This is a genomic window from Pseudomonas sp. HMSC076A11 (assembly GCF_001810205.1).
GTDB classification, from domain to species: Bacteria; Pseudomonadota; Gammaproteobacteria; order Pseudomonadales; family Pseudomonadaceae; genus Pseudomonas; species Pseudomonas aeruginosa.
In genome coordinates, this window is sequence record NZ_KV800316.1 from 15,496 (window position 1) to 71,893 (window position 56,398).

The 56,398-nt window shown below is 67.7% G+C and carries 47 protein-coding genes and 2 pseudogenes (1 of these 49 cut by a window edge); 21 read left to right on the forward strand and 28 right to left on the reverse strand.

The window, feature by feature from the left end; all coding sequences use genetic code 11:
- Together HMPREF2716_RS22285 and HMPREF2716_RS22290 are read left to right on the forward strand one after the other, a co-directional pair.
- Positions 1-968 (forward strand): MFS transporter (locus HMPREF2716_RS22285; RefSeq protein ID WP_070622008.1); only part of this gene is annotated, 968 nt, incomplete at its 5' end.
- Positions 969-1,009: 41 nt separating this feature from the next.
- Positions 1,010-1,621 (forward strand): TIGR04282 family arsenosugar biosynthesis glycosyltransferase, encoded by a 612-nt coding sequence (locus tag HMPREF2716_RS22290; RefSeq protein WP_003113134.1) that lies wholly within the window; start codon positions 1,010-1,012, stop codon positions 1,619-1,621.
- Between the two features lie 3 nt (positions 1,622-1,624).
- Here the strand turns inward: HMPREF2716_RS22290 and flgZ are convergent, their stop codons facing one another.
- From flgZ to flgA, 4 genes are all read right to left on the reverse strand, one after another.
- Entirely contained in the window at positions 1,625-2,416 is a 792-nt protein-coding gene (gene flgZ, locus HMPREF2716_RS22295) for a flagellar brake protein FlgZ (RefSeq protein ID WP_003119635.1), read from the reverse strand.
- Between the two features lie 28 nt (positions 2,417-2,444).
- Positions 2,445-2,915 (reverse strand): flagella synthesis protein FlgN, encoded by a 471-nt coding sequence (locus HMPREF2716_RS22300; RefSeq protein WP_003113135.1) that lies wholly within the window; start codon positions 2,913-2,915, stop codon positions 2,445-2,447.
- Positions 2,916-2,969: 54 nt separating this feature from the next.
- Complete coding sequence (flgM, locus tag HMPREF2716_RS22305; RefSeq protein WP_003098742.1) at positions 2,970-3,293, reverse strand: flagellar biosynthesis anti-sigma factor FlgM; 324 nt, start codon at positions 3,291-3,293, stop codon at positions 2,970-2,972.
- 144 nt (positions 3,294-3,437) lie between these two features.
- A complete protein-coding gene (gene flgA, locus HMPREF2716_RS22310) occupies positions 3,438-4,136 on the reverse strand; it encodes a flagellar basal body P-ring formation chaperone FlgA (protein WP_003098745.1) in 699 nt (232 codons plus the stop codon).
- Between the two features lie 131 nt (positions 4,137-4,267).
- On the opposite strand from flgA, the gene HMPREF2716_RS22315 reads away from it, so the two are divergent.
- From HMPREF2716_RS22315 to HMPREF2716_RS22360, 11 genes and pseudogenes are all read left to right on the forward strand, one after another.
- Positions 4,268-5,200, forward strand: coding sequence for a chemotaxis protein CheV (locus HMPREF2716_RS22315; protein ID WP_003098747.1), 933 nt, complete (start codon positions 4,268-4,270; stop codon positions 5,198-5,200).
- A 76-nt stretch (positions 5,201-5,276) separates the two neighbouring features.
- Positions 5,277-6,101: a protein-glutamate O-methyltransferase CheR gene (gene cheR, locus HMPREF2716_RS22320; RefSeq protein WP_003091728.1), complete on the forward strand. Its 825-nt coding sequence runs from the start codon at positions 5,277-5,279 to the stop codon at positions 6,099-6,101.
- Positions 6,102-6,415: 314 nt separating this feature from the next.
- The gene (gene hsbA / locus HMPREF2716_RS22325) at positions 6,416-6,721 is read left to right on the forward strand and encodes an anti-anti sigma factor HsbA (protein WP_003091727.1); all 306 of its coding nucleotides are present in this window, start codon (positions 6,416-6,418) and stop codon (positions 6,719-6,721) included.
- A gap of 1 nt (position 6,722) precedes the next feature.
- Positions 6,723-7,820, forward strand: a pseudogene (hsbR, locus tag HMPREF2716_RS30075) (two-component system response regulator HsbR); the annotation flags it as partial.
- A gap of 340 nt (positions 7,821-8,160) precedes the next feature.
- Positions 8,161-8,439, forward strand: a complete 279-nt coding sequence (locus HMPREF2716_RS30080; protein ID WP_371915114.1) for an ATP-binding protein — start codon at positions 8,161-8,163, stop codon at positions 8,437-8,439.
- Positions 8,440-8,504: 65 nt separating this feature from the next.
- A complete protein-coding gene (htpB, locus tag HMPREF2716_RS22335; protein ID WP_003091725.1) occupies positions 8,505-8,855 on the forward strand; it encodes a two-component system sensor histidine kinase HtpB in 351 nt (116 codons plus the stop codon).
- Between the two features lie 83 nt (positions 8,856-8,938).
- The gene (recQ, locus tag HMPREF2716_RS22340; protein WP_003122414.1) at positions 8,939-11,077 is read left to right on the forward strand and encodes a DNA helicase RecQ; all 2,139 of its coding nucleotides are present in this window, start codon (positions 8,939-8,941) and stop codon (positions 11,075-11,077) included.
- Between the two features lie 88 nt (positions 11,078-11,165).
- On the forward strand, positions 11,166-12,335 hold the full coding sequence (locus tag HMPREF2716_RS22345) for a GGDEF domain-containing protein (protein ID WP_003119637.1): 1,170 nt from the start codon (positions 11,166-11,168) through the stop codon (positions 12,333-12,335).
- Between the two features lie 150 nt (positions 12,336-12,485).
- Entirely contained in the window at positions 12,486-13,502 is a 1,017-nt protein-coding gene (locus HMPREF2716_RS22350) for a DUF2804 domain-containing protein (protein ID WP_003122415.1), read from the forward strand.
- 116 nt (positions 13,503-13,618) lie between these two features.
- Complete coding sequence (locus HMPREF2716_RS22355; RefSeq protein WP_003091721.1) at positions 13,619-14,053, forward strand: MarR family transcriptional regulator; 435 nt, start codon at positions 13,619-13,621, stop codon at positions 14,051-14,053.
- 276 nt (positions 14,054-14,329) lie between these two features.
- Positions 14,330-16,378 carry a motility hub landmark protein FimV gene (locus HMPREF2716_RS22360; RefSeq protein WP_031687372.1) on the forward strand — a complete coding sequence of 683 codons (2,049 nt, stop codon included), beginning with the start codon at positions 14,330-14,332 and terminating at the stop codon, positions 16,376-16,378.
- A gap of 7 nt (positions 16,379-16,385) precedes the next feature.
- On the opposite strand, the gene plpD is transcribed toward HMPREF2716_RS22360, so the two are convergent.
- Positions 16,386-18,572, reverse strand: coding sequence for a patatin-like phospholipase PlpD (gene plpD / locus HMPREF2716_RS22365; protein WP_023517855.1), 2,187 nt, complete (start codon positions 18,570-18,572; stop codon positions 16,386-16,388).
- A 68-nt stretch (positions 18,573-18,640) separates the two neighbouring features.
- On the opposite strand from plpD, the gene HMPREF2716_RS22370 reads away from it, so the two are divergent.
- Positions 18,641-18,931, forward strand: coding sequence for an Rdx family protein (locus HMPREF2716_RS22370; RefSeq protein ID WP_003091717.1), 291 nt, complete (start codon positions 18,641-18,643; stop codon positions 18,929-18,931).
- A 95-nt stretch (positions 18,932-19,026) separates the two neighbouring features.
- A complete protein-coding gene (rfaD, locus tag HMPREF2716_RS22375; protein WP_003106207.1) occupies positions 19,027-20,019 on the forward strand; it encodes an ADP-glyceromanno-heptose 6-epimerase in 993 nt (330 codons plus the stop codon).
- Between the two features lie 10 nt (positions 20,020-20,029).
- On the opposite strand, the gene HMPREF2716_RS22380 is transcribed toward rfaD, so the two are convergent.
- From HMPREF2716_RS22380 to HMPREF2716_RS22425, 10 genes and pseudogenes are all read right to left on the reverse strand, one after another.
- Positions 20,030-21,196 carry an MFS transporter gene (locus HMPREF2716_RS22380; RefSeq protein WP_003106206.1) on the reverse strand — a complete coding sequence of 389 codons (1,167 nt, stop codon included), beginning with the start codon at positions 21,194-21,196 and terminating at the stop codon, positions 20,030-20,032.
- Between the two features lie 91 nt (positions 21,197-21,287).
- Entirely contained in the window at positions 21,288-22,040 is a 753-nt protein-coding gene (locus HMPREF2716_RS22385) for an SAM-dependent methyltransferase (protein ID WP_003119643.1), read from the reverse strand.
- Positions 22,041-22,157: 117 nt separating this feature from the next.
- Positions 22,158-22,397: an acyl carrier protein Acp3 gene (locus HMPREF2716_RS22390; RefSeq protein ID WP_003106204.1), complete on the reverse strand. Its 240-nt coding sequence runs from the start codon at positions 22,395-22,397 to the stop codon at positions 22,158-22,160.
- A 13-nt stretch (positions 22,398-22,410) separates the two neighbouring features.
- On the reverse strand, positions 22,411-23,403 hold the full coding sequence (locus HMPREF2716_RS22395) for a beta-ketoacyl-ACP synthase III (protein ID WP_003091712.1): 993 nt from the start codon (positions 23,401-23,403) through the stop codon (positions 22,411-22,413).
- A gap of 3 nt (positions 23,404-23,406) precedes the next feature.
- Positions 23,407-23,832, reverse strand: coding sequence for a nuclear transport factor 2 family protein (locus HMPREF2716_RS22400; RefSeq protein ID WP_003091711.1), 426 nt, complete (start codon positions 23,830-23,832; stop codon positions 23,407-23,409).
- On the reverse strand, positions 23,829-25,085 hold the full coding sequence (locus HMPREF2716_RS22405) for a cytochrome P450 family protein (RefSeq protein WP_023517854.1): 1,257 nt from the start codon (positions 25,083-25,085) through the stop codon (positions 23,829-23,831). Before HMPREF2716_RS22405 ends, HMPREF2716_RS22400 begins: the two co-directional genes overlap by 4 nt.
- Positions 25,078-25,992, reverse strand: coding sequence for an SDR family NAD(P)-dependent oxidoreductase (locus HMPREF2716_RS22410; RefSeq protein ID WP_003106196.1), 915 nt, complete (start codon positions 25,990-25,992; stop codon positions 25,078-25,080). Before HMPREF2716_RS22410 ends, HMPREF2716_RS22405 begins: the two co-directional genes overlap by 8 nt.
- Position 25,993: 1 nt before the next feature.
- Positions 25,994-27,321, reverse strand: a pseudogene (locus HMPREF2716_RS22415) (condensation domain-containing protein).
- On the reverse strand, positions 27,318-28,484 hold the full coding sequence (locus HMPREF2716_RS22420; protein ID WP_003091709.1) for an FAD-dependent oxidoreductase: 1,167 nt from the start codon (positions 28,482-28,484) through the stop codon (positions 27,318-27,320). Before HMPREF2716_RS22420 ends, HMPREF2716_RS22415 begins: the two are co-directional and overlap by 4 nt.
- On the reverse strand, positions 28,481-35,539 hold the full coding sequence (locus tag HMPREF2716_RS22425; protein WP_070622009.1) for an amino acid adenylation domain-containing protein: 7,059 nt from the start codon (positions 35,537-35,539) through the stop codon (positions 28,481-28,483). The genes HMPREF2716_RS22420 and HMPREF2716_RS22425 overlap by 4 nt, the downstream gene beginning before the upstream one ends.
- A 481-nt stretch (positions 35,540-36,020) precedes the next feature.
- On the opposite strand from HMPREF2716_RS22425, the gene HMPREF2716_RS22430 reads away from it, so the two are divergent.
- Positions 36,021-36,626: an ATP-dependent Clp protease proteolytic subunit gene (locus HMPREF2716_RS22430; protein WP_003091706.1), complete on the forward strand. Its 606-nt coding sequence runs from the start codon at positions 36,021-36,023 to the stop codon at positions 36,624-36,626.
- 342 nt (positions 36,627-36,968) lie between these two features.
- Here HMPREF2716_RS22430 and HMPREF2716_RS22435 read toward each other — a convergent pair whose 3' ends face one another.
- The 3 genes from HMPREF2716_RS22435 to HMPREF2716_RS22445 are packed head-to-tail and all read right to left on the reverse strand — an operon-like array spanning position 36,969 to position 40,516.
- Positions 36,969-37,856 carry a metal-dependent hydrolase gene (locus tag HMPREF2716_RS22435; RefSeq protein WP_003117578.1) on the reverse strand — a complete coding sequence of 296 codons (888 nt, stop codon included), beginning with the start codon at positions 37,854-37,856 and terminating at the stop codon, positions 36,969-36,971.
- A 9-nt stretch (positions 37,857-37,865) separates the two neighbouring features.
- Positions 37,866-39,644: an SDR family oxidoreductase gene (locus HMPREF2716_RS22440; RefSeq protein WP_070622010.1), complete on the reverse strand. Its 1,779-nt coding sequence runs from the start codon at positions 39,642-39,644 to the stop codon at positions 37,866-37,868.
- Positions 39,641-40,516, reverse strand: coding sequence for a M24 family metallopeptidase (locus HMPREF2716_RS22445; RefSeq protein ID WP_003091703.1), 876 nt, complete (start codon positions 40,514-40,516; stop codon positions 39,641-39,643). The genes HMPREF2716_RS22440 and HMPREF2716_RS22445 overlap by 4 nt, the downstream gene beginning before the upstream one ends.
- 311 nt (positions 40,517-40,827) lie before the next feature.
- Between HMPREF2716_RS22445 and HMPREF2716_RS22450 the strand changes: the two genes are divergently transcribed.
- Complete coding sequence (locus HMPREF2716_RS22450) at positions 40,828-41,640, forward strand: MerR family transcriptional regulator (RefSeq protein WP_003113147.1); 813 nt, start codon at positions 40,828-40,830, stop codon at positions 41,638-41,640.
- Positions 41,641-41,647: 7 nt separating this feature from the next.
- Here the strand turns inward: HMPREF2716_RS22450 and HMPREF2716_RS22455 are convergent, their stop codons facing one another.
- Positions 41,648-42,562: a LysR family transcriptional regulator gene (locus HMPREF2716_RS22455; RefSeq protein WP_003113148.1), complete on the reverse strand. Its 915-nt coding sequence runs from the start codon at positions 42,560-42,562 to the stop codon at positions 41,648-41,650.
- An 88-nt stretch (positions 42,563-42,650) separates the two neighbouring features.
- Between HMPREF2716_RS22455 and HMPREF2716_RS22460 the strand changes: the two genes are divergently transcribed.
- Positions 42,651-43,106, forward strand: coding sequence for a DMT family transporter (locus HMPREF2716_RS22460; protein ID WP_003162218.1), 456 nt, complete (start codon positions 42,651-42,653; stop codon positions 43,104-43,106).
- A 230-nt stretch (positions 43,107-43,336) separates the two neighbouring features.
- Complete coding sequence (locus HMPREF2716_RS22465; protein WP_003113149.1) at positions 43,337-45,415, forward strand: phosphocholine-specific phospholipase C; 2,079 nt, start codon at positions 43,337-43,339, stop codon at positions 45,413-45,415.
- Between the two features lie 57 nt (positions 45,416-45,472).
- Here the strand turns inward: HMPREF2716_RS22465 and HMPREF2716_RS22470 are convergent, their stop codons facing one another.
- The 6 genes from HMPREF2716_RS22470 to HMPREF2716_RS22495 all read right to left on the reverse strand — a co-directional run bounded on the left by HMPREF2716_RS22470 (position 45,473) and on the right by HMPREF2716_RS22495 (position 50,139).
- Positions 45,473-45,973, reverse strand: coding sequence for a hypothetical protein (locus HMPREF2716_RS22470; protein ID WP_003091690.1), 501 nt, complete (start codon positions 45,971-45,973; stop codon positions 45,473-45,475).
- A 65-nt stretch (positions 45,974-46,038) separates the two neighbouring features.
- A complete protein-coding gene (locus HMPREF2716_RS22475) occupies positions 46,039-46,767 on the reverse strand; it encodes a hypothetical protein (protein WP_003117583.1) in 729 nt (242 codons plus the stop codon).
- A 123-nt stretch (positions 46,768-46,890) separates the two neighbouring features.
- Entirely contained in the window at positions 46,891-47,661 is a 771-nt protein-coding gene (gene phnE / locus HMPREF2716_RS22480) for a phosphonate ABC transporter, permease protein PhnE (RefSeq protein WP_003091685.1), read from the reverse strand.
- Positions 47,658-48,488 carry a PhnE/PtxC family ABC transporter permease gene (locus HMPREF2716_RS22485; RefSeq protein ID WP_031801400.1) on the reverse strand — a complete coding sequence of 277 codons (831 nt, stop codon included), beginning with the start codon at positions 48,486-48,488 and terminating at the stop codon, positions 47,658-47,660. Before HMPREF2716_RS22485 ends, phnE begins: the two co-directional genes overlap by 4 nt.
- On the reverse strand, positions 48,482-49,285 hold the full coding sequence (locus tag HMPREF2716_RS22490; RefSeq protein WP_070622011.1) for a phosphonate ABC transporter ATP-binding protein: 804 nt from the start codon (positions 49,283-49,285) through the stop codon (positions 48,482-48,484). The genes HMPREF2716_RS22485 and HMPREF2716_RS22490 overlap by 7 nt, the downstream gene beginning before the upstream one ends.
- Positions 49,282-50,139 (reverse strand): putative selenate ABC transporter substrate-binding protein, encoded by an 858-nt coding sequence (locus HMPREF2716_RS22495; protein WP_003113155.1) that lies wholly within the window; start codon positions 50,137-50,139, stop codon positions 49,282-49,284. Before HMPREF2716_RS22495 ends, HMPREF2716_RS22490 begins: the two co-directional genes overlap by 4 nt.
- Positions 50,140-50,287: 148 nt before the next feature.
- On the opposite strand from HMPREF2716_RS22495, the gene HMPREF2716_RS22500 reads away from it, so the two are divergent.
- Entirely contained in the window at positions 50,288-51,178 is an 891-nt protein-coding gene (locus HMPREF2716_RS22500; protein ID WP_003113156.1) for an NAD(P)-dependent oxidoreductase, read from the forward strand.
- A 3-nt stretch (positions 51,179-51,181) separates the two neighbouring features.
- On the opposite strand, the gene HMPREF2716_RS22505 is transcribed toward HMPREF2716_RS22500, so the two are convergent.
- Positions 51,182-53,362: a putative bifunctional diguanylate cyclase/phosphodiesterase gene (locus tag HMPREF2716_RS22505; protein ID WP_070622012.1), complete on the reverse strand. Its 2,181-nt coding sequence runs from the start codon at positions 53,360-53,362 to the stop codon at positions 51,182-51,184.
- A 326-nt stretch (positions 53,363-53,688) separates the two neighbouring features.
- Between HMPREF2716_RS22505 and HMPREF2716_RS22510 the strand changes: the two genes are divergently transcribed.
- On the forward strand, positions 53,689-55,344 hold the full coding sequence (locus HMPREF2716_RS22510) for a phosphoethanolamine transferase (RefSeq protein ID WP_003091675.1): 1,656 nt from the start codon (positions 53,689-53,691) through the stop codon (positions 55,342-55,344).
- A 68-nt stretch (positions 55,345-55,412) separates the two neighbouring features.
- Here HMPREF2716_RS22510 and HMPREF2716_RS22515 read toward each other — a convergent pair whose 3' ends face one another.
- Positions 55,413-55,868 carry a universal stress protein gene (locus tag HMPREF2716_RS22515; RefSeq protein WP_003091672.1) on the reverse strand — a complete coding sequence of 152 codons (456 nt, stop codon included), beginning with the start codon at positions 55,866-55,868 and terminating at the stop codon, positions 55,413-55,415.
- A 282-nt stretch (positions 55,869-56,150) separates the two neighbouring features.
- Positions 56,151-56,398 carry the final stretch of an RNA polymerase-associated protein RapA gene (gene rapA / locus HMPREF2716_RS22520; protein ID WP_003119658.1) on the reverse strand. Its footprint extends 2,605 nt past the window's final position, so the window shows 248 of its 2,853 coding nt (coding positions 2,606-2,853); the start codon falls outside the window, past its right edge; the stop codon is at positions 56,151-56,153.

Sequence of the window (56,398 nt, forward strand, 5' to 3'; positions counted from 1 at the left end):
TGGTGATCGAGAGCTGGCTCAACGAGCAGGCCGATGCCAGCCAGCGCGGCGCGGTGTTCGGCGGCTACATGGCGGCTTCCTACCTGGGCCTGGTGCTCGGCCAGATGATCCTGGTGGCGCATCCGCAACTGGGGCCGGAGTTGCTGATGCTGGTGGCCTTCTGTTTCGCCCTGTGCCTGGTGCCGCTGGCCCTGACCCACAAGATCCACCCCGCAGCGCTGCGCCCGGCGCCGCTCGAACCACGCTTCTTCATCCGCCGGGTGCCGCAGTCGCTGACCACCGTATTGGTCTCGGGGCTGGTGGTCGGCTCCTTCTATGGCCTGGCGCCGCTGTATGCCAACCAGTTGGGGTTGCCCAACGAGCAGGTCGGCCTGTACATGGGCGCCTGCATCTTCGCCGGGCTGCTGGTGCAGTGGCCGCTCGGCTGGCTGTCCGACCGTCGCGACCGCGCCTGGCTGATCCGCGCCTGCGCCATCCTGCTGTGCCTGTTCGCCTTGCCGCTGGCATTGTTGCAACAGATGCCGCTGGCGTTGCTGCTGGCCCTGGGAATCGCCGCGAGCATGTTGCAGTTCACCCTCTATCCGCTGGCAGTGGCCTTTTCCAACGACCATGTGGAGACCGAGCGACGGGTTTCGCTGACCGCCATGCTGCTGGTGACCTTCGGCGTCGGCGCCTGCATCGGGCCGCTGGCGGCCGGCGCGCTGATGCGGCTGTTTGGCGCTAACATGCTATATGCGTTCGTCAGCGCCTGCGCGCTGATCCTGGTCTGGCGGGTCCATCCGGAGAAGGTCAGCGGCCTGCACCGGGTCGACGACGCGCCGCTGCACCACGTGCCGACCCCGGACAACATGACCAGCTCCCCGCTGGTCGCGGCGCTCGATCCGCGGGTAGACGAACAGGCGGTGCAGGAGCAGATGGTCGATGGCGAGCCCGACGCGCCGCAGGCCGACGGTGCGACGCAGAACTGAACTCCGCTCGCCGCGGGAGCCGATAGGCAGGAGAGGTTGCGATGAGTCCGACGCTTTCCCTTCACCTGATGGTGCGCAACCTGCCGCCCGGGCAGCGGCGGCCGAAGATCGCCCAGGCCATCGGCGAGGAGAGCGCGGGACGCTTGCAGCGGGTATTGCTGGAACGCGCCCTGCGCCTGCCCGATCGCGGCTTCAGCGCCCGCATCCTCTGGTTCGACGACGATCTGGACAGCGATCTGCAGGCGCTGGCGGTGGCATTGGGCTGGAGCCTGATGAGCCAGCCGGCCGGCGACCCCGGCGAGCGCATGCGGCGTATCGCGGCGCTGGGGTTGGCGGAAAGCGAGGCGGTACTGCTGATTCGCCACGACTGCCCGGTGCTGGACGGCGACTACCTGGAAGCGGCCTGCACCGCCCTGGGCCGCCACCAGGCGGTGCTGGGGCCGGTGGAGCGGGGCGGCTACGCGCTGCTCGGCCTGACCCGGGTCGACCCGCTGTTGTTCGAGTCGATGCCCTGGGGCGGAGACCGCCTGCTGGCGCTGACCTGCGAGCGTCTCCGGCAACTGGGCTGGGAGCATCACCTGTTGCCGGCGCTCTGGGACGTCGACCGTCCCGAGGACCTGCCGCGCCTGGCGGCGCTGGGGCTGGTCCTGTGAAACTCAGAACAGTTCGTCTTTCTCGAAGCGCCGCGCTTCGCGCTGTAACTGGTAGACGAAGCGATCCACCTGACGCTGGGCGAGGCCGCTCATCTCGCTGAAGCGGACGCCGGCGAAGGTCGCGTCGAGCTTTTCGTCGAAGCGCACGTGACGCAGTTCGATCGCGCTACTGATCGCGCCCTGTGGCAGCTGGGCGCTGAAGTCTTCGTAGATCTCGCCGGGATGCAGGCGTTCGGCGACATTGCCGGCGAAGCGCAGCTTGGCGCCGGTGGCGGAGATATCCAGCAGTTGTCCGCTCAGCGGCGCGCGGAGTTTTTCCCCGGCGATTTCCGCGGCGATCGGCTGGCTCTGCTTGATGCTGGCGCGGTAGGCGTTGCGGCGCTGGTGGTAGAGCACTTCGGCGGGAAGGGCGGCCCAGTAGCAGGGGACGCCGTCGTGTTCGCCGAACTGCACCGGGCGCTCGCATTCCCAGGCGATACGCACGCCTTCGTGGAAGGCTTCGACGCGAAACGCCTCGCCGTTCTGCAGGAAACGTTCGCCGGTGTTGGGGATGAGTTCGTCCAGCGCGACCATCCCGCGGTCGCGGTCGATGTCCACCAGGAAGCTCTGGAAGCGCTGGTTGCGATCGGCAAAGGTGATCAGCAGGGAGTCGCGGCTATCCTGCAGCAGGCGCAGGTTGGCCTGGATTTCCACGGGGGCCTTGAGCACCTTCGGGGGTTGCGGCCCCGCTTCTTCGACGAACGGGTTGGGCACCTTCAATGCTCTCCTGGGGCACGAATGCCTCAATGATAGCACTGTGCCTTGATACGTGTGCTGGTCGGGTTCAGGCCTGGCTGAGCGGACGTTGCCGGCTGCTCGAGGCGGTGCCGCCGCGGCTGTCGTACAGGCTCGGGGCGTCCTGGCCGCGGAGGATGTTCAGCAGGCTGCCGGTGGAAGCCTGGTTGGCGCGGATGATCCGCCCGTTGCGCAGATTGGCCTGCTGGCAACGCTCCAGCAGTTCGCCCAGTTCGTCGCCGCGCGCCAGCAGCTCGGCGCCATCCGCGCGCTCGCGGGCATAGCGGGCAAGGCCTTCGCGGTCGAGGGAAACGCCGGCTTCGCGGAGGATTTCCGCGCGGGCCCGGCCATTTCGCTCCAGTTGCTGCATCAGTGGCTGCTTGGCCCCGAGAAGCTGTTGCAGGACCGGCAGCTCGCGCCGTTCCAGGGCCTGGAATTCTTCGTCGACCAACTGCAGGAGTTGGTTGGCGTGGCCGATATCCTCGGCGAACAGATCGAGCAGGGTAGGGGAGTCAGGCATCTCGGGCTCGGGAGTTCATTCGGCGTCCAATGTCCTCCAGCGCGTCCTTCGAGGTCAGCGCTGGGATTCGAAGTCGAGCAGCTTGCTGGCAACACGCTCGCTGTCGACCTGATAGGTGCCATCGGCGATCGCTTGCTTGATCCGGGCAACCTTATCGTTGTCGACCACCGGCAGGGTCTGCAGCTGGTCCGTGACTTTCTGCATGTTCTGGGCGGTTTCGCTGATCTGCACCGACTCGCCGCTCTTCGGAGCGGAAGTCGCGGCCTGGCCTGCCTTGTCGGCGCCAGTGGCGTCGGGGCGACCTGCGGCGGTGCTGCCGGTACGGCCGGTGGTGGCTGGCGTGCTGCCGGGATTCAGCCGGTTGAAGTCGATGACCATGGTTGTAAACCTCGAAGGTATTGGACGCTTGCCTAGCTTTTCGGCGAAGGCTTGAAAAACTTTAGGACTTATTTTCGTGCGTCGTTTCCCAGTTTAGAGAAACCCGCCGGGGTAGCGCCAGCGCTACCGGCCACGGCTTTCCCTCTACATATTCACCTCGACCGTGCCGGGTTCTATCACGCGGGCCTTGATTATCCGCTGCGAGCGCAGGTTGCGCACGCGGATCTGCTGGCCCGGGGCGCCATCGGACAGCGCCTCGCCGGGCATCTTGACGTTGATGGTGGCGGTGCGTGCGAGGATCACCACCTGGTCGCCCTTGCGCACGGCCTCGGCCTGCTCGAGGAAGACCGGCGCCAGCACCTGGTCGTTGACCACCGGTCGGCGCAGCTTCTGCCCGACGACGCGGGCCGGATCGGTCAGGTAGCCCTGGGTCAGCAGGCCGACGTCGCGCTCGACCAGGGCGATGTCGGCATCCTCCAGCACGTGCGCGCGCTTGAGTGGCTGCACCGCGACCACTACCTGGCGGAACAGTTTCACCTGCGCCGGCATGAAGATGGTCCAGGGCGCACTGCCTTCGCAACTGATGCGCACGGTGACCCTGCCGATCGGTTGTGCCGGACTTTCCTGGCTGAGCGTCAAGTCCCTGTCGCATTCGGCCAGGCGCAAGCGCGGGTCGACGCGATTGACCTGAATCTGGTAGCGCCCGTCGAGTCCGCTATTCTGCAGATATTCTTCTACCTTGAATTCAAGAAACCCCTGGGTGGAGCCGATAAGTACCTCGGGAGCGGTAAAACCCTGGGCCTGGCTGTTGTTAGCCGCGCACAGGTAGCCGAGCCCGAGCAAAACGGGTAAAAACCGTAGAGAAGTATGGCTACATGCCATTATTCGTCGAAAAACTGTCGTTGCCTGTTTCATGCAACGGGTTAAGCAATGGTCGTGCCGGAGTCCGGCACGACCGTCTGAGGGGAGCGCCAATGGCCGGTGTTTTGGATTCAGTCAACCAGCGTACGCAGTTGGTCGGACAGAACCGTCTGGAGCTGCTTCTGTTCCGCCTGGACGGCAACCAGCTCTACGGCATCAACGTGTTCAAGGTGAAAGAGGTGTTGCAGTGCCCGCGCCTGACGGTGATGCCCAAGTCCAGCCCGGTGGTGCGCGGGGTGGCGAACATCCGCGGAGGCACCATTCCGATCCTCGACCTGGCGCTGGCCACCGGCCGCCGCGGGTTGCAGGACCTGACCAACAGCTTCGCGATCATCACCGAGTACAACACCAAGGTGCAGGGCTTCCTGGTGCGCTCGGTGGAGCGCATCGTCAACATGAACTGGGAAGAGATCCATCCGCCACCCAAGGGCGCCGGCCGCGAGCATTACCTGACCGCGGTGACCCGGGTGGACAAGCAGTTGGTGGAAATCATCGACGTGGAAAAAGTGCTCGCGGAGGTCGCACCGACGTCCGAGGAAGTGTCCCACGGAGTGGTGGACGCCGAGACCCAGAGCCGCGCGGTGACCAAGCGGGTGCTGGTGGTGGACGATTCGTCGGTGGCGCGCAAGCAGGTAATCCGTTGCCTGGAGGCGGTCGGCGTGGAAATGACCGCGCTCAACGACGGGCGCCAGGCCCTGGAGTACCTGCAGAACATGCTCTCCGAGGGACGGCGTCCGGAAGACGAGCTGCTGATGCTGATCTCCGACATCGAAATGCCGGAAATGGACGGTTATACCCTGACGGCGGAAATCCGTAGCGATCCCCGCCTGCAGAAACTGCACATTCTCTTGCATACTTCGTTGTCCGGGGTCTTCAACCAGGCGATGGTGAAGAAGGTCGGTGCGGACGACTTCCTCGCCAAGTTCCGTCCGGACGATCTGGCGGCGCGGGTGGTGGAGCGGATCAAGGCGGTGGACGCGGGCTGAGCGATCGGCCCTTGACAACAATGTGAATACGGGCGACCGGCTGCGTTCCGGTCGCCCAGGGCGAAGAGGCTTATGCGTGTCGGCAGCTAATGCGGATTTCGAGTTGTTCAGGGTCTTCCTCGAGAAGACCTGCGGCATTGTGCTGGGCAGCAACAAGCAGTACCTGGTCTCGAGCCGGCTGAACAAGCTGATGGAGCAGCAGGGCATCAAGAGCCTGGGAGAGCTGGTGCAGCGCATCCAGACCCAGCGCGGCGGCCTGCGCGAGATGGTGGTGGACGCGATGACCACCAACGAGACCCTGTGGTTTCGCGATACCTACCCGTTCGAGGTGCTCAAGCAGCGGGTTCTTCCCGAACTGATCAAGGCCAACGGCGGGCAGCGCCTGCGGATCTGGTCGGCGGCCTGTTCGTCAGGCCAGGAGCCATACTCGCTGTCGATGGCCATCGACGAGTTCGAGAAGACCAACCTGGGGCAGTTGAAGGCGGGCGTGCAGATCGTCGCCACCGACCTGTCGGGGTCGATGCTCACCGCCGCCAAGGCCGGCGAATACGACACCCTGGCGATGGGCCGCGGTCTGTCCCCGGAGCGTCTGCAACGCTATTTCGACGCCAAGGGACCGGGGCGCTGGGCGGTCAAGCCGGCGATCCGCAGCCGCGTCGAGTTCCGTGCCCTGAACCTGCTGGACAGCTACGCCAGCCTCGGCAAGTTCGACATGGTGTTCTGCCGCAACGTGCTGATCTATTTCTCCGCCGAGGTGAAGCGCGACATCCTGCTGCGCATCCATGGCACGCTCAAGCCTGGCGGCTACCTGTTCCTCGGCGCCTCCGAGGCGTTGAACAACCTGCCCGACCACTACCAGATGGTGCAGTGCAGCCCGGGCATCATCTACCGGGCCAAGTAGCGCAAGGAAGCGGACCCGCGCCAGGTTGCGCCGGGGGTGACCTGGCAGCCTGGCGCGGGTCCGCTTGGGACGGGCAGGTGGGACGAGACTTTCGCCCACTGCCCAGGCTCCGAGCGCCACGCGCGGCGGCGCCGTCGCAGCCCGCTCGGCACAGGACGGCTGGCTCGGAGCGGGGCAGTTTAGGACTGCGCGATCTAGTTGTATTGACAGATATTTCTGATAGTCAGGTGATCTGGCAAGTTGCCGCTTTGCCGGGGAACTGCTTACATGATTCAAGCCTTCCCTCGATCCGCCACGCCTACCAGGAGACTTCCATGGCCATCACTGCGCTGCCCTCGGCCGATGGGCAAGAGTTGACCATCCAGATCCAGGGGCGCTTCGACTTCGGGGCCCATCAGGATTTCCGCGACGCCTACGAGCGCGTCGCGATCACTCCGCGACGCTATGTCGTCGACCTGCGCAACGCCACCTACCTGGACAGCTCGGCCCTCGGCATGCTCCTGCTGCTGCGCGACCACGCCGGCGGCGAGAACGCGCAGATCAGCCTGGCGAACTGCAGCCCGGAAGTGCGCAAGATCCTCGCCATCTCCAACTTCGAGCAGTTGTTCAAGATCAGCTGAGATGAATCCCCCGGCGGCGCGGATCGAGAGCCTGACGATTCTCATCGCCGAGGACAACGCGGCCGACCGCCTGCTGCTGTCGACCATCGTCAGCCGCCAGGGGCATCGCGTGCTGACCGCCGGCAACGGCCTGGAGGCGGTGGCGCTGTTCGAGACCGAGCGGCCGCAACTGGTCCTGATGGACGTGATGATGCCGGTGATGGATGGCTTCGAGGCTGCCCGGCGGATCAAGCAGCAGGCCGGCGAGGAGTTGGTGCCGATCATCTTCCTCACCTCCCTCAGCGAAACCGAGGCGCTGGTGCAGAGCCTGGAGGCGGGCGGCGACGACTTCCTCTCCAAGCCGTACAACCGGGTGATCCTCGAAGCCAAGATCAACGCCATGGGACGCCTGCACCTGCTGCAACGAACGGTGCTGGAGCAGCGCGACCTGATCGTCCGGCACAACGAGCACCTGCTCAACGAACAGCGGGTGGCCAAGGCGGTGTTCGACAAGGTGGCCCATTCCGGCTGCCTGAACGCCAGCAACGTGCGCTACCTGCAATCGCCCCTCGCGCTGTTCAACGGCGACCTGCTGCTGGCCGCCTACAAGCCGTCCGGCGGCATGCACGTGCTGCTCGGCGACTTCACCGGCCACGGCCTGCCGGCGGCGATCGGCGCGATGCCGCTGGCCGAGGTGTTCTACGGGATGACCGCCAAGGGCTATCCGATGGCCGACATCCTCCGCGAGATGAACGCCAAGCTGAAGCGCATCCTGCCGGTCGGCGTGTTCTGCTGCGCCACCTTGCTCAACCTGAGCTTCCAGCGCGAACTGGTGGAGGTCTGGAACGGCGGCTTGCCGGACGGCTACCTGCTGCGCGCCGCCAGCGGCGAGCGGGTCGCCCTGGTGTCCCGCCACCTGCCGCTGGGAATCCTCGAACCGGCGGCGTTCAGCGACCGTTGCGAAACCTATCCGCTGGATATCGAAGATCGGATATTCCTGTTTTCCGACGGGGTCCTCGAGGCCAGCAACAAGGCTGGCGAGATGTTCGGCGAGGCGCGGCTGCTCCAGCTGTTCGAGCGCAATCGCCAGCCGTCCGCGCTGTTCGACGAGATCCAGCGCAGCCTGGCGCAGTTCCGCGGCGCGGTGCAGGACGACGTGAGCATGCTCGAAGTGCGGCTGCAGCCGGATAGCGGCCTGCAATGCCCGCCGCTGGCGTTTTCCGATAGCGGCGTGAGCAGTCCGCTGGACTGGTCGGTGAGCTTCGAATTCCGCGCCGAAACCCTCAAGCATTTCAACCCGCTGCCCCATGTGCTGCAACTGCTGCTCGAGGTCCACGACCTGCGCGCGCGCGGCGGCGCGCTGTATACGGTGCTCGCCGAACTCTATTCGAACGCCCTGGAACATGGCGTCATCGGCCTCGATTCGACGATGAAGAGCGACGCGGCGGGATTCGCCCGCTATTACCAGGAGCGGGTCAGCCGCCTGCAGGCCTTGCGCGACGGCTACGTGCGACTGCACCTGGACCTGGCGCCGCATGGCGCGGGGGGGGCGTCTGCTGGTGCGGGTCGAGGACAGCGGCGAAGGTTTCGACGTGGAGCGCGCGCTGAATGCCGTGGAGCGCCAGGAACGCCTCTGCGGCAGGGGTTTGCGCCTGATCCGCGAATTGTCCGATCGTTGCCAGTGGTCGGCCGACGGAAAGGTGGTGTCCGTGGAGTTTTTCTGGTCGCCTCAGGCATAATCGCGCTTTCGTCGCGGTGCTCCTAATGGGTAGGGCATCGGAAGTCGACTTCAGGGAGCGATCGAATGTCCGCGCCGCATCTCGATGATCGTGTTCTGGCTTCGCTGCAGGAGGTCATGGAGGACGAATATCCGGTCCTGCTGGATACCTTCGTGCTCGACTCCGAGGAGCGCCTGCGCAGCCTGCATGCCGCCCTCCAGGCCGGCGATGCCCAGGCTTTGCGGCATACCGCACACAGCTTCAAGGGAGGCAGCAGCAACATGGGCGCGGTACTCCTCGCCGGCTACTGCAAGGAGCTGGAGGAAAGCGCCAGGCGCGGCGACCTGCAACGGGCGCCGGCGCTGATCGAACAGATGGAGCGCGAATTCGCCATCGTCCGCATCCTTTTCAAACAGGAACGTCAGCGCTATCGCTGAGGTTTTCGTCCTTTCCGGCGACAAGGTACCGGCCCGATCGAGCCTCCCTGGCGTATAATGCGCCGCTCGATTTGGAGTCCTTCATGCGCGAGCAAGCCCTACGCATCCTCAAAGACGTTTTCGGTTACGACGCCTTCCGTGGCAACCAGGCACGGATCATCGAGCGGGTAGCCGAGGGTGGCGATGCGCTGGTACTGATGCCCACCGGCGGTGGCAAGTCCCTGTGTTTCCAGGTCCCGGCGCTGCTGCGCGAAGGCCTGACGGTGGTGGTGTCGCCGCTGATCGCGCTGATGGAGGACCAGGTCGCCACCCTGGACGAACTCGGCGTGCCGGCGGTGGCGCTGAACTCCACCCTCAACCCCGAGCAGCAGCGGGACATCGCCGAGCGCCTGCAGCGTGGCGAGATCAAGCTGCTCTACCTGGCACCGGAGCGGTTGGTCCAGCCGCGCATGCTGGCCTTCCTGCAACGACTGCCGGTCGGCCTGTTCGCCATCGACGAAGCGCACTGCGTGTCGCAATGGGGCCATGACTTCCGTCCCGAATACCTGCAGCTCGGCCAGCTTGCCGAGCTGTTCCCGCAGGTGCCGCGGATCGCCCTGACCGCCACCGCGGACATGCGTACCCGCGAGGAGATGATCCAGCGCCTGCACCTGCAGAACGCCGAGCAGTTCCTCTCCAGCTTCGACCGGCCGAACATCTTCTACCGCATCGTGCCCAAGGAGCAGCCGCGCAAGCAGTTGCTCGGCTTCCTCTCCGAGCGGCGCGGCGATGCCGGCATCGTCTACTGCCTGTCGCGGAAGAAGGTCGAGGAGGTCGCGGAGTTCCTCGGCAACCAGGGCTTCCCCGCGCTGCCGTATCACGCCGGACTGTCCAACGAACTGCGTGCCCACCACCAGAAGCGCTTCCTCAACGAGGAAGGCTTGATCATGGTGGCGACCATCGCCTTCGGCATGGGCATCGACAAGCCCAACGTGCGTTTCGTCGCCCACCTCGACCTGCCCAAGAGCCTCGAGGCCTATTACCAGGAAACCGGCCGCGCCGGCCGCGATGGCCTGCCGGCCGACGCCTGGATGGCCTACGGCCTGCAGGACGTCCTGCTGCTGCGGCAGATGATGCAGAGTTCCGAGGGCGACGAGCGGCACAAGCGCGTCGAGCGGCACAAGCTGGAAGCCATGCTGGCGCTCTGCGAGGAAACCCGTTGCCGGCGCCAGGCGCTGCTGGCCTATTTCGACGAGGAGATGCCGCAGCCCTGCGGGCATTGCGACAACTGCGTGGACGGCGTGGAAACCTGGGATGCCACCGAATCCGCGCGCCAGGCGCTGTCGGCGATCTACCGCAGCGGCCAGCGCTACGGCGTCGGCCATCTGGTGGATATCCTGCTCGGCCGCGAGACCGAGAAGATCCGCAGTCTCGGCCACCAGCACCTGGCGGTGTTCGGGATCGGCAAGGGGCGTGGCGAAGACGAATGGCGGACCCTGTTCCGCCAGTTGGTCGCGCGCGGCCTGGCCGACGTCGACCTGGACGGCTTCGGCGGCCTGCGCCTGACCGAGGCCTGTCGTCCGCTGCTGCGGGGCGAGGTGCGGCTGGAGCTGCGCCGCGACCTCAAACCACAGCGCGCCAAGGGCTCCTCCAGCGGCGGCGCCAGCGCCGCCAGCCAATTGGTGCGCAGCGAAGAGCGGGAAATGTGGGAGGCCCTGCGCGCGCTGCGGCGCAAGCTGGCCGAAGAGCATTCGGTGCCGCCCTATGTGATCTTCCCCGACGCGACCCTGCTGGAAATGCTCCGCAGCCAGCCGTGCTCGCTATCCGACATGGCCCAGGTCAGCGGGGTCGGCGCGCGCAAGCTGGAGCGCTACGGCCAGGCCTTCCTCGATGTCCTCACCGACTCGCCGGCGGCGCCCGCCGCGCCGCCGCAGGACCTGCGCCACGAATTGGCCAGCCTGGCCTGTGCGGGGATGACCCCGGCGCAGATAGCCCGCCAGCTCAATTGCAGCGAGAAGAACGTCTACGCGATGCTCGCCGAGGCCATCGCCGGTCAGCAGGTGAGCCTGGAGCAGGCGCTGGATCTGCCCGAGGAACTCCTCGGCGAAATCCAGGACGCCTTCCTCGAGGAAGACGGCGAACTGCCGCCGGTGGCGGCGCTGGAGGAGCGTTTCGGCAAGCGGGTGCCGAGTGGCGTGCTGCACTGCGTACGCGCCGCCCTGCAGGTGGAACTGGAGTCGTGATATGGCCATTTGCCGGTATTTTCTGACGCCAATCTTGTGACGTCCTTCGCAAGCGTCTACTGTGACGCCAAGCCCTCCAAGAGAAGAGGTGTGCGTGACACAGAAGGACCGGTTGGACGACTCCCGTTCCAACCTCTATGCCGACCAATTGAACCGCGGTTTCCGCGGTCTGCGTTTCCTTCCCGAACTGGAGCGTGACTACCGGCGCTACATGCTGGAGGACAGCTTCGCGCTGAAACGCATCGCCCTCAGCGTCGGCATGCTCGTCTGGCTGGCGTTCATCGGCATCGACCTGCTGATCCTCGCTGGTCCCCCGCTGTGGGGCGTACTGGCGGTGCGCCTTGGCGTGTTGGTCCTGCTGCTGGTCTGCGGCTGCCTGATCATGCTGCGCCGGCACATCCAACTGATGGTGCCGCTGAGCATCGCCTGCGTCCTCGCCCTTGGCGTCGGTGCGGCGGCGGTGGTCGGCCTGGCGCACCGGGCGGATCCCGGCTATCCCTACGAAGGCCTGCTGCTGGTCAGTTTCGCCGCCTATTTCCTCGCCGGCCTGCGGTTGTCGCAGGCATTGAGCTGTGCGTTGGTGGTGCTGCTCGCCTACCTGGGTTTCGAGTGGTGGGCGGGTACCCAGGAGCCGCTGGGCAACAACCTGCTGTTCCTGCTGTTCGGTAACCTGATCGGCGCGGTCGGCTGCTACCTGCTGGAGTTCAAGTCGCGCGAGCATTTCCTCATCAGCCGCCTGTTGCGGGTGATGGCCGACCACGACAGCCTGACCGGCCTGCACAACCGGCGCAGCTTCAACCAGCACCTCGACCGCCTCTGGCGCCAGGCCCAGCGCGAACAGAAGACCCTGGCGCTGCTGCTTTGCGACGTCGACCATTTCAAGGCCTATAACGACCGCTACGGACACCAGGCTGGCGATGCGGTCTTGCAGCGCATCGGCGCGGTGTTCGAGGCGAATGCCAGGCGTCCGCTGGACATGGCGGTGCGCCTGGGCGGCGAAGAGTTCGCCCTGTTGCTGTACGGCGCCAACGAGCACGAGGCGAGGCTGCGCGCGGAAGCGCTGCGCGCACAGGTCCAGGCGCTGCGCATGGAGCACGAGGCGTCGGACACGGCGCGCGAAGTGACCCTGTCGGTCGGCGTGTCCTGCCTGTGGCCGACCCCGGGCAACGACCTGAAGCGTCTCTACGATCTCTACGAGCATGCCGATCGCGCGCTTTACGAAGCCAAGGCGTTCGGCCGCAACCAGGTGGTGGCCTGAGTCCATGGCCGATTTTGTCCCTGTGGCTGGCGCCGCCGGTGACTGCGGGACGAGGCGGCGAATGCTAGGTTCGACAGGAAAAAATGCCAGGCACGGCCGCTCTTCGCAGAGCTGCCGGCCCCACCGCGAGACGACTTCCGGACGGACCCCATGCAGCGCTTGATCCAGGCCAACGGCCAACCGCACTACGGCATCTTCCCGAGTGCCCCGCAGCACATCAATTACCGCGATTTCGACTTCCGTTCGCCGATGGGCCGGCGCGTGGGGGCCCTGGGCAAATGGCGACGCTTCCATCAGTTCCAGTACTTCGGCCTGATCAGCCCGGAGCTGATCGGCGGCTGCGCCCTGGCCCAGCTGAGCTTGCTTGGCGTCGGCTTCGTCTACCTCTACCAGCCTTCCAGCGGACGCATGCTGGAGCGGCGCTTCAAGCTGCCGCTGGGGTTCGGAACCCGGTTTTCCCAGACCCCGGACGACGGCGTCTGCGAACTGCGCCAGGGGCGCAACCTGCTACGCCTGGAGAACCGTATGGCTCACCGGGAGAAACGCCTGCTGGTGGAACTCGACGATGGCACCCGCATCGACGCCTGCTTCAGCGAGGAGGCGCCGAGCTTCCAGCCGATGTGCCTGTGTACGCCGACCGCGGTGAACGGCTGGGTCTACGCGCAGAAGGTGGCCGGCGTGCGCTGTCGCGGCGACGTGCGCAGCGCCCTCGGCGACCACGACCTGCAGGCGCTGGACGCCTTCGCCCATCACGACTGGTCGGCGGGCTACATGCGCCCGGAAACCTTCTGGAACTGGGCTTGCCTGTCCGGCGAGGCGGACGGCTTGCGGGTCGGCCTGAACCTGTCGTGCGGGGTCAACGAGACCAGCTTCACCGAGAACTGCTACTGGCTGGACGGCGAACTGCTGAAGGTCGACAGCGTGCGCTTCGACTTCGACCGCGACCAGCCGCTGCGGCCCTGGACCATCCATTCATACGATGGCCAGGTGGAGCTGCGCTTCGAGGCTCACGGCATGCATCAGGAGCGGCTGAACCTCGGTCTGCTGGCGAGCAACTTCAAGCAGATATTCGGTTGTTTCAGCGGTGTGCTGCGTCCGCGAGGTCGTACCGAGGTGAGGATCGAGCGGCTCTGGGGCTTCGTCGAGGACCAGTACGCGAAGTGGTAGACAGGGCCTGGCCTGGGCATATCGTGCGACAATTTGTCATTGTACGGGGGGAATTGGACGGGCATTATTAGCCGACTAATAATTAGTCAAATGAAATATCGGACCTCCTTTTTCCTATGGCTCAGACAGACAAGCACTATTTCGGCACCTTGCTAGCCCAGACTTCCCGTGCTTGGCGCGCTGAACTCGACCGCCGCCTCAGTCACCTCGGCCTGTCCCAGGCGCGCTGGTTGGTGTTGTTGCATCTGGCGCGCCATCGCGATTCGCCCACCCAGCGCGAGTTGGCCCAATCGGTCGGGGTCGAAGGCCCGACCCTGGCGCGGCTGCTCGACGGCCTCGAGTCCCAGGGCCTGGTACGGCGCCTGGCGGTGGCGGAGGACCGGCGGGCCAAGCACATCGTGCTGACTCCCAAGGCCGATGTGCTGATCGCCGATATCGAGGCCATCGCCGCCAGCGTTCGCAACGACGTACTGACCGGCATCGACGAGTCCGAGCAGGCGCTGTGCCAGCAGGTGCTCTTGCGAATCCTGGCGAACCTGGAAAAGCGCTGAGCACTGCGTCACGAAATTCCGCTAGAATCGCCATTTTTATGGCATCACCTCCTGGGCTTTCGTCCGAAAGCCCTCTACAGAGGTTTTCGTCGGTTTTCTGACGAAAAATCTTGACCGTTTCCACGGCATTCCTCTATTCAGTGATGGCAAAAAGCCATGTCTTGCGCCATGTGGTGCGTTCAGCCCTGTACGGGGCGAAATTCGGGCTAACGTGAAATAGATGTAGCAGTCGACCGCTGGCCGGCTGTGTGCTCGAAGTGCGGAGAAAAGAACGGAATGCCCGGTAAAGCCTTGCGTGTCATGTTGTGTGCCTGGTCGTGCCTGTTGGCCGGGCAGGCGAGCGCCCTGGGAGTGGGAGACATCACCCTGCATTCGGCGCTCAACCAGCCGCTGGATGCGGATATCGAACTGCTCGACGTCGGCGATCTCGGCGCGGACGAGATCGAGGTCCGCCTGGCGGGCGCCGACGTCTTCGCCGCGGCCGGGGTGGAACGCTTGCAGTTCCTCAACGAGCTGCGTTTCAGTCCGGTGCTCCAGGGGCGCGGTGGCAATCGCATCCATGTGTCCTCGAGCCGACCGGTGCAGGAGCCCTACCTGAATTTCCTGGTGGAGGTGGCACGCCCCAACGGCCGCATCGTCCGCGAATTCACCGTACTGCTCGATCCACTCGGTTATACGACGCGCATGCTTCCGGCCGCGCGCAGCGGGATCGAGCCGCAGCGGCAATCCTCGACGCTGGCGCCCGCGCCGCGTAGTGCCGCGGTCGTCGTAGACCCGGCACTGCTGGAGCCGGGCGACGAATACCTGGCTCGCCCCAGCGACAACCTCTGGGCCATCAGCGGACGCCTGCGTGGTGCCGGCAACGCCGATCGCGCGCAACTCATGGAGGCTCTGTACCAGCTCAATCCGCAGGCCTTCGTCAATGCCGACCGGCACCGGCTCAAGGCCGGCGCGCGCCTGCGCCTGCCGGCCGGCTACCAGCCGGAGCGAGGCGAGCCCGGCGCCGTGAAGGAGGCGGCCGTGGAAGTCCTGCCGCCAGCCGATGCCGCCGTGGTGGAAAACGCTCCGGCGGCTCTCGTCGAGGCGCAGCGCCAGGCGGATGCCGAGGCCGAGGCGTTGGCCCGGCAACGGGAGGAACTGAGCCAGCGGATGGACGATCTGCAACGCCAGTTGCAGGCCTTGCAGGAACAACTGCAGCAGCGCGATCGCCAGGTCGCCGAACTGCAACAGCAACTGGCCCGGCGCCAGGCGGTGCGGCCCGTGGCGCCGCCGCCTGCCGCGGCCGCGCCTTCGGTTGCGCAACCGGTTGAAACGCCGACGGACTCGCAGCACTGGCGCTGGATGATCGTCCTGCTGCTGGTCCTCGCTCTGCTCGGCGTGTTGCTGTTGCGTCGCCGCCGCGAAGAGGCTCCTGTCCCGGCGGTCGAACCGAAGCGCCGGGTCGCCCTGAACCTGCCGCTGCGGCGTGCGCCGCGCCCCCCGGCGGCCGCACCGGCGCCGGCAAAGGTCGAGGAACAGGCCAGGCCGCCGGTCGCCGTTCCCTCCAGCCCGCCGCCGTCTCCTCCGCCTGCTCCGGCCGCCGCTCCGCGCGCCGCCATGGCTGCGGCGGACAAGCTGGACGGCGCCGACATCTATATCGCCTACGGTCGCTACGGACAGGCCCGCGACCTGCTGCGTCAGGTACTCGCCGAGCAGCCGCAGCGCCTGAGCGCGCGGATGAAGCTGTTGCTGGTGCTGGCTGAGCTGGGCGATGCGGCCGGCTTCGACGCGCTGGCCGAGGAAACCCTGGCCAGTGGCGGCAACCCGGAGGCCATCGACGAGTTGCGCGGACGCTACCCGGCGCTGCTACAGATGCCGGCGACCGAGACGCCGGCGGCAACAACCAAGGACGACGACTGGAGCGACCTGCCGCTGGCCGAGCCGCCCGTTTTGCAGCAACCGGATGCGTCCTCGGGCGCCGACGGCTTCGGCGACCTCAACCTCGATCTCGATCTCGACTGGGGCGCCCTGGAGAATCCCCTGGACAACCCCGACCTGCCGCGCCGCGCCGCTGCCGGCAAGGCGGAACCGGCGGAGGAGCCCCTGGCGTTCGAGAGCAATCTCCATGAACTGCCGGATGTCGCCGAGTACGAACACCTCGAACTCGACCAGCCAGAGCCGGCCACGGTGCCGCCGGAGGAGGCCTCGGCCAGCCTGGACCGGGCCCGCGCCTGCATCGACAGCGGCGATCTCGACCAGGCCAGCCGCATCCTGCGCCTGGTGGTGGCGCACGGCGACCCGTGGCAGAAGGCCGAGGCGCGCGAGTTGCTGGCGCTGATCGCCTGAACTCCGCTCAGAAGTTCTGCCCGAGGTTCAGGTAGAACGCCTTGAAGTTCTCGTCGTTGATCCCGTAGCTGAAGGTCAGCGGCCCCAGCGGCGTATCGAAGCCGATCATCAGGCTGGCGGCGTTGATGTAGCCGCTGTCGTATTCGTTGTCGTTGTTCCAGATGCGTCCGCGCTCGATGCTGCCGCCCAGGTACAGCGGGAAGTCCAGCGGCAGGAAGGAACGTTCGGTGAGGCGCCGGTAATAGACGATCCGTCCCAGGCTGTAGTTCTGCCCGGACAGCGCGTCGCGGCGGAAGCCCGACAGCTCGCGGGCGCCGCCGAGGGTGAAGCTGGAGGTGACCACCTCGGCGTCGTCCAGGGTGCGCCCGTAGCCGCCGCCGAACACCCAGGTGTCGGCGCCGAAGCTGAGCGCCTTGTTCAGCCGCAGGTCCCACTGCCGGTAGCTGTCGTCCGAGCCGAGGGACTTGTCGTAGCGGCGCATGGTCAGGCCGATCTCCTCGCCCTCGTGGGGGAAATTGACGTCGTCGACGGTATCGAACGAGTACTTCAGTTCGTAGTAGCCCTCGGTGAAGTCGATGTCCGGCAGGCTCGGGTCGCCGATGCGCACGTCGGCCTTGCCGTAGGCCTGCACCGCGCCCAGGCGGATTTCGCCGTTGTTGGCGATCTGCCGGCCGACGTTGAGGCCGTAGCCGTAGCGCTCCAGGCGATAGCGCAGCAGCGGGTCGTTGTCCTCGGTGACGTCGACGTTCTGTGCCTCGTGGAACAGGAAGGGCGCGACGAAGTAGCGCGAGCCGACGTCGAGCGGCTGGTAGAACTCGCTGTAGAGTTCCTGGCGGTCGCCGAGCTGGACCCGGGACAGCCACTCGGCGCCGAGCCGGTTGAGGCCGTTCATGCGGTAGCTGCCGCCGAGGTTGAAGGTGCTTTCGCCGCGCATGTCGTCGGACAGGTTGAGGCCCAGGCGAAGGAAGTCGGTGCCGCCTTTCTTGCCGGTGGCGTGGATCACCAGGGTGTTGAGCTTCTTCTCCTTGACCACCCGGTACTGCACCTGGTCGAAGTAGTCGAGGCCGTAGAGGGTGCTCATGTCGTCCTGCAGGCGGCCGAGGTCGAGGCGCGTGCCGAGCGGCTGGCGGATGTAGTGGCGGATCACCTCGTCGCTGACCTTCGAGTTGTTCTCCACGCGGATCGCGTCGATCACCGGCTTGCGCTGGTTCGGCGTGCGCGCCACGTCGAGCGCTTCGCTGTTGAGGTCCTTCGGCTTGCGCAACTCGGCGAGGCGCGCGGCGAGCACCGTGGTGGCGCGGTAGCCGGCGTCGATCAGTTGTGGCACGCGGCCGAAGTCGGTGGTGCCGTAGCCGGACAGCGGCGGCTGGATCAGCACGTCGCCGGGCTTGAGCGTGGCCAGCTGGGCTTCGGAGTTCTTCCGGGTCATCAGGGTGATCGACTGGTTCATCACGTCGAGCACGGTGCTCAGGTCCTTGCGGTCGCGCAGCGGGTTGCCGATGTCGACCACGATCACCACGTCCACGCCCATGTCGCGCGCCACGTCCACCGGGATGTTGTCGACCATGCCACCATCCACCAGCAGCCTGCCGTCGATCTCCACCGGGGCGAACACGGCGGGGATCGACATGCTGGCGCGGATCGCCTGGGGCAGGTGGCCCTTGCGGAACACCACTTTCTCGCCGGTTGCGATATCGGTGGAGACGGCGCGGAAGGGGATCGCCAGCTTGTCGAAGTCGCGGTTGTCGCTGGTGTGCACCAGCAGGCTTTCCAGCACCATCGCCAGGTTCTGGCCCTGGATCACCCCCAGCGGCAGGCCGAGGGTGCCGTCGTCGCGGAAGCTGATCTTCTGCTTGACCAGGAAGTCGCGGTCGTCCTGCTTGCGCCGGAACGGCACGTCCTTGCGCGGCGGCGCGTCGGACAGCGCCTGCTGCCAGTCCATCTCCAGGGCGATGCGCTCCAGTTCGGCGGGGGTGTAGCCGGAGGCGTACAGGCCGCCGACCACCGCGCCCATGCTGGTGCCGGCGATGGCGTCGATCTGGATGCCCTGTTCGTCGAGGGCCTTGAGCACGCCGATATGGGCCAGGCCGCGGGCGGCACCGCCGGAGAGGACCAGACCGATCTTCGGCCGGGCCTCCGCGGCGAGGGCAGACAGGGGAAGCAGGAGCAGCAGTACGAGCAGCAGGCGGCGCATGAGAACGATCCGGAGCCGGGTGAAAAGGCGGCTATTATAGGCGCGACCGTTTCCCCTGAGCCGCCGACATGCCCACCGCCAAGCCCGAAATCGTCATCACCTATTGCACCCAGTGCCAGTGGCTGCTGCGTGCCGCCTGGCTGGCCCAGGAACTGCTCAGCACCTTCGCCGACGATCTCGGAAAAGTCTGCCTGGAGCCCGGAACCGGCGGCGTCTTCCGCATCACCTGCGACGGCGTGCAGGTCTGGGAGCGCAAGGCCGACGGCGGCTTCCCCGAGGCCAAGGCGCTCAAGCAGCGGGTTCGTGACCGCATCGACCCGCAACGCGACCTCGGTCACAACGATCGTCCTTCCCGCTGAACCGCTGCCGTCCGCCCATGGCTTGTTGCAGGTCAACGGGCGGCACGGCGCATAGGCATAGCCTGGGGGCATTCATCCTGTCGAAGGGAGTGCCCATGAGCATCATCGTCACCGGCGCCGCCGGCTTCATCGGCAGCAATCTGCTGCAGGCGCTGAACCGGCGCGGCGAGACCGACATCATCGCGGTGGACGATCTCACCGACGGCGAGCAGTTTCGCAACCTGGCGGACGCCGATATCGCCGACTACCTGGACCAGAACGACTTCCTCGAGCGTTACGCCCGCGGCGACTTCGGCACGGTCCGCGCGCTGTTCCACCAGGGCGCCTGCGCCAGCACCCTGGAAAGCAATGGCCGCTACATGATGGAGAACAACTACCGCTACAGTTGCCGCCTGCTGGAAAGCAGCCTGGAACTCGGCGTGCCGTTCCTCTACGCCTCGTCGGCGGCGGTCTACGGCGCCGGCCGGACCTTCCGCGAGGCGCGCCAGTACGAGCGGCCGCTGAACGTCTACGGCTATTCCAAGTTCCTCTTCGACCAGCGTGTGCGGCGGGCGCTGCCGCAGGCGCGCAGCCAGGTGGTCGGCCTGCGTTACTTCAACGTCTACGGGCCGCGCGAGGAACACAAGGGGCGGATGGCCTCGGTGGCCTACCACTGCTACCAGCAATTGCGCCGCGACGGGCGGGTCGAACTGTTCGGCGAACACGGCGGCTTCCCGCCCGGCGGCCACCTGCGCGACTTCGTCGCGGTGGAGGACGTGGCGCGGGTAAACCTGCATTTCTTCGACCATCCGCAGCGTTCGGGAATCTTCAACCTCGGCAGCGGCCAGGCACGGACCTTCAACGAGGTCGCCCTGGCGGTGATCAATAGCGTCCGCGCCAACGCCGACCAGCCGCCCCTGTCGCTGCAACAGGCCGTGGAAAGCGGCCTGCTCGGCTACCGCGAGTTCCCCGAGTCGCTGCGGGCGCGCTACCAGAGCCATACCTGCGCCGACCTGGAGCTGCTGCGCGAGGCGGGCTACCGCGACGATTTCCAGAGCCTGGAAGAGGGCGTCGCCGGCTACTGCCGCTGGCTGGCGCGCAGCGCCTGAGGGATCCTGCTCAGCGGCCCAGCGCCCCGCCTACCGGGGCGCGGGCGAAGCGCAGCTCCGGCAGCAGGGTCAGCAGCGCCAGTACTCCGAGGGCCGCGCCGACCCAGAGCGCGCCCTGCAGGCCGAATCCGCCGGCGATGCCCAGGCCGCCGATCCAGGAACCGGCCATCACGCCGAGCATGATGCAGGCAGTGTGCACCGAGTTGACCAGCATGTTGTTATGGCCGACCCGTGCGCCGCGGGTCACCAGCGCCGGGTTCATCGACACCCCGGTCAGGCCGATCACCACCAGCGCCGCCACCGCCACCGCCGGAACCTGTCCGAACAGGGCGAAGGCCACCATCGCGGCGATGGCCGCCAGCAGGCCGAAGGCCAGGACCGCTATGGTATGGCGGTCGGCCAGGCGGCCGACGATGTTGTTGCCCACCAGCGTCGCCAGGCCGTAGACCACCAGCAGCAGCGGTACGGTCGAGGCGGAGAAGCCGCTGACCTCGGTGAGGATCGGCACGAAATAGGTGAAGCCGGCGAAGGTGGCGCCGATCAGCAGCAGGCTGGTGGCGTAGACCCACCATAGATGGGCGTTCCTGAACACCTTCAGTTCCTCGCGCAGCGAGCCGCTGCCCGCCGACCCCGGGATCGCCGGCATCAGCTGCAACACCAGCAGGCCGACCAGCACCGCCACCAGCGCCACCGCGAAGAAGCTCGCGCGCCAGCCGTACCATTCGCCCAGCCAGGTGGCGACGGGCAGGCCGAGCACGGTGCCGACCATCAGGCCACCGAGCACCAGCGACGACGCGCGGCCGAACTGGTTGCCTTCGACCAGTTCGGCGCAGGCGGTCAGCGCCACGCCGAAGAAGGCCGCGGCGGCGACCGCGGTGACCAGTCGCGCCGCGACCATCACCGCATAGCCCGGCGCCAGGGCGCCGATGACCTGGCCGACCACGAACAGCGCGATCAGGCCGAGCAGGGCGTTCTTGCGCGGCACGCGGAGCAGGGCGGTGGTCAACAGCGGGCCGCCGACGGCCATCGCACCGGCGTAGAAGGTGACCAGGTAGCCGATCGCGGCGAAGGACACGCCGAATTCGGCGGCCAGCGCCGGCATCAGCCCGGCGACCATGTATTCGCTGGTGGTCAGGGCGAAGATCGCGGCACCGAGCACGTAGACAATCAAAGGCATGTTTCCAGCTCCCGAGCGGTTCAGACGACGATGAAGCGAGCCACGGCGACCTGCCCGTGCCGTGGCCGCGCGATGAATGCACGACGGTGACTCATGCCGCCGACGAACCGAAGCCCTGGTCGGCGCCTTCGGGCAGCACCGTCACGCAGTGGGCGAACAGGTTCGAAGCGCTGCGCACCACGGTCAGCCCGCACTCGGCGAGCAGGGCGTGGAGGCAGGCGCGTGAATACGAGCGCGAGTAGAAGCCGTCGCTGCCGGTGAACACGGTGCCGTCGTCCCGCGTGTGCAACTCCAGGCCCTGCACCCCGCAACGGCGGTAGTAGCTCTGGCGGACGCGGGTGGCCTCGGCGCTGTCGCCGAACACCGAGACCACCGCCGCCACGCTGCGCTCGGCGAGGGAGTCGAGCAGCCGTTTCGGCTCGCGGAAGTTGCCCAGCAGGTTGAACGGCAGCAGGTACAGCGCGCGCGAGCCGACCGAGGCACCGCGCCTGGTGTGGTTGAGGATGTCGTCGACCACCGTGTCCGCGCGATCGCTCATGCCCTCGCGCTCGATCCGCGTGCGCAGCGTCTCGATCGCCCGCTGGTCGAGGTCGACGCCGAGATAGCGGGCATTGAGCAGGCGCGCGATTTCCAGCGCCCGGCCGTCGTAGCAGCCTAGCTCGACCAGTGCGTCGCAGCGCAGGTAGGCCATCGCCTCGAAGGTCATCAGGCTTTCCATTTGCAACAACGGCAGCACGTCGTCCGGAAAGTTGGCCAGGGTCATTATCGTCCTCGGTCCGAACTCCAGCTCGTAGAAAGCCGACTCCCGATGCGTCCCGATCGTGAGATCCATGTTCTGACTCACCTCTTCCTCCAGCGAATCTCGCTCTGGTGTTGGTTGATCGAAGGCGATGCGCGTTCCCATGTCCCGGCACCGCCTTCGCCTGGCAGAGAAGTGACGGAACGCCGGCGTTCGCTGGCCTCAGGCGGCGCGGTGCTTCTCGACCAGCTGGAACAGTTCGTCCACCGTTTCCAGCAGGTCGAGTTCGTCGTCGACCCCGGTGACGCCGAACTCCTTGCGCAGCTTCAGCGACAGCTCGCTGACCACCAGCGAATCGAAAGCCAGGTCTTCCATCCTGCTGTCCCGGCTGATTTCCTCCTTCGGCACGCCGCTGGCGACGCTGAGCACGGTGAGGAGATGGTCTTCCATGTCGTTGGGCATTGTTCTTCCCTCTTCAGTCCATTGTCGGAACGATCTTCGGCCAGCGCAGGGCGACCGAACCCCAGGTCAGTCCGGCACCGAAACCGGTGAGGACCATGTTGCCGCCGTCGCGCAGGATGCCTTGGCGCAGGCCGTGGGCCAGGGCCAGGGGAATCGAGGCGGCGACGGTATTGCCCACCTCGGCGATGTTGCTCACCACTCGCTCGACGGGAAGGTCGAGCTGGTCGGCGACCGCCGCGAGAATGCGTGTGTTGGCCTGGTGCGGGACCAGGTGATGGAGGTCCGAAGCTTGCCAGCCGACCCGGTCGAGCACCCGCCGCACCGAGTCGCTCATCTGCGTCACCGCCTGGCCGAACACTGCCTTGCCGTCCATCCGGAAGTAGTTGGAGGCCTGTCCGGAACTGCGTTCGGCGCGACTGACGGCGGGGGTCATCAGCAGGTCGAACTGGTGGCCGTCGCTGCCGAGGTCGAAGGCCAGCAGCGCGCCTTCTTCCTCGGCATCGCCGGCACGCAGCACCACCGCTCCGGCGCCGTCGCCGAACAGTGCGCGGGTCGAGCGATCGGCGGGGTCGAGGGTATGGCTGAAAGTGTCCACCCCGACCAGCAGCGCGCTGTCCGCCAGCCCGGCGCTGATCAGCGAGCCGACGCTGGCCAGGCCGTAGACGAAGCCGGTGCAGGCGGCGGACAGGTCGAACGCGAGCGCGCCGACCAACCCCAGGCGCGCCGCGACCCTGGGCGCGGTGGCCGGGCAGCAGAAGTCGCCGGTGCTGGTTGCCAGCACCACCGCATCGACTCGCTCCAGCCCCGCCGAGGCGAGCGCGGCGGAGGCCGCCCGCAGGGCCAGGTCGCCGCTGCCGAGGTCGCCGGCGATATGCCGCTGGCGCACGCCGGTGCGGCTGCTGATCCAGGCGTCGGAAGTGTCCAGCTCGGCGGCGAGCATGTCGTTGCTGAGCACGGCCTCGGGCAGGTAGCTGCCCAGGCCGCAGACCACGGCGGCGCGCGGCATGGCTCAGGCTCCCTGGACGATCTTGGCGGCGGCCTCGACCCCGCCCAGGGCCTCGAGGTGCCGCAGCGGATTCCAGAAGTCGCGGTAGAGCAGGATCTGTCCGTCGCGGGTGCGCAGCACCGAGATGTAGTCCTGCGCCAGCTTGCCGCCGGAAACGGTGGCCACGCCGTCGCCATGGAATTCGCCGATGGCCAGGTCGGGGTCGGCGGTCTCGTAGAACTGCACGTCGGTGAAGCGCACGGTCAGGTGCTCGGGAAACAGGCGCATGTGCGCCCAGATGGTTTCGCGGCCCTCGAAGCGGGTCTTCCAGCCCGGCGGGGCGTAGGGGAATTCGAGTACGCCTTCCGGATGGAACAGGTCGCACCAGCCACGGGCATCGCCGTTTTCCAGGAGGCGCAGGCTGTGGACAAGAATTTCCTTGGCATTCATTGGGCGATCCTCTCGATCGGGTTGGCGTGGGAGGCGGTGTTCGCCGGGGCGCTGCATCCGGTGCGCACCGGCACGCTGATCAGGGCGCGGAGGAAGGTGATCGGCAGCCACTGCAGCTCCGCGTGGGGGACCGCCAACTGGAGGTCGGGGAAGCGCGCGAGCAGGCGCTGGATGGCGATCCGCCCCTCCAGCCGGGCCAGCGAGGCGCCGACGCAGTAGTGCACGCCGAAGCCGTAGCCGAGATGGCCATCGGTGTTGCGGGTGAGGTCGAGGTGGTCGGGATCGTCGAAGCGCTCGGCGTCGTGGTTGGCGGTCAGGTTGGAGACCAGGATGTATTCGCCGGCGGGAATGGTGACCCCGTCCAGTTCCACGTCTTCCACGGTGAAGCGCAACATCGAGGCGCGCACCGGACTGTCGTGGCGGACCAGTTCTTCCATGGCGTTGGGCAGGAGTTCCGGCTGCGCCCGCAGCAACGCCAGTTGCTCCGGGTTGACCAGCAGGGTGACCAGCGCGTTGCCGATCATGTTCATGGTGGTCTCGAAGCCGCTCATCATCAGCAGGTGGGCCATGGAGACGAGTTCCGCTTCGCTCAACTGGCCGCTCTCGTCGGCGGCCTGCACCAGCCCGCTGTAGACGTCGTCGGCCGGCTGCCGGCGCTTGGCCTCGAGCAGCACGCGCAGGTAGTCGACCTGCGCATCGGCCAGGGCCTGGGCCTCCTCCGGCGACAGCAGTTCCGCCTGGCGCTCCCAGGACTGGCGGGCGTGTTCGCGCTCGGCCTCGGGAATGCCCAGCAGCTCGAAGATCACCGCGATGGTCAGCGGGATCGCGAAGTCGGCCATCAGGTCGGCCTGTTCGCGGCCGGCCATGGCGTCCAGCAATGCCTCGGTGATCCGTTCTATATGCGGTTGCAGGCGCTCCACCTGGCGCGGGGTGAACGCGCGGCCAACCAGCGAGCGCAGGCGGGTATGGTCCGGCGGGTCGAGGTTGAGCATGTGGTGGCTGAGTCCCTCGCCGATCCCCGCGCGCGGGCTGCCGGTACGCTTCGCGTAGAGTTCGGCGGCCTGCCGGGCGTCGCGGCGGACGCCCGGATGGTTGAGGACCTTGCGCGCGTCGCGGTAGCGCGTCACCACCCACACCGGATGCTCGGCGGCGCGATGCGCGGGACGCGGCGCGCCGTCCACCTGCAGGCCGTCGTAGAGCGCGTGCAGTGGCGAGATCAGTTCCTCGCCCAGTCTCAGTTTGCGATCAGGCACGTTGCTCCTCCTTCGCCGCCGGGGCGGCGGTGACGATGGGGCGGAACATCCCGTCGATCACGCTATCGGGCAGCAGCCGCGCCAGCAGGGTACCGCGGCGCACGTCGGCGCCGACCCGGTAGCGGGTCCGCGGCTTGGCCGCGGTGAGCGCGGCATGCACCGCGGCGGCGACATCGGCGGGCTTGGTCGCGCTGTTGCGCGCGCCGTCCTCGTTGGCCTGGAGGAAGCGCAGGTAGGTATCGCGATAGAGGTCGGCGACGGCGTCGGGGGCGTCGGCCAGGGCGCGCTCGCCCTCGCTGGCGATCTTGCCCCAGATCGGCGTCCAGATCGCCCCGGGGCTGACCACCGAGACCTGGATGCCCATGGGTGCCAGCTCGCGGCGCAGGGCGTCGCTCACTCCCTCCTTGGCGAACTGCGCGGCGGAGTAGGCGCCCAGGTAGGGAATGGCGACCGAGCCGAGGCCCGAGGTGACGTTCACCAGGCGCGCCGCGCCGCCACGGCGCAGCAGCGGCAGGATCGCCCGGGTCACCGCGAGCTGGCCGATCAGGTTGACTTCCAGCTGGCGCCGCAGCAGGTCGCTGGAGACGCATTCCAGCGGCGCGGAAATGCAGATCCCGGCGTTGTTCACCAGGCCCCAGAGCCCGGTATCGCCGACTTTCTCCGCCACCTGCGCGGCGGCCCGGCCAATGGATTCCTCGTCGGTGACATCGATCAGCAGCGTGCTGATCCGGCCGGACGGGCAGGCGTTCGCCAGGCGCTCGCCATCCTCCTGGCGGCGCACCCCGGCGATCACCTGGAAACCCTGTTCGGCCAGGTGCAGCGCGGTTTCCCGGCCGAGGCCGCTGGAGGCGCCGGTGATCAGTACGTGGCGGCCCTGGGGCGAGAGAGGTTTGCTGGTGAATAACATGTCATTGCTCCTCGAGGGCGGATCGTTGGGGGCGTGGATCGCCGACAGCAGGGTGCCCAGGCAATCTTCGGCCAGGCGTTCGGCGCGTTCGCCGGGGACCGCTTCGTCGATATAGGTGAAGTTCCAGAACAGCCGGCCATGGCTGGAGTTGATGGCGGCCACGAAGTAGCCGTTCACCGAGATGCCGGTGAGGAACTGCGCGTCGGAGAGGCGCAAGGCGCCGATCCGCTCGGGGAACGGATAGCGACCGATGTTGGAGGAGCACAGGTTGATCGGCCCTTCGGCTTCCATGAAGGCCATGAATGGCCGCGCGTCGGCCATGCAGCGCGGCGCAGCGCTGGCGACCAGGGTGACCAGGTTGAAATGATGGCCCTGGCGACGGCGTTCGCCGAGGTCGTCGGTGAGCGCGCGGGCGACCTCCCAGAACGGCCGGGCGATGTCCAGCACCACCGGTACCGTGGCGACGTAGGTGCCTACTTCGTCGGGGCGCACCGGCGGCTCCAGTTCGTCGCGGAAGTCGATCGGCGAGCCGATGGCGATGTGGCTAGGGCGGCGCTGGTGGTCGTGGCCGGCGGCGATGGCCAGCGCCGCGGTCAGCGCGCCGTGTACCGTGGTGCCGTGTTCGCGGGCGCGTCGTTGCAGCTGTTCCAGCTGCGCGCCGTCCAGCTCCCGGTGTAGCAGGCGGGTACGCCGCGCTTCCAGCGGCACTGGGTTGCTCGGCTCGATCCGGCCCGGGCGGTGGCGACCGACCAGCGCTTCGTCCTGGGCGGTCTGCTCGGCCAGGCGCGCCGCGCCTTCGTCGCCGGTGAAGCGGCGCGGACGCAGATCCTCCGCCGGCGGCAGGGCGCTGGCGGTCCAGGGTTGCGCGGCGGGGTCGGCGGCCAGGGTCAGCCATTGTTCGGCGAGGGTCAGCACGGTAGTGCCGTCGGCGATGATGTGCGGTACCACGACCAGCAGGTCGTGGGCGCCGGCGTCGGTGGCGATCGCCACGGTACGGATCAGTGGCCCGCTGTCCGGATCGATGCGTTCCGGCAATTCGCGCTCGTTGATTTCCCGCAGCCATTGCTCCTCGCCGCCGCCGCGCACCTCGCGCAGCGGGATGGGCCGCTCGCAGGGCACCCAGCGCGGATCGAGCCCGGCATCGTGCTCGATCCGCGCGCGCAGCAGCGGATGCCGCGCCTGCAGCGCGTCGAGGCCGCGGCGCAGGTCGTCGATGGACAACCGGCCATGGACCCGCACCCGGGAAATCACGTTCAGCGCGGAGAACTGGTCGCTGAGCCAGTACCAGCGTTCCACCGCGGACAGCGGGCGTCGTATCTCGGCCATCATTCGACTCCTGGGAAGGTCAGTGCCAGTTCGTTCTGCCGGGCGAAGGTTCGCTCCGGAGCGAAGCGGAAGTAGAGATCGCGGGCGACGGTGCGCAGCGGATGCTCCAACTGCTCGATGCGGCTCAGCGCCCGCGAGGTCTCGACCATCGCCCTGGCGCGGTCGCGACGGCGGTTCTCGTAGGCGCGCAGGGCGGCTTGCGGGTCGTCGATGGTGGCCAGGCAGTGGGCCAGCACCGCGGCGTCTTCGATGGCGATGGCGGCGCCCTGGCCGAGGCTGGTCAGCATCGGATGCGCGGCATCGCCGAGCAGGGTCACCGGGCCGTCGCCCCAGCGCTCCAGGAACGGTCGGTCCTGGGCCGGCAGGCTGCTGATGTCGGCCTCCGGGGTCGCCTCGATGACCGCCTGCACTTCGTCGGCCCAGCCGGCGTAGAGGCGCTGGATGCCCGCCTTGCCGCCGCGCCAGTCCTTCGCCTGTTCGGCCGGCATGTTGCGGGTGCCCCACCAATAGACGTTGCCTTCGCCGATGTCGGCGAGACCGAAGCGCTGCCCACGGCCCCAGTAATGGGCGACGTAGCCCGGCGTCACCTTCGGATGGCGGAACGCCGGCGTGGCGCGCCAGATCACGTAGTGCCAGTCGGTGGGACGCTCCGGGCCGGTCATGGTGGCGCGGATCGCCGAGTTGAAGCCGTCCGCGCCGATCAGCACGTCGGCGTGCACTTCGCGGCCGTCGCTGCAGAGCACGGTGACGCCTTCGCCGTCGGCGTGGCGCAGGTAGCCGGTGGCGCTCACGCCCAGTTCGATGCGGCAGTCGCGGGCCTGTTCCAGCAGCGCCTGCTGCAGGCTCGCGCGGTGGATCGCCAGGCTCGGCTGGCCGAGCTGACGGGCCAGGCCGCCGAAGTCGATGGCGCGGATCGGTCGCCCGCGCCGGGTGAGGAACCGCAGCGAGTCGAAGGCCTGGGCGCGGGTAAGGTCAGGGCGCACGCCGACCCTCTCCAGGGCGGTCAGCGCGTTGGGCATCAGCGACAGCGCCGAGCCGACCGCGCGCAGCTCCCTGGCCCGCTCGTAGAGTTCGACCTCGAAGCCGGCGGCTTTCAGGCAGGCGGCCGCGGCGAGCCCGCCGATGCCGGCGCCGGCGATGACGATCTTCAGGGGATGTCTGCTCATGGGCGGGTCCGTTCGCTGGAGGTGGAGGGTTCGAGCAACGCGGCGATCTCTGCCGCGACCGTCTCGACATAGGGTTCTTTCATCAGCACCAGGTGGTCGCCGGGTACGTCGATCACATCGAGGCGGCCGCTGGTCCAGTGCTGCCAGCCGTTCTTCGGGTCGCCGTAGTGGGTGCCGGCGGCGTCGTGCATCGGCTTCAGCGCCAGCGGCAGCGGGCCGTCCGCGCGCAGCAGGATCATGTCCTGGTCGCTGACTTCCGGGCGATAGCCGATGAGTGCCTGCCAGCTCGCCCGGAACAGCTCGTAGAGCCGCTGCACGGTGGCGCGCGGGGTGCCGGCGGGAAGTACGCCGGCCTCGATGGCGCGTTCGACGATGTGGTCGAGTTTCTGCTCCAGGCTCGCGCCTTCAGGCAGCGGCTCGACCTCCTCGTCGCTGCGCTCGAACCAAACCAGTTCCCAGTAGAAGAACAGCAGCAGGGCTTCGTCGCTGGCGCTGCCGGCGTGGTTGCGGTCGACGGTGATGGAGTCGAGCACGATCAGTTGGGCGACCGCCTGCGGGTCGAGCGCGCGCAGTTGCCGGGCCATCTCGTAGGCGACGAAGCCGCCGAACGACCAGCCGCCGAGGTAATAGGGGCCTTCCGGCTGCACCCGGCGGATCGCCGCGAGGTAACTGGCGGCGATGTCCTCGAGGACCGCCAGCGGCGTACTGCCCTGGCCGGTGCCGGCCGCCTGCAGGGCATATACCGGCTGGTCCGGCGGCAGTGCGCGGACCAGCGGCAGGTAGCAGAGTACGTGGCCGCCGAGCGGGTGGACGAGGAACAGCGGCGGGCGGCTGCCGCCGGCACGGATCGGTACCAGCGGGTCGAAGGCGCGCACCGCCGAGCGTTCCCGCAGGCGTTCGGCCAGGCCCTCCACGGTCGGCGTCTCGATCAGCGCGGCCATCGGCAGGTCGACGCCATAGCGCTTCTCGATCAGCAGCATGAAGCGCATCGCGCTGAGCGAGGTGCCGCCGAGGTCGAAGAAGCTGTCGCGGATGCCTACCCGGGGACGATCCAGCAACTCGCCGAGGAGTCCGGCCAGGGTGCGCTCGTAGTCGTCGCGCGGGGCCAGGTACTCGATGTTCGTCCCGTGCTCCAGCGGCAGTGCGCGCAGGGCGGCGTCGTCGCGCTTGCCGCTGGGGGTGAGGGCGAAGCCGTCGACCCAGGCGAAGTGTGCCGGCACCATGTGTTCCGGCAGTTCGCTGCGCAGTGCCTGCTTCAGTTCGGCGAGATCCACCGCCTCGGACTCGCCGAGCAGGAAGGCAGCGAGGAATGCATCGTTGCCCTGGCGCTCGCGAGCCACCACCGCCGCGCCGCGCAGGCCCGGCTGGCGCTCGGCCTGGCGCATGATCGCCAGCTCGACCTCGGCCGGCTCGATGCGGAAGCCGCGGACCTTGACCTGGGTATCGGCGCGGCCGAGCCAGACGATCTCGCCGTTGCCGAGGATGCGCCCGAGGTCGCCGGTGCGGTAGAGCCTGGCGCCGGGGCGCCAGGGATGTTCGACGAAGCGCTCGGCGGTGAGTTCGGGGGCGCGGTGGTAGCCGCGCGCGAGGCAGTCGCCGCCGAAGTACAGCTCGCCGGTAACGCCGACCGGTACCGGGCGCAGCGCGGCGTCGAGCACCTGCACCTCGACCCCGTCCAGCGGCCGGCCGATCGGCGGCAGGTCCGGGTAGTGCGCCGGGTCGCCGCTCAGCGAGTGGTAGGTGACCTGGTGCGTCTCGGTGGGGCCGTACTGGTTCTCCAGCAGCAGCCCGGGCATCGCCGCGCAGAACGCGCGGACGTCTTCGGTGATGCGCAACTGCTCGCCGGAGGACACCACCACGCGCAGGGCGCCGGGGCGCACGCCCAGCGCGTTGGAGGCCTCGGCGAGGCGTTGCAGGGCGACGAAGGGCAACAGCACGCGCTGGACCTGGCGGCGTTCGAGGACATGCAGCAGCGCGGAGGGGTCCATCCGCTCGCGGTTGGAGATGAGTTGCAGCTCGCCGCCGCCGCACAGCGTGGAGAAGATCTCCTGGAAGGCCATGTCGAAGCTCAGCGGCGCGAACTGCAGGGTGCGCAGCCCCGGTACGCCGCTGGCGACGCGCAATTGCCACTGGGTGTAGTTGGCCCACATCCGATGGCTAAGCTCGACGCCCTTCGGCCGCCCGGTGGAACCGGAGGTGAACAGCAGCATGGCCAGCTCGTCGAGCTGCGGCGCGGCGAAGGTTTCGGGCTCGATGTCGGCGACCAGTTCCTCTACCGGCAGCACCCGTTCCGCCGCGGCGACATGGGCGTGCTCGGGATGCGCGACCACCCGGAACGGCTGTGCGGTCTCCAGGATCAGCGCCAGGCGCTGCGCGGGATAGCTGACGTCCAGCGGCACGCAGACCAGGCCGGCGCGCAGGATGCCCCAGATCGTCGCGATCATCTCCGGCGAACGGTTCAGCGCCACTCCGATCGCATCGCCGCGGCGCGCGCCGGCGCGGACCAGGCGGGTGGCCACGCAGCGCGCCACATGGTCGAGGTCGCGATAGGTCCAGCGTTGCTCCTCGAAGGCCAGCGCGGCGCTGCCCGGCAGCGCCTCGACCTGGCGTTCGAACAGGCTGACGACGTCGACCAGCGGCTCGGGCTGGGAAGCGGCGTCGCGGCGAGGGGCGAGGAAGGCGAAGTCGGCGGCTTCGTCGGGATGATCGGCGAGGCGCCACAGGAGCTCGACGAAGGTCGCGCCGATCAGCGCGGCCTGGCTGCGGCTGATGCCGCGGCCGTCGCTGTCGATGCGCAGGTACATGCCGTCGCTGGGCGTGGCGATCACGTTGACCAGCAGGGCGAAGTTGGTTTCTTCCCAGACGCGGAAGTCGCGCAGTTGCCACAGCGGTTCGAGGACATGCAGGTTGACGTAGTTGAAGGCGCTGCTCAGTTCGTCGCCGACGATCTGCTGGATGGCGCTGAGCGGATAGCGGCGATGGGCGTGTCCGTCGCGCTCCTGGCGGAACAGCGCATCGGCTACCTCGATCCAGCTATGCCCGGCAATCTCCGAGCGGACCGGCACGGTATTCAGGAACAGGCCGACCATGCGGTCGGCGTCGGGCAGTTCGGGGCGGCCGTTGCTGATCGCGCCGGTGACCACGCTGTCGCTGCGGGAGAACAGATGCAGGGTCAGGCAATGGGCGGCGAGCAGCAGCGATTTCAACGGCAGTCCGCGTTGCGCCGCAGTGGCCTTGAGTCGTTCGAGCAGCCCGTCCGGCAGCGCTTCGCGATGGCTGACCGGACCTTGCGCGGCTTGCGGCTCGTGGGCGCCGAAGCCGTCGAGGCGGGTCATCCTCGCGCCCTCCAGCAGCCCGGTCCAGTACCCCACGGCGGCCGGCGAAGCCAGCGCGGCCAGCTCCTCGCGGACATGGCAGGCCAGCGCCGGCGCGGGGCCCGGCAGCGGCTCGCCACGGTAGGCGGCGACCAGCGCGACGATCAGGTTGGCCACGCTCCAGCCGTCGAGGATCGCATGGTGGAAGCTGAATACCAGGTCCAGGCCGTCCTCGCGGACGAACGCGGCGAACAGGAATAGCCCGGGCTGTTGCAGCGAATAGCGATGGAAGCGGCGTTGGCGGATGTGCTCGTCGAGCACCGTCCCGGCCTCCGGGTTGCCGCGCAGGTCCAGGATCAGCGGTTCGCTGCGCGCCTGGGTATGCACCAGTTGCAGCGGTTCGGATGCACCGCTGAGGTCGAACGACGAACGCAGCGCGGGATAGGCGGCGACCACCCGGTCCAGCGCGTGGCGGAACGCGGCTTCGTCCCAGGCCAGGTCGAAGCGGTAGTGGAACACGTCGTGGTAGACCGACGAGTCGGGGCGCTGGCGGCTATGGAAGAGCAGGCCGAGACTCAGCCGGCTGGTCGGGAAGGCGTCCTCCAGCCCTTCCAGGCGCGGCTTGTCGACTTCGGAAACCAGTTCGAAGGGCTGGTAGCTTCGCTCCGCGAGCGGACGCACCAGGCGCTCGGCGAGGCCCGCCACCGTCGGGTTGCGCATCAGGTCGGCGAGTTCGAAGCCCAGGCCGCGCCGCTGTGCGGCGGCGCGGATGCGCAGCATCAGGATCGAGTCGCCGCCGAGGGCGTAGAAGTCGTCGTGCACGCCGACCTCCGCCACGCCGAGGACATCGGCCCACACCGCCGCCAGTTCGGCCTCGGTCGCCGTGCGCGGCGCAACCGCCGCCACCTGTTCCGGCGGTGCCGGCAGTTGCCGGCGGTCGAGCTTGCCGTTGGCGCTGAGCGGGAGGCTGTCGATGCGCACGAAGAAGGCTGGCAGCATGAAGTCCGGCAGCGTCGCCGAAAGTCCGGCGCGCAATTGACCGGGGTCGAGTTCCGCCGCAGCCACGTAGTAGCCGACCAGGTGCGTGCCGCGTACCGCCGAATCGCGTGCCACGACCGCGGCGTCGCGTACGCCGGGAAGCGCGGCGAGGCGGTCGCGTACTTCGTCGGGTTCGACCCGGTTGCCGCGGATCTTCACCTGGTCGTCGGCGCGGCCGAGGTATTCGAGGTTGCCGTCGGCCAGCCAGCGGGCCAGGTCGCCGGTACGGTAGAGACGGCCGCCGGCGACGAAGGGGTCGGCGAGGAAGCGCTCGGCGTTCAACTCCGGCCGGTTCAGGTAGCCGCGGGCGACGCCGACGCCTCCTATATATAGCTCGCCGACGGCGCCGAGGGGCTGCGGCCTGAGCGCGCGGTCGAGGACGTACAGGCGCAGGTTGTCGATCGGCCGGCCGATCGGGACCCGCGTGGGGTTGTCGCTGGCGCATTCATGGTCGGACACGTCGACGGTGGCCTCGGTCGGTCCGTACAGGTTGACCAGTCGCACGGCGTCGCCGAACAGCCGGCGGAAGCGCGTGACCTGCAACGGCGCGAGGGCTTCGCCGCTGCAGAACACCAGGCGCAGCGAGCTTGCCGCCGCGCGGGCGGTCGGGTCGCCGTCGAGCAGGTCGAGGAACGGCGTCAGCATCGACGGCACGAAGTGGATGACCGTGACCGCGTCGCGCTGGATGCTCCGCAGCATTTCCCGCGGGTCCTTCTCGGCGCCGGGCGGCAACAGCGACAGGCGGGCGCCGGTGAAGCTCCACCAGAACAGCTCCCAGACGGATACGTCGAACGTCACCGGAGTCTTTTGCAGAAGCACGTCGCGTTCGCCGATCGGATAACGACGCTGCATCCAGTTCAGGCGGTTGACCACCGAGCGGTGCTCGACCATGACGCCCTTGGGCATGCCGGTCGAACCGGAGGTATAGATGACATAGGCCAGGTCGCCGGGCGCCACGTTGGCCGCCGGCAGGTCGCCGGTGCTCTGCGGCAGGCGTTCGAGGTGCAGCACGCGCGTCTCGCCGAGGCTCTCGCCGAGTGTCGCCGCGCGTTCGTCCACCAGCACCACGCGGGCGCCGCAGTCTTCCAGCAGCAGGCGGACGCGCTCCAGGGGATGGTCGGGATTGATCGGCACATAGGCGCCGCCGGCGCGCTGCACGCCGAGGATCGCCGGCAGCAGGTGGGGACCGCGGGCGACCAGTAGCGCTACCCGCTCGTCGGTCCTCACACCCGCTGCGCGCAGGGCGTCGGCCACGGCCTGGACCTTGGCGTCCAGCTCGGCATAGCTGAGCGTGCCGCCGTCGGCTTCCAGCAGCGCGGTGCGTTGCGGGGTGCGCGCCACCTGCTCGGCGAACAGCGTGGGCAGGGTAGCCTGCTCGGGGAATACCTGGTCGGTGGCGTTGCGGGTGTGGATCAGTTCCTCGCGCTCGTCGGCCGACAGCGGATCGAGTTCGCCGAGGCGGCGCTCGCCGCCCTCCACCAGGGCGCGCAGGAAGGTTTTGATATGCCGCGCCGCGGCGTCCATGGGGAAGTCGGCGTCGAACACATCGCAGGCGTATTCGAAATCCACCTGCGCGTCGCTGTGCCCGTCGAACTCGGAGACCCAGATGGCCAGCGCGTCCGGGTCATGGGCGTGGGTTTGCGCCACGGTCTCGACGCTGGCGTTCGGGATCGCCTGGGCGGCGGGCCAGCGCATGTAGGAAAGGGTGGTGTCGAACAGTGGCGAGGCGCCGCGCAACAGGTCGCCGAGGGGCATCTTCTGGTGGCGCAGCAGCGTCCGGGTCGCCTCGCGCAACTGCGCCAGGAATTCGTCGACGGTCTGTTCCGGCGCGGTGCGGATGCGTAGCGGCAGGGGATTGGCGAAGTGCCCGACCACTTGCTTGGCCACGCGGTCGGCGCGGTTCAGCACCGGTACGCCGAGGACCACGTCGTCGTTCTGGTGGATCCGCGCCAGGTACAGCGCCACGGCGGCGGAGAGGAACAGGAAGGGCGATTCGCCACGATCGCGGATCGCATCGAGCAGTGTGCGTTCCAGCGTCAGCCTGTGGCGCGCGGTGCGGCGCAGCCCGGCCGGGCGCCTGCGGGTGAAGAGGGCCGGCTCCAGGCCCTCCAGGGCCTCGGCGAAATAGGCGCGGTCGCCGCGGTACTGTTCCGAACCGGAGTAGTCGTCGGTCTCGAGCTGCGCCAGGAGGGAAGCCGTCGGCATCTGCGCCTGTGGCTCGCCTAGCTCGCCCAGGTAGCCGGCGCGCACCCGGCTGAGGAATAGCTGCAGGCCCCAGGCGTCGCTGACGATATGGTGGGTGCGCACGTAGACGTAGAGCGCCTGGTCGCTATGCAGCAGGGCCAGGTCCACCAGGCTGCGGCCGTCCAGCGGGTAGGCGTGGCGGAAGGCGTCGCGCAGCCAGGATCGCACGGCGGCCTCGGGGTCGCGGTCGGCGCGCAGGTCGACGTGGCGCGCCTCGAACTCGGCATCCGTGTCCAGCCACTGGTACGGCGTACCGTCCGTCTCGCCGAGGCGCAGGCGGAACGCCTCGGTGTCTCGCGCCGCCTGCAGCAGCGCCCGTTCCAGGGCCTGGGTATCGACCTCGCCGGTGAAGCGGTCGTAGCTGAAGATGGTGTACTGGTCGAGTTCCGGAAACTGCGCGGCGGCGACCCAGATGTCCCGTTGGTAGGGCGATAGCGGCAAGCGAGCGAAACGAACCATCCCTGCGTCCTCTTCAACAATCCATCGATTCGGCGAACACGGGCACCGCACGCCTCGCCGGACAGGTTCCACCCGTCGACGTTTCAGCGCGCCGTAGCCAGCGTGGTTAGCAGGGAAGCGGCGGCACCCGAAGCAAGAGCGGGGTGTACTATTACTTTTGGCAGGCTCGAAGAAATAGCTGTTAATTCTTGCAGGGTAATCGCGTTGTTAACTGTTAATTCTGGTAGGTATTTACGAGGCAACTTACAAATCTGTTAGGTTCCGGGAAACGTGCGTCGCGGCCCTGCATGGCTATGCTTCACGAGATTACCTTCGCCGGTCTTTTCGAAGTTGACGCAAGCCTTTCGAAAGTGTCTGGCTGATGCATAATGGGCCGCTCGGAAGAGGCGCATTAACGGATATATATCCGCGCCCTGGCGAACAACGAACGCATGCCCTGAAAGGTTTGCCGGATGGATTACCAACAGTTCCAGGAGGTTGCATGAAAACCGATGACAAGGACCGCGAAGGCGGCGACTCCCACGGCGCCATCGGCGCCAAGCTGATGGAGTACGCGCTCAAGGTCAGGAAGGTGTTCGTCACCGGCGGGGTCGACGAGAAGATGGCCAAGGACGTCGTCCAGCAGCTGCACATCCTCGCCTCGATCAGCGACGATCCGATCTACATGTTCGTCAATTCCCCGGGTGGCCACGTCGAATCCGGCGACATGATCTTCGACGCGATCCGCTTCATCACACCGAAGGTCATCATGATCGGTTCCGGCAGCGTTGCCAGCGCCGGCGCGCTGATCTATGCCGCGGCGGACAAGGAAAACCGCTATTCGCTGCCCAATACCCGCTTCCTCCTGCACCAGCCGTCGGGTGGCATCCAGGGGCCGGCGAGCAACATCGAGATCTACCGCCGCGAGATCGTGCGGATGAAGGAACGCCTCGACCGGATCTTCGCCGAAGCCACCGGGCAGACGCCGGAAAAGATCAGTGCCGACACCGAGCGCGACTTCTGGCTGAACGCGGAGGAGGCCGTGCAGTACGGCCTGGTCAACAAGATCATCGTTTCGGAACGGGAGATCACGCTGCCTGGCCAGTGAGTTTCCGCAGGCCGGATAAATACGAAGGCGGGCGCGAAGAGCGTATTTCCCGACTCTCTTCTCGCTCGTTTTTCTTTCTTTAATTTCCGATCGATAGGGTAACTTTTCTTACTTTTATTTTGCTTGCTTTCAAAATGCCATCAGCAAGAATGGCAGGCTTTTGCAAAGTCTCACGTCGCGCGCCCGTTATTTTCAATCATTCTATCGAGCGACATTTTTCAGGCTTACGGAAATTACCTTCCGTCTGCCGGCCTTGTTTGACTCGCCCTGACGTAACAATGGACAAGCGCCGGGAAAGTTCCAGCTTCCGCGGCGCTTGCCGGTATTTCCAGTGAATTGTTTTCAGGCGTTCGCCGCGCGCCGGGCCGCCGGCGAGTTGGCCAGGTATTCCAGGGCTTCCTGGGTATTCGCCTCGTGCTCGGGGTGGTACCAGGGATTGAAGTAACGGGCGACGTCGCGGAAGGTGCGCGCGAGGTTCGGCAGCAGGCCCTGCTTGCCGAGCCGCCACCAGGTTCGTAGGAATCCCTGGCGCTTGGCGCCGCGCAGGCTCGGGTCCTGGTCGAGGAGGGTGCGGGTGCCGTCGGCGAGCAGGTAGACCAGTATCGCGATGACCAACAGCATGGTCAGTTGCCGGGTGACGAAGCTGCCGCCCAGATGCATGTGCAGGTCGTGGGCGACGCTGCGGTGCTCTACTTCCTCGGCGCCGTGCCAGCGCAGCAGGTCGAGCATCACCGGGTCGCTGCCGCGGCGATCCAGCTCCCGGGCCTCCAGCACCCACTTGCCGAGCACGCAGGTGAAATGCTCCACCGCGGCGATGATCGCGCAGCGCTGGCGCAGCCACCAGCCGTCGAGGGCGCGGGTCAGGCGGTTCTGCCCCAGCGGGTAGTCGCAGAGCAGGCGTTCGAAAAGGAAATCCATCTTGTCGGTGAACGGCTTGGAGTCGATGTCGAACCTGCTCAGGTAGCGCTGGATCGCGCCGTCGTGGGCCCGCGAATGCATCGCTTCCTGGCGGATGAAACCCTGCACGTCGTCGCGCAGGCGGGCGTCGCTAACCAGCGGCAGGGCCTTGTTGTAGAGGCGGCAGAACCACAGTTCGCCGGAAGGCAGGAGCATGTGCAGGACGTTCATCACCTGGGACGCTTCCGCTTCGCCGGGAACCCAGTGCAGGGGGGTATCGCTGAAGTCGAAGCGGACCTTGCGCTGGACCAGCTTGTGGTGGAATTCGCTCATGGCAGGCTCTCAGGAAGTCAGGTCGAAGCGCGCGAGAAACCGCGTGGCCCAGGGCGCGAAGCGCCATTGCAGGGCGCCGAGGTGCACCTCGCTGCCCACCGAGACCACCGCCTTGTTGCGCTCCACGGCGCGCACCAGCTTTTCCCCGACGGTGTCCGGGCTGAGCCGGCGTCGCTTGTAGAAGCGCTGGATCTTCGCCTGGCGCTGCGCCTGGCGTTCGGCGTCCATGCCGACGAAGCGGGTGGCCTGGACAATGCCGGTATCGACGAAGCCCGGGCACACCGCGGTGACTCCGATCGAACGTCCGGCCAGTTCCGCCCGCAGGCATTCGCTGAGCATCAGTACCGCGGCCTTGCTGGTGGCGTAGGCGGGGTAGTTGCGCGACGGCGCGAAGGCCACGCCGGAGGCGACATTGACCAGGTGCCCCGGCTTGTTCGCCGCGATCATCTGCCGGCCGAACAGGCGGCAGCCGTCGATCACGCTCCACAGGTTGACCCGCAGCAGGCGCTCCCATTCCGCGGGCGAGGTGTCGAGCATCGGTCCGGCCATGCCGATGCCGGCATTGCTGACTACCACATCCGGGACTCCGAGGGTGTCGCGCACCCACTCGGCGAAGGTCTCCATGGCCTGGGTATCGCCGACGTCGACCTGGTAGACATGGGCCGTGGCGCCAAGGGCGCGGGCCAGTTCGGCGCTGCGTTCGGCGGCTTCCAGATCGAGATCGGCGGCGAGCAGGCTGGCGCCGCGCTCGGCGAAGCTGAGCAGGGTCGAACGGCCGATGCCGCCGCCGGCGCCGGTGACCACCACCAGCTTGCCGCTCATCGAGCGCGCGTCGGGCCGGACCTGGGCGCGTTGCAGGGCCGGCGGCGACTCGCCGGTTTCCTGGGCGTCGATGAACTCGCCGAGCCAGCCGGCTAGTTGCTCCGGCTCGGCCAGCAGTTGCCAATGGCCGACGCTCGCCTCGCGCCGCCACAGGCGTGGCGCCCACAGGCTGAGGTGCTGGAACAGCTGGGCGCCGACGTAACGGTCGCGGGTCGGTACGATCAGTTGCACCGGCACTTCGGTGTGGCGCTTGCGCGGACGGAACAGGCTGCGGATGAAGTTGCCGCGGTACAGCTTGACCCCGTGCCGGCCGTCGCTGGCCTGGGTCGGGTTGACCTGCGGATGGCGGACGCCTTCGGCGTGCTTCAGGAACTGCGGCCAGAGCCGGGCCAGGCCGGCGCTCCAGAGCAGCTCGGGTACGACGGGGGTATGGAAGAAGGCGATGTACCAGGAGTGGAGCAACTGGCCGAATACCGCTTTCAGGGCCTTCGGACTGCGCTGCCTGAGGTGTTCGCGCATCCAGAAACCGACATGGTCCAGGCAGGGCCCGGAGATCGAGGTATAGGACGCGATCAGCGGTCGGCACTGCGGATCGGTGACGCTTTCCCAGGTCTGGATCGAGCCCCAGTCATGGGCCAGCAGGTGTACCGGGCGGTCCGGGCTGGTGGCGCGGATCACCGCCTGCAGGTCTTCGCTGAGCCGCTGCAGGTGGTAGTCGCGGCTCCAGCGTGGCTTGTCCGAAGCGCCGGCGCCACGCACGTCGTAGGCGACGATGCGGTAGCGCCCGGCCAGTTGGCGGATCAGCGGCAGCCAGGTCTCGTGGTTGTCCGGGTAGCCATGCACCATCAGCAGCGTCGGCTTGCCGTTGTCCGGCGCGCCCCAGCAATGAACCGCCAGGCGCACGTCGCCGGATTGCACGAACAGGCGTTCCGGCTGCAGGTCGGGGAGGGCGAGGAGCGCGTTCATGCGGCCTCCCGTGCTTGCGGCAGCAGTCCGCGCGCCTGCCAGCGGCGGACGTGCGGCAGGTCGTCGTCGAGCCAGTAGGCGTCGTCTTCGGTGACCACCAGCAGTTCTTCGAACTTGGCGCCCACCCCGCGTAGCCCCAGGTGCGGTTCCACCGCCCAGAGACCGGGCGTCGGCGGGTGCTCGGAGCGCTTGCCGCTGGACCACAGCGGCGACCAGCCTTCGCGCTTGCCGGTGACCAGCGCGTTGCGCGTCAGGGTGTACAGGTTGCGCACGCCGAAGCGCGCCACCGAGGGACCGCGGCGGTTGCCGAGCTTTTCCACGCGATGGGCGAGCACTTCGAAGGGATAGGCCTTGTGCCGTGGCAGGGTGCCCTGGATCACGCAGAGCCGGTCGACCGCCTGGCTGACTTCGGCCAGGGGGCGCCGTTCGCGGACCAGGTCAAGGATGGTGCGTCGGTGTATCAGCAGGTCGTCCATCAGCCGCTCCTGCAACAGGTTGTGGCCTAGTGCGCCGGAGTAGCCGACATCGGCGGTATAGGCGCCGAGGGTCGGCGCGCAGTCGAGGATGAACGGCATGCCTTCCTCCAGGCGCTGCTTGCCGGGGTAGAAGGCCAGGTTGAAGCCACCGAGATGACGCAGGCCGTCGAAGCCCTTGAACGAGGTGCGGCTGCCGAACCAGGCGAAGGGCTGGTGGAACCAGTCGTCGACGCCATGATCCTGCAGCCAGGTCTTCATCAGCGCCGCGGCTTCCCTCTCGCTGATGCCGGCGCGCAGTTCGCCGTGGATGGTTTCGCAGCAGGTATAGGCCAGTCGCTGGACCTGGCGGAAGTGATCGAGATCGTCGGGAGTGGGTACCCAGGCGCCTTGGGACATGGCTCTCTCCAGGCTGGCTTGTCGTTATTGTGACATTGATTGATGTCATGGTTGATGCTGGCCCATAAGCAGGCGTTGCGCCAGCCCTGGGAAGTCTCTTCACGCCGGTGTTACGGCACTTGCTACCGGCGCCGGAAGGCCCGGGGCAGAAGGCTCGGGACGTTTCCCCCGGGTTTTGGCGGTGGTGCCGGAGAAGCGGCTGACCGACGAGTCCAGTCTTTGGTTGGCGCCCGCGCATCCGGACGCCGGCAAAGAGCGTTGCGCCCCCGGAGGTTGTGGCCGTTCGGCGGGCCTCGTTATGATCCGCCTCCATGAGCACACCCCTGACCCTCCTGCAGCGCCTGCTGCAACGTGGCGAGCAGCCGTCCGCCGAGGATGCCCGCGAATACAGCGTCGACGAACTGGCTCGCGCGGCCGGCAGCAGCGTGCGCAACGTACGCGCCTACCAGGACCGCGGCCTGCTGCCGCCGCCGGAGCGGCGCGGCCGGGTCGGCGTGTATTTCGACAGTCATCTCAAGCGCCTGCGGCTGATCAGCCAGTTGCTCGAGCGCGGCTATTCCAGCGCCAACATCAAGGAACTGCTGGAAGCCTGGGAACAGGGCCGCGACCTCGACCATGTGCTCGGCCTGGACCAGGCGATCATCGGCGAGTGGAACCTGGAGACGCCCGGCAGCATCGGCTTCGACGAACTCCAGGCGATCTTCGGCGACGAACTGAACGACCGGGTGATCGACAAGGCCCAGGCGCTGGGCCTGCTGCTGTTCGACGGCGAGCGCATGAAGATCCCCAGTCCACGGCTGTTCCAGGCCGGGCTGGAACTGTACCGCAGCGGCATCCCGCTGGAGGCGCTGCTCGATCAACTCGGCGAGTTGCGCAGCGACACCGAGCATCTGGCGGCGGGAATCGTCCGCCTGATCGTCACCCACCTGGTGGACGGCCGCGGCACCGACCTGCTGCCCGGGGCGCCGGACCTGCAGGAGCTGGCCAAGGTGTTCCTGCGCCTGCGCCCGCTGGCGGAACACGTGGTCCAGGTGGAACTGGCGCGCGGCCTCAAGCTGTCGGCCAACGAAATGCTCGGCGAGCGTGTCGGCGAGATGCTGCGCAAGCTGGAAAAGCCTTCCTGACTCTTCTTCAGATCTTCCGCGCCGCCGCCTGGATCTGTTCCCGCAGCCAGGCGCCGGCCGCTTCGCGCTCGGCGTCGCCGCGCCAGATCTGCACATAGTCGAAGCGCGGGATCGCCAGCGGCGGCTCGCAGAGCGCCAGTTCCTCGGGTAGCCGCAACCTTTCGAGGGTGCGTTCGGCGATGGTCAGTACCAGGTCGGTGCCGGCCAGCAGCGCCGGGGCCACGGTGAAGTGCGGCAGGGTCAGCGCCACCTGCCGGCGCAGGCCGCGTTTTTCCAGGGCGCTGTCGACTTCCTCGGCCGGGTTGTCCTGTAGCGAGACGCGCACGTGGCGGGCCGCCAGGTAGCGGTCGAGGGACAGGCCGTCGGGGCGGTCGAACAGGCTGCGCCGACAGACGCAGACGAAACGCTCCTCGAACAGGCGCCTGGCGCGCACGCCCTCCGGAAGCAGGGGGAATACCCCCAGCGCGCAGTCCAGCTGTCCTTCGGCGACCTGACGGGCGGTTTCCAGGCGCGGTTCCTGGACTATCCCGAAGCTCACCCCGGGCGCCAGCGCCTGTTGCTGGCGCAGCAGCGCCGGCAGCACCACCCAGGCGCCGTAGTCGGACATGCCCAGGCGGAAGTGGCGTCGGCTGCGCACCGGTTCGAAGGTCGGCCCGCCGATCACCCCGCGTACCTGGTCGAGGCTGGCCTGGAGCTTCGGCGCCAGCTCCAGCGCCAGGCTGGTCAACTGCATGCGGCTTTTCACCCGCACCAGCAGTGGATCGCCGAACAGTTCGCGGAGACGCCCGAGGGCGTGGCTGACCGCCGGCTGCGACATGGCCAGGCGCTGCGCCGCGCGGGACACGTGGCGCTCGCTGAGGAGCGCGTCGAGCACCACCAGCAGGTTGAGGTCGATACGGCGTAGGTCATGAATCTGCTGCATGGAAGGTGTACCAACTATCGATTTCCATTCGCGAAGTGGATAGCAAAAACTCTGCTCCAGAGGCAAGGGCCGGAGGAGGAGAATCAGCATGCCCAATTATCTGATGGTACTGATGGCAGTTTCGGTGGGCGGCATGGTGGTGCTGCAGGCCGGCAGCAACGCCTTGCTCGGGCGCCTGCTCGGCCATCCGCTGAGCGCCAGCCTGACTTCGCTGGGCGTCAGCCTCGGGGTGGTCAGCCTGGGCCTGCTGCTGGTGCGGGTGCCGCTGCCGGCTATCGCCAGCCTCGGCGGCGCGCCCTGGTGGAGCTGGCTCGGCGGGCTGTTCGGCGCGGCCTACCTGACGGTGGCGATCCTGGTCGCGCCGCGCCTGGGTGCCGCCACTTTCATCGCGTGCGTGGTGGCCGGGCAGATGCTGGTCTCGGCGCTCTGCGACCAGTTCGGCTGGGCCGGTTTCCCGGTGCGCCGTTTGTCCTGGGAGGGCTATCTCGGCCTGGCGCTGGTGGTGGCGGGGGTATTGCTCCTGCAATGGCGGGGAAGAGCGTGAGGAGAGTGCCGGCGAAGGCTGTCAAGTGGAATCTGGCCTAGACCAAAATCTTGATCTCAAATTGTGATGAAGTTGGCATGAGTAGTTGTTGCAAAGCGTGTTGAAACCAAAGCGTCTTTTTCCCTCACTAGCGTCGTCGGGGTTCGAACAGCTTGCTGCCGAGTGAGCCTGCGGGCGTCATGGATGCGCTCGGCAGCCCTGTGCCACACCCTGACCTGGTGAGTCCCCCGATGATTTCGAAAAGCAGAAGAAGCTTCATCCGCCTGGCCGCCGGTACGGTCGGCGCCACCGTCGCCACCAGCATGCTGCCGTCGAGCATCCAGGCGGCCCTGGCGATTCCCGCGCACCGCCGGCATGGCAACCTCAAGGACGTCGAGCACGTGGTGATCCTGATGCAGGAGAACCGCTCCTTCGACCACTATTTCGGCACCCTCAAGGGCGTCCGCGGCTTCGGCGACCGCATGGCGATCCCGCTGCCCGATGGCCAGCGGGTCTGGCACCAGAAGGGCAGCAAGGGCGAGATCCTGCCCTACCACTTCGACACCAGCACCACCAGCGCCCAGCGCGTCGACGGCACCCCGCACACCTGGCCGGACGCCCAGCAGGCCTGGAACGAAGGGCGCATGGACAAGTGGTTGCCGGCCAAGACCGAGCGTTCCCTGGGCTACTACAAGGAGCAGGACATCGCCTTCCAGTTCGCGATGGCCAACGCCTTCACCATCTGCGACGCCTATCACTGCTCGTTCCAGGGCGGCACCAACCCCAACCGGCTGTTCCTCTGGACCGGCACCAACGACCCGCTCGGCCAGCACGGTGGTCCGGTAACCACCAACGACCACGACAGCAACGGCCCGGTGGAGCAGGGCTACACCTGGACCACCTATCCCGAGCGCCTGCAGGCTGCCGGCATCACCTGGCGGGTCTACCAGGACATGGCCGACAACTTCTCCGACAACCCGCTGATCGGCTTCCGCCAGTACCGCGCCGCGGCGCCTGACTCGCCGCTGATCGTCAACGGCCTGAGCACCTGGAAGCTCGATGCGCTGAAGCGCGACGTGCTGGCCAACAGCCTGCCGCAGGTGTCCTGGATCGTCGCCCCGGCCAAGTACTCCGAACACCCCGGCCCGTCCAGCCCGATCTGGGGGGCCGAGTACACTTCCTGGGTACTCGACGCGCTGACCGCCAACCCGGAGGTCTGGAGCAAGACCGCGCTGCTGGTGATGTTCGACGAGAACGACGGCTTCTTCGACCACGTCGCCCCGCCGGCCGCGCCGAGCCTGAACAAGGACGGCACGCTGCGCGGCAAGACCACCGCCGACGCCACCCTCGAATGGCACACCAAGGGCGATATCCGTTATCGCAACCAGCCCTACGGCCTCGGCCCGCGGGTGCCGATGTACGTGATCTCGCCGTGGAGCAAGGGCGGCTGGGTCAACTCCCAGGTGTTCGACCACACCTCGGTGATCCGCTTCCTGGAGCAGCGCTTCGGGGTCATGGAGCCGAATATCAGTCCCTGGCGTCGTGCCGTCTGCGGCGACCTGACCTCGGCGTTCAACTTCGCCAACCCGAACAACGAGCCGTTCCCCGAACTGCCCGACACCAGCCAGGCCGACGCCATCGTCGCCAGCCAGATCAAGCTGCCGAAGCCGAAGCCGCCGGCGGTGGCCGCCATGCCCAAGCAGGAAATGGGCATCCGTCCGGCCCGCGCCTTGCCCTACGAGCTGGGCGTGCATGCGCGCTACCGCAGCGGCGGAGATGCGCTGAGCCTGACCTTCGCCAACACCGGCAAGGCCGGCGCGGTGTTCCAGGTGTTCGACCTGCTCGACAGCGAGAACCCGCCGAAACGCTACACCGTCGGCGCGCGCAAGCGCCTGCACGACAGCTTCCAGGGCGACGCCAGCGGCGACTACCACCTGGAAGTGCACGGTCCGAACGGTTTCCTCCGGGTCTTTCGCGGCAACCTGCGGCGCGACCTGGCGGAGCGCAAGGCGCCGCTGCCGGAAGTGCGGATCGACTACGAGCCGCTGTTCGGCAACCTGCGCGTGCAACTGATCAACCGTGGCCGCCATCCGGTCAAGCTGACGGTCAAGGACAACGTCTATCGCCAGGGCGAGCGGCGTACCGTCAACGTGCCGCCGGGACAGCGCCGGGAAGTCCGCTATTCGCTGCGCAGCAGCGGCAACTGGTACGACTTCAGCGTCAGCGCGCAGGGGGCGGACAGCTTCCTGCGGCGTTTCAGCGGTCGCATGGAAGATGGTCGCTCCGGCTTCAGCGACCCGGGCATGGGCCTGGGCACGCTGACCTTCTGACCCGGACGGCCGCGCCGGCTCCCTGCAATGGGGCGGCCGGCGCGGACGGCCTGCGCCCTAGTCGAGGGGAACCGGGTAGAGGGTATTGAGGATCCACTTGCCGTCCTTCAGGACGAAACCGTACGAAATCTCCTTGGCCATGTACGTATCCCAGCGCGTGCAGACGCCCTGGCCGTCGGCCTGCTTGCAGGAGTAGGCATCGATCTTGCCCATGTGCAGCTTCTCCAGGGAAACCACCTGGAACTTGCTGTTGCCGCTGCAGGCCACCGGATTGTCGATGTATCCGTACTGGCGCCAGGCCGCGTCGTAGTTGCCTCTCGACTTGAACAGGGTCTTGTCTTTCTGCGACGAGCCGGACGGCGGCGTCATCCCGTAGATGTGCTGGGTCACGTGGCCGCCCATCGAGGTATTGCGCGTGGCGTCGGCGCTTTGCTGCACGCTGGTGATGTCGCGGCAGGCGGCGGCGTTGGCCGAGGAGGCCAGCAGCAGAAGGGCGGAGAAACCCAGGCCGGCGACGCACTGGCGTGCGTCGGGGCGGGGCAGTGAAAAGCGGTTCATCGGCGGCTCCTGTGAGATGGATTGCTTATGAAGGAACGCCGCCGCGCAGTTTTCGTGAAGATGCCTCAGTCGCGATAGCGTGGTGGCGGCGCGTAGCCGCCGCCGTTCCGGGCGTCGGCGGGAAATGCCTGCGGTCCGTCGGCCGGCGCCTCGCGACCGCTGGCCGGAGCGTCCAGCTCGAACAGGGCCACGCCGATCACGCCGAGGTTGCGGCTGTCGCCGGCCGCGCTGTTGCTGGCGTAGGCATCGTCGGGGCTGGCGAAGCGGAACGCCGCGACTTCCCGTTCGTTCTTGCGGAAGCCCTCGATCACCAGGCTCTCGCCCGGTTCCAGCACATAGCCGCGGTTCTTCAGGCTGCCCGGCTGGCCGTTGAGCACGTCCAGGCCGTCTACCGTGGCGACCACCTCGTAGGTCGCGTTGCCGAGGTTGTTCAGCCACAGTCGGTAGCGCTGGCCTTCACGACCCTGCAATTGCAGGGTGCTGCGGTGCTGCACGAGGTCGAACTTGCCGCCATCCTCGTCGAGTACGGCGAAGCCCACCCTGCCCTTGGCCAGGGGCAGTTCCTTGATGGCACGTCCATCGAAGCGGCTCGCGCTGTAGAACACCTGGCGGCGATCGACCGGTTGCTCCGATAGACGTCGCAGGGCCACCGAGGTGACCGGCGAGGCGACGCCTTCGCCCCATTGGGTGCCGAGCCGCTGCTCGGTCGGCGCGCCGGCCTGCTGTTGGGGCAGGCTGCAGCCGCCGAGGGCCAGCAGGCCCAGCAGTAATGCGGATAGCAGTGGTTTGCGCATGGTTCCTTCCTCTCCCTGGACACCTGGAGGCGGGGTGCCTCCCTGATGGCTCCGAGCACCGATGATGCCCGATCTTCGGCGGGCTTCGTAAATTTCCTCGAACGGGCGCGGCGGCGCGTTTTCCTATTGGCTGACCCAGCGCTGCCGCGCCCAGGCGCTCAGGCTGTCGACCCCGAGCACCAGGACCAGCATGGCCAGGATCACCGTGGCGGCCTGGGCCTGCTGGAACAGGCTCAGGCTGAAATAGAGCATCTGCCCGAGCCCGCCGGCACCGACGAAGCCGAGCACGCTGGCCATGCGGATATTGTTCTCCCAGCGGTACAGGGTATAGGCCACCAGTTGCGGCCAGACCCCCGGCAGGGTGCCATAGGCGAATGCCGCGAGGCGTCCGCTGCCGGCCAGGCGCAAGGCCTCGGCGGGCTGCGCCGGGGTGTTCTCCAGGGCTTCGGCGAACAGCCGGCCGAGCACGCCGCCGGTGTGCAGCGCCAGGGCGAGGGTCCCGGCGTTCGGCCCGAGCCCGGCCGCCAGCACCATCAGCGCGCCCCAGACCAGCTCCGGCACCGCGCGCAGCGCATTGAGCAGGAGTCGCGCCAGGCTCTGCGCCGGCACGCCGAAGCGACCTGCCGCCGGCAGCGCGAAGAGCAGGCCGAGCAGCGCCGCCAGCAGGGTGCCGATGGCCGACATGGCCAGGGTTTCCAGCAGCCCCCGGCCAATCGCCCGCAGGTGCGGAGCGGACAGGTCGGGCGGGAAGAACTCGCTGGCGTAGGCGGCCATCTGGCCCAGTCCCTTGCCGCTGAAAAGACCTGCGGTGTCCATGTCCAGATAGGCGAACGAGGCGCCCACCGCGGCCACCACCAGCAGCGGCCAGAGCAGCAGGCGCCAGGTCCGGCTCATGCCAGCCTCCCGCGCAGGAAGCGGCTCAGCAGGTCGGCGAGGAGGACCAGCAGGAGGAAGGTCAGCAGGATGCTGGCAACCTCGCCGCCGGCGAACATCCGCAGCGACAGGTCGATCTGCTGGCCGAGGCCGCCGGCGCCGACGAAGCCCATCACCACCGAAGCACGGATCGCGCACTCCCAGCGATAGACAGTGTAGGAAATCATTTCCCCGGCGGCGTTCGGCAGCACCCCGTAGGCGAACGCCGCCAGCCGCGATCCGCCGCCCAGCAGCAGGGCGCGGGTGGGGCGCGGATCCACCGACTCGAAGATTTCCGCGTAGACCTTGCCGAGCATGCCGGCATAGGTGATGGCGATGGCCAACACCCCGGCGGTGGGGCCCAGGCCCACGGCGCGGACGAACAGCAGCGCCCAGACGATTTCCGGCACGCTGCGCAGGAGGATCAGCAGGCCGCGCACCGGCCAGCGCAGTGCCCGTGCCCACCAGGCCGGCAGGCCGCCGCGCGGCAGTGCCGAGAGCGACAGGGCGCGGGTCGCCAGCAGTGCGGCGGGAAACGCCAGGAGCCAGGCCAGGGCCATGCCGGCGGTGGCGATGGCGAGGGTTTCCAGGGTGGCGCGGCCGAGCAGGGCGAGGAACCCGGGATCGTGTGCCGGCGGCCAGAAGCCGGCGAGGAAACCGCCCATGGTGCGCGCGTTGTCGCCGCTGAACAGGCCGGGGATATCCAGTTCGCTGAGGCGCAGCCCCGGCCAGAGCAGCAACGCGGCCAGGGTCAGCAGCAGGCGCGGCAGGGCGGCGGGGTCGCGCGGCGGAGAAGCGGCGTTCAGCATCGTGGGATGTGCACCACGGCGGGTTCGCCGGCCGGGCTGGCGCGCTCGGCCTGCAGTTGTTCGTTGGCGTAGAGGGCGTCCAGCGCGGCGCGGTCGACTTCGTCGGCGGGCAGGTCGAAGGCGATGCGTCCGGCGCGCAGCCCGATCACCCGGGGGAAGTGTTGCAGCGCCAGGTCCACCGCGTGCAGGCTGGCCAGCAGGGTGCTGCCGCGCGCGGCGGCCTCGCGGTTGAGCAGGGCCAGGGTATGGCCGGCGAGCACCGGGTCCATGGCCGAGACCGGTTCGTCGGCGAGGATCAGCTCGGCGCGCTGGTAGAGCACCCGGGCGATGCCGACCCGCTGCAACTGGCCGCCGGAAAGCTGGTCGCAGCGCTGGAACAGCTTGTCGCCGAGATCCAGGCGTTGCAGTGCGTCGTGGGCGCCGGCGCGGTCCAGCGGATAGACCAGGCTGACCAGGCTCTTCCATAGCGGCCACTGGCCGAGGCGCCCGGCCAGTACCGCGCTGACCACCCGCTGCCGTGGCGGCAGCGGCGGTGCCTGGTGGACCAGGCCGATGCGCGCGCGCAGGCGTTGGCGGGCGGCGGCGGATAGCGCCCAGGGCTCCTCGCCGAGCAGTTCGACACGGCCGGCGCTGGGCCGCCATTGGCTGGCGAGCACCCGCAGCAGGCTGGTCTTGCCGGCGCCGGAAGGTCCGATCAGGGCCACCCGTTCGCCAGCGGCCAGGCGCAGGCGGATGTCGGCAAGGGCGCGTTGGCCGTCGGCGTGGACCAGGTCCACGCCGTCGAGGCTCAGGCTCACTTCAGCAGGCCGGCGGCGCGTGCGGACTCCTCGATGCCCTTGTAGTTGTCCGGATTGGTCTCGATGAAGCGGCTGGCGGCCTGCAGGTCGAGGATCTCCTTGTCGGCCGGTTTCGCCGGGTCGAGGGCGAGGAAGGCCTGCTTGATCTTCTCGGCCAGGGCCGGGTCGAGGTTGCCGCGCACGGTCCAGTTGTAGTCGTAGTAGGTCGGCGTGGTGGCGAAGACCTTGACCTTGGCGGTATCGACCTTGCCGCTGTCCACCAGCTTCTGCCAGACCGAGGCGTTCAGCACGCCGGCGTCGACCTTGCCGGCCTGGACCCAGGCTACGGTGGCGTCGTGGGCGCCGGAGTAGGCGACGCGGGAGAAGAACTGCTCGGGGACGATGCCGTCCTTCTGCATGAAGTAGCGCGGCATCAGGCTGCCCGAGGTGGAGGAGACCGAGCCGAAGGCGAAGGTCTTGCCCTTCAGGTCCTGCAGGGATTTCACCTGGGGATCGGCCGTGATGAATTTGCTGGTGAACTGCTGGTCCTGCTCGCGCTGCACTAGGGGAATGGCGTTGCCGGTCTTCAGCCGCGCCTGGACGAAGGTGAAGCCGCCCAGCCAGGCCATGTCCAGGCGGTCGGCGGCCAGCGCCTCGACCACCCCGGCGTAGTCGGCCACCGGGACGAACTTCACCGGCATGCCGAGTTGCTTCTCCAGATAGGCGCCGAGCGGCTTGAATTTGCGCAGTAGCTCGGTGGGCGCCTCGTCGGGGATCGCCGAGACCTTGAGTTCTTTCAGGGTTTCGGCGTGGGCGAGCGCGGCGGACAGGGACAGGGCGATGCCGGCGGCGAGCGCCAGGGAGCGTTTCAACATGGGAGAGTTCTCCGGTTCAATGGCGGAAAAAACCCGGGGAGTATAGTGGTGCGCGGCCCGCTTGGGCAGCCGTCGCGGCGTTGCTCGCCGGCGCCTCGCGGGTAATATGGCGCTCCCCGTGCCCATTCGCTGCGTATTGGAGTTCGCCATGTCCGCTTCCCTGCCTTCCCTTGCCTTCGCCGGTCTCGGCCTGATGGGCGTGCCCATGTGCCGCCGGCTGCTGGCCGCCGGCTATCCGCTGGCGGTGTGGAACCGTTCGCCGGGCAAACGCGAGTTGCTCGCGGCCGAGGGCGCGAAAGCCGTCGAGGTCCCGGCCGAACTGGCCGCCGACGCGGAAATCCTGATGCTTTGCCTGGCCGATACCGCGGCGGTGCGCGAAGTAGTGTTCGGCGCCGGCGGCATCGTCGAGAACGCCAGGCCCGGGCAGTTGCTGGTGGATTTCTCCAGCGCCGAGCCGGCCGCCACCCGCGAGATGGCCGCCGAGCTGGAGGCGCGCTGCGGCGTGCGCTGGGTCGACGCGCCGGTCTCCGGCGGCACGCCGGGTGCGGAAAGCGGCAGCCTGGCGATCATGGCCGGCGGACGCGCAGCGGATATCGAACGCCTGCGGCCGGTCCTCTCCCGGCTTGGCCAGCGCCTGACGCGCATGGGCGAGGTGGGCGCCGGGCAGGTGACCAAGGTCTGCAACCAGATGATCGTTGCCTGCAACGCCCTGGTGATCGCCGAAGTGGTGGCGCTGGCGGAGCGGGCCGGGGTCGACGCCAGCCTGGTCGCTCCGGCGCTGGCGGGCGGCTTCGCCGACTCGAAGCCGTTGCAGATCCTCGCCCCGCAAATGGCCGAGAGCCGTTACGAGCCGGTCAAGTGGCACGTACGGACCCTGCTCAAGGATCTCGATACCGCGGTGAAGCTGTCCCGCGAGCAAGGCGCGGCCACCCCGATGAGTGGGTTGGCCGCGCAGTTGATGCGTCTGCACGGCAGCCAGGGCTATCTCGAACGCGATCCGGCGACCCTGGTGGAGCAATACCGGACCGCCGTCGAGTGAACCTCAGGCCTGGTTCAGGCTGCGCAGCGGCGGCGCGGCGTCGAAGCGGTAGGCGCGGAGGAACTCTTCCAGGGCCGCCAGCGGCAGTGGCCGGCTGAACAGGTAGCCCTGTACCAGCTCGCAATGGTTCTCCCGCAGGAACGCCAGTTGCTGCGGGGTCTCCACGCCCTCGGCGACGACTTTCAGATGGAGCTTCTGGGCCATCGCGATGATCGCCTGGGCGATTTCCATGTCCCGCTGCGAGGCGGGGATGTCCATGATGAACGAGCGATCCACCTTCAGCGCGTCCAGCGGCAGGCGCCGCAGGTAGGCGAGCGACGAATAGCCGGTGCCGAAGTCGTCGATCGACAGGCTGACGCCCAGCTCGCGGAGGCGTTCGAGCAGCGGGATGGTCTGGTCGATGTTGTACATCAGCGCGTCCTCGGTCACCTCCAGTTCGAGGAAGCACGCCGCCAGCCCGGCCTGCTCCAGCGCATGACGGACTTCGTCGACCAGGCTGGCCCGGCCGAGATTGCTGGCGCAGCAGTTGACCGCCACCCGCAGCCGTTCGTGGCCGGCCAGGTGCAGGCTGCGCAGGTCGCGGCAGGCGCGTCGCAGCACCCAGTCGTCGAGCTGGTCGATCATGCCGTTGGCTTCGGCCAGGCCGATGAAACGGTCCGGACCGAGCAGGCCCTGGGTCGGATGGCGCCAGCGCACCAATGCCTCCAACTGGTGTACCTCGCCGTCGGCGAGGGCGAGGATCGGCTGGTAGTGCAGCTCCAGTTGGTCGTCGCGCAGGGCCTGGCGCAGTTCCTCCTCCATCTGCAGTTCCTGGGTCGCCCGCACCAGCAGTTGCCGGCTGAAGAACTGCGCGTTGTTGCGCCCGCAGGCCTTGGACTGGTGCAGGGCCAGGCCGGCGTTCTTCAGCAACTCCTCGCACTGCTCGCCGTCGTTCGGGTAGAGGCTGACGCCGACGCTGGCGGTCATCACCAGGGTGCGCCCGTCCAGGGCGATGGGTTCCTTCATCTTCTGCATCAGGCGTTGCGAGAGGATGTGCGCCTCGTGGTCCTGGGTGAGGTCGGCGAGCACGCAGAACTCGTCGCCGGCGAAGCGCGCCACCACGTCGCTATCGCGCAACACGCTGCGGATGCGTTCGGAGACGATCTTCAGCAGTTGGTCGCCGGAGTCGTGGCCGAGGGAATCGTTGATCCGCTTGAAGTGATCGAGGTCGAGGAACATCACCGCCAGGCCCTTGCCTCTCAGGCGACAATTCTCCAGGTGCTGGACGAACACTTCGTTGAATGCCGTGCGGTTCTGCAGGCCGGTCAGGCTGTCGTAGCGAGCCATCTGGCGCAGCGAGGCGTGGGCGTGGTCGAGCTGGTTGAGCAGGGCGTTGACCCGGCTGTTTTCGCTGAGCCGGCGCTCCCGTTGTTTCTCCGACCATGCGGCCCAGATGCCGCAGGCGGCGATGGCGCTGGCGAGCACTCCGGTGAGCCAGCCCAGGCGCAGCGAGTCGGCGCTGGCTTGCAGTTCCAGCGGCGTGCCGGCGGGTACGCTGAGCACCAGCGCGGCCATCCCGGTGAAATGCATGGCGGCGATGGCGCCGGCCAGCAGCAGGCTGGCGATCAGTTTCATGTAGCGGTAGCGCGCGCTGCGCCGGCCGCGCAGGTAGGGGACCGCGGCGAGGGCGGTGAAGGCGGCGCCGATGGCGATCAGTACCGAAAGGGCGAACAGCGATGGCTGGTAGTACTGGGTGGCCACCGAGCGCATCGCCGCCATCCCGGTGTAGTGCATGGCAGCGATGCCCAGGCCGATGCAGCAGGCGGCGAGCAGGCAGGGCAGCAGGCCGAAGCGCGGGCGGGCGGTCATGTACATCGCCAGGTACGAGGCGGCGACGGCGATCAGCAGCGACAGGCCGGTGATCGGCAGGTCGTAGCGCAGGGCGATCGGCGCGTGGAACGCGAGCATGGCGACGAAATGCGTGGCCCAGATGCCGCTGCCCAGGCAGAACGCCCCGATCCATTGCCAGAGGCGCGGGTGGCTCAGGCTGTTGCCGACCCGCTCGACCATGTCCAGTGCCGTGTACCCGGCGAGGCAGGCGACGAGGAAGGCGAGCGCCACCAGCGACGGCGAATAGGTGCAGTTCTGCAGCACGTAGCCGTCGACGAGAGACTCTCCGAGGAAGCGCAGGCCTTGCCAATCCATAGCGGTGTCTCCCTGGACACGGAAAACCCGCGGACGGCGCGGGTGCGGGCTGGGGGTGGCATTGTGCTTCCAGTATAGATAGCGGGAGCCACCTGCAAGGTCGGCATGGAAGGAAGTCGCTGGCCGCCGACATACGGCCGGTTTCGGCATTTTCCCGGGGAGAAAAGGCATAGCTGAGCTTGTTCCGGCTCCATCGCCACGGGCATGATCGCTGCGCCCGCGAGGGCTCGCGAGGCTTCACGAAATTTTGACCAGGCGCCCGATAGAGTTCGGGCGCCCCGCCACGGGGGGTGGCGGCGGTCCGTTACGTTTCAGGAGTTGCTTCAATGGGTGGGGGTATCAAGCGTTTCTTGCCGGCTATCGGTTCGACCCGGCTGGTGATGCTGTTCGCGCTGGTTCTGGTGGTGTTCTACAACGCGGCGACCTGGAAGGCCCTGCATGGCCTGGTGCCGCTGCAAGGCTTGAAGGGCTTCGCGTTCTTCGCCTCGTTCGCGGCGTTCCTGTGGGCCGCCTTCACGCTCCTGCTGACCCTGGTTTCCTTCCGCCCGCTGCTCAAGCCGGCCTTGACCCTGGTCGCCCTGTGCTCGGCCGGCGCGACCTACTTCATGGGCAGCTACGGCATCAGCATCGACACGGTGATGGTGCAGAACGTCTTCGAGACCAACGCCACCGAGGCCGGCGACCTGGTCAACCCGACCCTGCTCGGCTATCTGCTGTTGCTCGGTGTCCTGCCTTCGCTGCTGATCTGGCTCTGGCCGGTACGCTACCGGCCGTTCTTCCGCGGCCTGCTGAACAAGATCCTGACGCTGCTCGGCTGCCTGCTGATCGTCGCGGTAATGGTAGGCAGCTTCTATTCCACCTACGCCCCGATCTTCCGCGAGGAAGACAAGCTGACCCACTTCATCAACCCGACCAACTACATCTACGCGGTGGGCAAGTACGCCAAGCAGCGCCTGGTGATCAAGGAACACCTGGTGGTCGAGCCGATCGGCCTGGACGCCCGCCAGGCGCCGGCTGCGCTGCAGCGACAGAAGAAATCGCTGCTGGTGTTCGTGGTCGGCGAGACCGCCCGTGCCGATCATTTCTCGCTGAACGGCTACGCTCGCGAGACCAACCCGGAGCTGAGCAAGCAGGACATCGTCAACTTCACCCAGGTCCGTTCCTGCGGCACTTCCACCGCGGTCTCGGTGCCCTGCATGTTCTCCCAGTACCCGCGCGAGGACTACAGCGACAAGAAGGCCAAGACCCACGAAGGCCTGCTGGACATTCTCCAGCGTGCCGGCGTGCAGGTGTTGTGGCTGGAGAACAACAGCGACTGCAAGGGCACCTGCCTGCGGGTGCCCAACCGGGACATCCCGAAGACCCAGCCGAGTCCGTTCTGCGACGGCAAGAACTGCCTGGACGAGTCGCTGCTGGTAGGCCTGCAGGAGTACATCGACGGCCTGCAGGACGACGCCATCATCGTCCTGCACTCCGATGGCAGCCACGGTCCCGAGTACTACGAGCGCTACCCGAAGGAGATGGAGCGCTTCCAGCCGGTATGCCGGACCAACCAGCTCGGCAGTTGCAGCAAGGAAGAGCTGGTGAACGTCTACGACAACACCATCCTCTATACCGACCACTTCCTGACGAAGGTGATCGAATTGCTCAAGCGGAATGCCGACAAGCGCGATACGGCGATGATCTACGTGTCCGACCACGGCGAGTCGCTGGGCGAGAATGGCGTCTACCTGCACGCGGCGCCCTATTCGATCGCGCCCCAGGCGCAGATCCACGTGCCGATGGTCATGTGGTTCGCCCCGCAGGCGCTGGGCAACTGGGGCATCCAGCGCAGTTGCCTGGACGGCAAGCGCGACGACAAGGACCTGAGCCACGACAACCTGTTCCACTCGGTGCTCGGCCTGCTGGACGTACAGACTTCGCTGTACCAGCCGGCGCTGGACATCTTCGCCAGTTGCCGCGCGCCCAGGGCAGCCCAGTGAGCGACGGGGGCTGAAAGAAAAAAGGCCGTGGAGGATTCCCCCCACGGCCTTTTTCGTCGGCTTTCGCCTTATTTGTCGCGGACCAGCAGGACCGGACGCGAAGCCACGCGGATCAGGCCTTCCGCCACGCTGCCGAGCATCAGGCGGCGCATGCCGCGACGACCATGGGTGCCCATGACCACCACGTCGGCATCGCTGGCCTGGGCCTCGAGCTCGATGCGCTCGGCGATTTCCTCGCTGGCGCGCTCCTGGCAGACGCGATCGAAGGTGGCGCCTTCGACGTTGCTCGCCTCGACCTTCTCGCGGGCCTTGGCCAGGACGTCATCGGCGGCTTTCAGCGCGGCTTCGCGCAGCGGCTCGGGGTTGTAGTACACCGCGTAGTCGGGAAGGTGGCGCAGCGGGCTGTCGACGATGGTGATGACGCGCAGCTTGCCGCCGCTGAGGCCGGCCAGCTTGATGGCCTCTTCCAGGGCGCGGTCGGAGACCGGGCTGCCGTCCACGGCTACCAGAATGCGATCGTACATAAGGTGTCCCTCCAGAGTGAGTGTCCGCCCGCCGGGCGTTCTTGAAACTTCAAGGACACTGTAGACCCTCGCGGCCGACGGACCTTTGCCGGAGGTCAATAAGTCGCAGGGCGATCGTCGCGATTCCGCTGCGACGCCTGGCTCGCGGCCCGGCGGGGGCCGGGGAACGGGGCGAACGGTCGCCGCGCGGCCATTCGCCGTTGTGGCCTTCGCTGGAAATGAAATGAAAGAAGCCATGGGGGATGCCCATGGCTTCTCGTTTCGCGCAGCCGTTGCCGGGCGTCAGCCGGCGACCAGGATGCGGATCGCCTCGAGGCGCAGGGAGGCCTTGTCGAGCAGGGCCAGGCCTTCCTCGCGCTGGGTGCGCAGGCTGTCCAGCTCGCTGTCGCGGACGCTCGGGTTGACCGCCTTGAGCGCGGTCAGGCGCGCCAGTTCCTCGTCCATGGCGGCGGCGAACTGCTGCTTGGCCCTGGCCACGCGTTCCTCGTGGCGCGGGACGATCTTGCCCTCGGCCACGTCGAACTGCTTGG

What these genes read in the sequence shown, in the direction of transcription:
- HMPREF2716_RS22290 (WP_003113134.1), top strand. Translation starts at nt 1,010, where the DNA reads ATGAGTCCGACGCTTTCCCTTCACCTGATGGTGCGCAACCTGCCGCCC.
- HMPREF2716_RS22300 (WP_003113135.1), bottom strand. Translation starts at nt 2,915, where the DNA reads ATGCCTGACTCCCCTACCCTGCTCGATCTGTTCGCCGAGGATATCGGC.
- flgM (WP_003098742.1), bottom strand. Translation starts at nt 3,293, where the DNA reads ATGGTCATCGACTTCAACCGGCTGAATCCCGGCAGCACGCCAGCCACC.
- HMPREF2716_RS22315 (WP_003098747.1), top strand. Translation starts at nt 4,268, where the DNA reads ATGGCCGGTGTTTTGGATTCAGTCAACCAGCGTACGCAGTTGGTCGGA.
- hsbA (WP_003091727.1), top strand. Translation starts at nt 6,416, where the DNA reads ATGGCCATCACTGCGCTGCCCTCGGCCGATGGGCAAGAGTTGACCATC.
- htpB (WP_003091725.1), top strand. Translation starts at nt 8,505, where the DNA reads ATGTCCGCGCCGCATCTCGATGATCGTGTTCTGGCTTCGCTGCAGGAG.
- recQ (WP_003122414.1), top strand. Translation starts at nt 8,939, where the DNA reads ATGCGCGAGCAAGCCCTACGCATCCTCAAAGACGTTTTCGGTTACGAC.
- HMPREF2716_RS22350 (WP_003122415.1), top strand. Translation starts at nt 12,486, where the DNA reads ATGCAGCGCTTGATCCAGGCCAACGGCCAACCGCACTACGGCATCTTC.
- HMPREF2716_RS22355 (WP_003091721.1), top strand. Translation starts at nt 13,619, where the DNA reads ATGGCTCAGACAGACAAGCACTATTTCGGCACCTTGCTAGCCCAGACT.
- HMPREF2716_RS22360 (WP_031687372.1), top strand. Translation starts at nt 14,330, where the DNA reads ATGCCCGGTAAAGCCTTGCGTGTCATGTTGTGTGCCTGGTCGTGCCTG.
- plpD (WP_023517855.1), bottom strand. Translation starts at nt 18,572, where the DNA reads ATGCGCCGCCTGCTGCTCGTACTGCTGCTCCTGCTTCCCCTGTCTGCC.
- HMPREF2716_RS22370 (WP_003091717.1), top strand. Translation starts at nt 18,641, where the DNA reads ATGCCCACCGCCAAGCCCGAAATCGTCATCACCTATTGCACCCAGTGC.
- rfaD (WP_003106207.1), top strand. Translation starts at nt 19,027, where the DNA reads ATGAGCATCATCGTCACCGGCGCCGCCGGCTTCATCGGCAGCAATCTG.
- HMPREF2716_RS22380 (WP_003106206.1), bottom strand. Translation starts at nt 21,196, where the DNA reads ATGCCTTTGATTGTCTACGTGCTCGGTGCCGCGATCTTCGCCCTGACC.
- HMPREF2716_RS22390 (WP_003106204.1), bottom strand. Translation starts at nt 22,397, where the DNA reads ATGCCCAACGACATGGAAGACCATCTCCTCACCGTGCTCAGCGTCGCC.
- HMPREF2716_RS22395 (WP_003091712.1), bottom strand. Translation starts at nt 23,403, where the DNA reads ATGCCGCGCGCCGCCGTGGTCTGCGGCCTGGGCAGCTACCTGCCCGAG.
- HMPREF2716_RS22400 (WP_003091711.1), bottom strand. Translation starts at nt 23,832, where the DNA reads ATGAATGCCAAGGAAATTCTTGTCCACAGCCTGCGCCTCCTGGAAAAC.
- HMPREF2716_RS22410 (WP_003106196.1), bottom strand. Translation starts at nt 25,992, where the DNA reads ATGTTATTCACCAGCAAACCTCTCTCGCCCCAGGGCCGCCACGTACTG.
- HMPREF2716_RS22420 (WP_003091709.1), bottom strand. Translation starts at nt 28,484, where the DNA reads ATGAGCAGACATCCCCTGAAGATCGTCATCGCCGGCGCCGGCATCGGC.
- HMPREF2716_RS22425 (WP_070622009.1), bottom strand. Translation starts at nt 35,539, where the DNA reads ATGGTTCGTTTCGCTCGCTTGCCGCTATCGCCCTACCAACGGGACATC.
- HMPREF2716_RS22430 (WP_003091706.1), top strand. Translation starts at nt 36,021, where the DNA reads ATGAAAACCGATGACAAGGACCGCGAAGGCGGCGACTCCCACGGCGCC.
- HMPREF2716_RS22435 (WP_003117578.1), bottom strand. Translation starts at nt 37,856, where the DNA reads ATGAGCGAATTCCACCACAAGCTGGTCCAGCGCAAGGTCCGCTTCGAC.
- HMPREF2716_RS22440 (WP_070622010.1), bottom strand. Translation starts at nt 39,644, where the DNA reads ATGAACGCGCTCCTCGCCCTCCCCGACCTGCAGCCGGAACGCCTGTTC.
- HMPREF2716_RS22445 (WP_003091703.1), bottom strand. Translation starts at nt 40,516, where the DNA reads ATGTCCCAAGGCGCCTGGGTACCCACTCCCGACGATCTCGATCACTTC.
- HMPREF2716_RS22450 (WP_003113147.1), top strand. Translation starts at nt 40,828, where the DNA reads ATGAGCACACCCCTGACCCTCCTGCAGCGCCTGCTGCAACGTGGCGAG.
- HMPREF2716_RS22455 (WP_003113148.1), bottom strand. Translation starts at nt 42,562, where the DNA reads ATGCAGCAGATTCATGACCTACGCCGTATCGACCTCAACCTGCTGGTG.
- HMPREF2716_RS22460 (WP_003162218.1), top strand. Translation starts at nt 42,651, where the DNA reads ATGCCCAATTATCTGATGGTACTGATGGCAGTTTCGGTGGGCGGCATG.
- HMPREF2716_RS22465 (WP_003113149.1), top strand. Translation starts at nt 43,337, where the DNA reads ATGATTTCGAAAAGCAGAAGAAGCTTCATCCGCCTGGCCGCCGGTACG.
- HMPREF2716_RS22470 (WP_003091690.1), bottom strand. Translation starts at nt 45,973, where the DNA reads ATGAACCGCTTTTCACTGCCCCGCCCCGACGCACGCCAGTGCGTCGCC.
- HMPREF2716_RS22475 (WP_003117583.1), bottom strand. Translation starts at nt 46,767, where the DNA reads ATGCGCAAACCACTGCTATCCGCATTACTGCTGGGCCTGCTGGCCCTC.
- phnE (WP_003091685.1), bottom strand. Translation starts at nt 47,661, where the DNA reads ATGAGCCGGACCTGGCGCCTGCTGCTCTGGCCGCTGCTGGTGGTGGCC.
- HMPREF2716_RS22485 (WP_031801400.1), bottom strand. Translation starts at nt 48,488, where the DNA reads ATGCTGAACGCCGCTTCTCCGCCGCGCGACCCCGCCGCCCTGCCGCGC.
- HMPREF2716_RS22495 (WP_003113155.1), bottom strand. Translation starts at nt 50,139, where the DNA reads ATGTTGAAACGCTCCCTGGCGCTCGCCGCCGGCATCGCCCTGTCCCTG.
- HMPREF2716_RS22500 (WP_003113156.1), top strand. Translation starts at nt 50,288, where the DNA reads ATGTCCGCTTCCCTGCCTTCCCTTGCCTTCGCCGGTCTCGGCCTGATG.
- HMPREF2716_RS22505 (WP_070622012.1), bottom strand. Translation starts at nt 53,362, where the DNA reads ATGGATTGGCAAGGCCTGCGCTTCCTCGGAGAGTCTCTCGTCGACGGC.
- HMPREF2716_RS22510 (WP_003091675.1), top strand. Translation starts at nt 53,689, where the DNA reads ATGGGTGGGGGTATCAAGCGTTTCTTGCCGGCTATCGGTTCGACCCGG.
- HMPREF2716_RS22515 (WP_003091672.1), bottom strand. Translation starts at nt 55,868, where the DNA reads ATGTACGATCGCATTCTGGTAGCCGTGGACGGCAGCCCGGTCTCCGAC.